The sequence below is a fragment of the Labrenzia sp. THAF82 genome (assembly GCF_009363435.1).
GTDB classification, from domain to species: domain Bacteria; phylum Pseudomonadota; class Alphaproteobacteria; order Rhizobiales; family Stappiaceae; genus Roseibium; species Roseibium porphyridii.
The window spans coordinates 4,420,208-4,477,878 of record NZ_CP045354.1 but is presented as its reverse complement, the minus strand read 5'-3'; the positions used below and the strand labels follow the sequence as shown (position 1 = coordinate 4,477,878).

The following is a 57,671-nucleotide window of genomic DNA, read 5'->3' as shown; positions in this document are numbered from 1 at the left end:
TCCAGAGTTGGAAGGACAAGTTTGAAGAGGAAATCGCAACAAGGATTGCCGCACCAATGATCATCTGGAACGCGAAGGGAGAAATGCCGAGAAGGTTCAAACCGTTTTGCGTGATTGCAACGAACATCACACCCAAAATGCAACCGACAACCGTTCCACGGCCACCGCCAAGGCGCGCGCCGCCCAGTACGACCGCTGCCAGTACGTCCAGTTCTCGGCCATAAAGCGCGTTGGGCACGACCTCCTGGGCAATATTGACCTGCATTAAGCCGCCAATACCCGCCATCATCCCGCACCAGCCGAATGCAACGATCTGCATTTGCCAGATATTGACGCCGGAGCGGCGCGCGCCTTCCGGATTGTCGCCAAAGGCGTAGAGTTGGCGACCGAGCGTTGTGAGCCGGATCAAAGCCCATGTTGCCAGAACGCAGGCGATCATGACTGCAACAGAAAGGTTCAGCTCCGACCAGCTTCCGTCCGGTGCCTGGCGTTCAAAAATGAAGATCCGGTCAGTCCACCAGTCGGGAAGATTGTAAATGTTTCGCCCCTTGGTGAAGAACATCAAGAGGCCGAAAAACGCGTTGAACGTCGCGATGGTGATGACGATGGATATCACCCGGAAACCATGGATCAGAAGCGCGTTGACCAGCCCCAGACCAATTCCCAGAGCCGCAGCGACCAAAAAGCCGATAGCCCAGCTGCCACCGCCGATCCCCATGAAAATCTGTGCTGCGACGTATTGTACGACCGAGGCAGCAACCGCGAACGAGATATCAATGCCCCCGGCAATCAGAACCACAAGAAGGCCGACGGCCCAGATCAGATTGACAGCGTTGTTGTTGAGCAGCGACGTGATATTGCCGAGTGTGAGGAAAGTGTCTGTTGCCAGCGAGAGGCCGAGGATCATCAGAAAAAGCACGACGGAAAGACGCGCCTCAACAGGGTAGGTGCGGAAGAGGTCACGCATAAATCAGCGCCTCCAATTCCTGCACGCTGGTGGCGTGAGGATCGTATTCCCCAACGATCTTGCCGTCAGCCATATGCAAAACACGGTCTGCGTTGAACATGACCTCGCTCACTTCGTCAGAGATCAATAGTATCGCAAGGCCTTCATCCGCCAGTTTTCGGACAATGCGAAAAATTCCTGCCCGTGCACCCACATCGACACCCACAGTCGGGCTGTCGAGGATTAGGAGGCGCGGTTCGGTCGCCAGCCATTTGGCGAGTACGACCCGCTGCTGGTTGCCGCCGGATAGAGTTGAGACGGCATCAGCTGGTTTTCCGATCTTGACAGCCAGTTCGTCGATCCAGTGCCGCACCAGCCTTGATTGGCGCGCTGGAGAGATCAGACCAAATGCACCGAGAATGCGGTCAAGCACCGAGATGACGGTGTTGTCGGCTATGGATTGCGGCTGGATTAGCCCCAGTGACAATCGATCTTCCGACACATAAGCCACACCGCGCGCGATTGCGTCGCGGATCGACTGGAGGCGGATCAGCGATCCTGCAAGACGGATTTCGCCCTGGTCGGGTGTATTCATGCCAATTAGGGCATGCGCAAGTTCACTTCGCCCCGCTCCGATCAGTCCTGTCAGGCCAAGCACTTCTCCCTGGCGAATGGTAAGATCTATATCCTTGAACTCGTCTCGGCGTGAAAGGGCTTTGACTTCCAATACGGGCAGAGCGGATGACCGATCTTGTGCCCGTACGACATTTTCGAGCTGCGCGCCGGTCATCAGTTCGCCAAGTCGAAACTGGGTCATGCCTTCAGTCGGATAGACGCCCACAAGCTTGCCGTCGCGCAGGACAGTTACTCTTTCAGAAATATCGATGACCTCTGCCAGCCGGTGACTGACAAAAACCACGGCGACGCCCTGCGCGGAGAGCGTTCGCACAACTTTCAAAAGCGCGTCGGTCTCGCTTTGTGTCAGGGACGCGGTTGGCTCGTCCATAAAAACAAGCCGAGCTTCACCCATTAACGCGCGGGCGATTGCAACGATCTGCCGCTGCGCAATCGGCAGGTCGCCAAGCCGAGTATCCAGATCAAGTGACACGTTCAGCCGTTCAAGTACCTTCCTGACGCGACCCTTGTAACGACCGCTGAAGGCGAGACGAGGAGCGACACCCACCATCTCGTCGAATGCGATGTTCTCAGCAACGGTCATGTGGGGAAAGAGGGCAAGATCCTGCCAGATTACAGCGATCCCGAGGGCTCTGGCCTTGGTCGGGGAGGTCGTGCCGACCCGTTCTCCAAACAGTTCGATTTCGCCGCCCGGGTCTGGGGAATAGACACCGGTCACGATCTTTATCAGTGTCGACTTTCCGCAGCCGTTTTCACCGGCGAGGCAGTGAACCTCACCCGCACGCACCTCGAAATCGACAGACTGCAGGGCTTTCACGCCGCCGAAGGTCTTCGAAACGGAACGAAGCCGCAGCGCGTGGGCTGTATCGGAAACTGTTGTCATGGTTGTTTTCAGCGCCTGACGGGGAACCCGCTTTGCGCGGGGTCCCCAGGTTCAGCGGCAAGAGGTCTTAAAGACCCTTGGCGGCCAGATCATCCACGGTGCTCTTGTTGATCTCAAGCAGGTTGTCCGTGATGATGTTGCGGGTTTCCGCGTCAGGCTCAACAACGCCGAGCCCTTCGATTTCGGTACCGCTGGCGATTTCGTCACCGTTGACCAGCATGTTGCCCATCGTGACAAACACCCGACCGGCTTCAGCCGGATTCCACATGAAACCGCCGGAAATAACGTCTTCCTTCAGGAGTTTTTGGCCCTGGCCGGGCGAGAACGGTCCCATGACGTGGACCTTGCCGCCCAGTCGACGTTCCTCGATGGCTCGGCCTGCGCCAATGGGGCCCTGGCTGCCAAAGGCAAGGAAACCGCGCAGATCCGGGTTGGCCGCGATCAGGTCAAGTGCTGTCGAACGGCTGTCATCCACACTTTCGGCCACACCATAGCGGTCACCGACCGGCTGCAGCTTGTCAGCGCAGTTCTCGGCGATCCACTTGATACCTGCATCGGCCCAAGCGTTGTGAAGGGGCACGGTGAGAGAACCCACATAAACTGCGTATGTGCCTGGCTCACTTGTTTTTTCGCACAGCAGTTTGGCGTGGGCTTCACCAAAACCATCCGCTGATGCCAGTTCGAAATTCCAGTCGACATTGTTCAGGCCGGGGCCTTCATGCGCGACAACCTTGATGCCGGCATCCATCGCCTTTTTGAGAACCGGTTCAAGTGCGGCTTCGTCGTTTGGCACCACGCCGATGACATCGACGCCCTTGGCGATCAGATCTTCAATCGCGCGGACCTGCAGGGCAGGGTCGGCCGAAGTCGGACCGATCATTTCCGCACTGACACCAAGTTCTGCTGCGCGCTCCTTGATGCCTTCTTCCATTGCGTTGAACCAGGGGATGCCACCGATCTTGACGACAATACCCATCGAAGTTTCTGCGTTGGCAGTGCTTGCGCAGGCCACCAAGGCAATCGCTGCTGTGACGTACTTTAGTTTGTTCATGTTTTCCTCCCATGCGCGGCACGCGGGTACCGCATAGTCATCCGGTCCAATCCAGTTGGCCGAAGCTCGACTGGGCAAAAAACAAGTTGCTCAATCGATGTAGCAATGTTAAGCAGAAAGAAAAGTTCAGTCAAGCTGCTCGTGACGCAATAATTGAAGGGCACTGTCGCGTGAAATCCAGACAGAAGAGCACGATCTACGACATCGCACAGAAGGCGGGCGCCTCTCCGTCGGCGGTGTCTGCGGCTCTGAACGGCAAATGGAAACAGCGACGACTGAAGAAGGAAACGGTCGACAGAATCCAGCGGATCGCGCAGGAAGAGGGCTATATGGCCAACCTTCAGGCGCGGGGTTTGCGGAAAGCGGAGTCTGGACTCGCCGGCATGGTTTTGCCGGACCATGAAAACCGGTTTTTTGCCGAGCTGAGCCAACAATTCGCCAAGGAGGCACATGCGCGCGGGCTTTGCCCGGCAATTGTGCATGCGGGACGTGATGCGGACGCTCAGCTCACGTCAGTCGAAAGCCTGATTGCCTATTCCGTTGACCTTTTGATGATTGCCGGTGCAACGGAACCTCTAAGTTTGGCCAGTGCCTGCAGCAAGGCACGCATAAGGCATGTTTTTGTCGATCATCCCTGCAGCGAGGCGCCGTCCATCGTCACCGACAACACAGGCGGTGCCGCGATGCTGACAAAGACGCTTCTGGATGAGATGGATTTGCCGTCGGAAACCGATCCGACCACATGGCTCTATTTTCTCGGTGGTGAATCGAGCCTGCCAGCTTCGGCAGACCGTATTCAGGGGTTCCGCCAGCAGGCAGAAGCAGCCAAGGTTCTGTTTGATACTGGTCAGATATTGGCCTGCGGCTATGAAAGCGAAAAGGCCGAAGAGGCACTTGCCGAGCTTTATTCGAACCTTGGGCAATTGCCTGCGGGTTTGTTTGTGAATTCAATCGGCTGTTTTGAAGGGGTTCTGCGTTTTCTCTCGCGACTGCCAGAGGGAGATATTTCACGATCAACGTTCGGCTGTTTTGACCATGACCCCTTCGCCACACTGTCGCGGTTTCCGCTGCGCATGGTCCGCCAGCGCGCAGACCTTATGGTGGAGGAAGCTTTTCGTCAGTTGGACAAAGGAACTTCCGAAGCGTGTTTGATCCGGGTCGCGCCTGATCTGGTCTGACATTTCGCGAACTCTAACCTCAAGACCGAAATGCCGTTTGCAACAAGCGGAAGAGGAGATGGGTGCACAACAGGCCTTCTGGCTTACGACAGTCTAGTCAAAAAGATCGGGTCTTGACTGCCTGAGCGGTTCGAGGCGCTCTACAAGATCGCGCAGGTGTTTCAGCATCGCGTTGCGGGCTTTTTCAGGGTCTCGTTGCTGTATCGCTTCGATGATCTGACAGTGTTCTTCGAATGCCTGGTGCGAGCGACCCGGTATCGGAAGCAGCAAGCGGCGCGCACGATTGACCTGAACCCAGCCGGAAACAGCAATAGCAGTCAGTTTCGGATAGCCGGTAAACTCAAAGATCAGGTCATGCATACGCTGATCTTCCCGATAAAATCCGGCTTCATCCCTGTCTTCCAGACATAGCGACTGAAGGCGGAGATTTCGGTTCAGTTCCGAGAGTTGTTCATCTGTGCGCCCGGTGGCGACACGCGCAACGGCGGCGAGTTCAATCGCCTCGCGCAGGAAAGCACCTTCACGAATTTCAGGCATGGAAAACCGGGTGACCCGCGAACCGGATTGGGGAACAACCTCTACCAGCCCTTCACCGGCGAGCTTGGTAATTGCTTCAGTTACAGGTGACCGGGAAACGCCAAGTTGCGCGCAGATTTCCTGTTTTTTCAAAAGCGTGCCCGGAGGAAGTTCCATGGCCAATATGGCGGCACGCAAGGTTTCATAGACGCGCTGGGCCAATGAACCCTTGAGCTTTCTGATATCTGGCAGGACGTAAGGCGATAGGTCGCGTTCGGCGTTTGGGGGCATAAGAGTTCCGTATATGAATGCTAACATGTTAGTTGACGTGAGTGCCTTGTCAAGATAACCGTCAGGGCCGAAGGTGCTCGCGCCTGGAAAGACTTTGGGGAGACAAGTGTGGCGCAAGCTCGGCCGAATACGATCCTATTGAATGCTCAAGATACTGTTGTCGTTGCCTTGCAGGACATTGCAGCCGGGGAAGTGGCAACACACATCGAAACGCCTCTGCCGGGGCAGATTCAACAAGGGCACAAGATTGCCTGTAAGGATGTAGACAAGGGTGACCATATCATCCGCTATGGCCAGATCATCGGGCAGGCAACCCGGAATATCCGGGCCGGTGAACATGTGCACACTCACAATCTTGGAATGGGTCAGCACAATCGCGACTACCAGCACGCAGAAGCTTCGCAGCCGCTCCCGGCTGCAAACAGCGAGCGGTCGTTCATGGGATACCGGCGTTCAACAGGTAAGGTCGGCACGCGCAACTATATCGGCATACTGACGTCGGTGAACTGTTCAGGTTCGGTCGCAAGGTTCATAGCCGAGGCGGCTGAAAAGTCCGGATTGCTCGATGACTACCCGAATGTCGACGGCATTGTGCCGATTGTGCACGGTACCGGTTGTGGCATGTCTTCAAGTGATGAAGGCTATGCCACCTTGTTCCGAACCCTTTCAGGATATGCGCAACATTCGAATTTTGCGGCCATTCTCCTGATCGGACTTGGCTGTGAAGTGATGCAGATCGCGGACCTTGTTGGTGACCGGAAAATGCGGACAGGCGGCGATCTGCGGTATATGACCATTCAACAGAGCGGCGGAACCCGAAAGACGATCGATGCAGGGCTTGCCGAGTTAAAGGCGCTCGCCGAACTTGCCAATGAAGCTGTACGCTCGCCTGCTCCGATTTCCGAAATCACCGTTGGTATGCAATGCGGTGGGTCCGATGGCTATTCCGGTATAACGGCCAACCCCGCGCTCGGTCTGGCCTCAGACATGCTGGTGCGCCATGGCGGGACGACGATCTTGTCGGAAACTTCAGAGATCTACGGAGCGGAACATCTGTTGACGCGCCGGGCCGTCTCCGTCGATGTCGGCGAAAAGCTGATTGAACGCGTGCGCTGGTGGGAAGACTATACAGCCAGAAACGGTGGTGAAATGGACAACAATCCGTCACCTGGCAACAAACGCGGCGGGTTGACGACCATCCTGGAAAAGTCGCTCGGTGCTGCAGCAAAAGGGGGCGCGGCACCTCTGGTCGATGTCTACAAATTCGGCGAGAGTATCGACAAGAAGGGCTTTGTCTTCATGGATAGCCCCGGTTTTGACCCCTGCTCGGTGACGGGTCAGATCGCATCAGGTGCAAACATTGTCGTCTTTACGACCGGTCGGGGCTCTGTTTCGGGCTATATGCCGACGCCCTGCATCAAACTGGCCACTAACAGTGAGATGTATCAGCGGATGTCTGAAGACATGGACATCAATTGTGGTGACATCGTTTCTGAAAATGTCAGCCTGGAGGCCAAGGGGGACGAGATCTTTGAAACGATTATCAGAATTGCCTCCGGCGAGAAGTCCAAGAGCGAAGAGCTTGGCTTTGGCGGTGTCGAATTCGTTCCCTGGCAGATCGGTGCGGTGATGTAGCCACGCCGTCAGATATTCGAGTTCGGGCCAGAGAAGTGGAAGCTCGAACGTGCAGGAGACAGAAGCTTTAGCGCGAGGGTTTCTGACTTTGCCTGCCGGAAAACCGGCTAAGCAAAACCGCAACGTTTTTGGCCTGATACTTCTTCAAGAGGCGCGCCCGAACGTCTTCAACGGTTCTGGGCGACAGGCCTAGAACCAATGCCATTTCCTTGCTGGTCTGACCTTGTGACAACAACAGCAGAACGTCCCGTTCTCGCTTCGTCAGTTGTGGACCGCTTGGTGTGTTGTCGATCAACGCGAAGCTTAGGACGATGCGGGCTAGCGGCACCTCGGGGGTCAGCGTGCGCGCACGAAACCGGCACCATATGGCAGATCCATCTGCACGACGCATCAGGCGCTCATCTGTATAGGGCTGGGACTGGCGCAAGGGTTCAAGCCCGATGTCACGGATCTGGTGAAACTCCTGATCGGTTCCGTAAAGCACGCGGAAACTTTGTCCGACCAGATCTGACTTTTGATAGCCGAACATCTGCGCAAAGGTGTTGTTGCAGCTGCGGATAATCCGGTGTTCCGTGAGGGCAAGACCCATCGGGGCACAATCGAAGGCGAGTTCATCCAGTGGGGTCATGACTACCGTGTTCCTACGGTATTGGCACCGTAGTTGGACGATAGCATAGTATTTCTTTGCTGTTCAAAAGGGTAGGCGTAGAATGCCGTTATCGGATCGACTGAACACCGAAATCGATGCCAGACGGGAAGACCTGATCGCGTTGACACAGGATCTGTTGCGTATTCCAACCCTGAACCCCCCTGGCGAAAACTATCTCGAGATATGCGAATACATCTCAAATCGGTTGCATGACGCCGGTTTTACGGTCGAGTTGATCCGTGCACATGGGACACCAGGCGATAGCGAGAAGTATCCGCGCTGGAACGTCGTTGCGCGGCGTGAAGGAAATCGTCCTGGCGAGTGCGTTCATTTCAACAGCCATATCGATGTCGTGGATGTCGGGCACGGCTGGACCAAGGACCCGTTTGGCGGCGAACTAATCGATGGGAAAATCTACGGCCGTGGAGCCTGCGACATGAAAGGAGGGCTGGCTGCAAGCATCGTCGCGGCAGAAGCATTTCTGGCGGTTTGCCCTGACTTTTCCGGCTCAATCGAAATCAGCGGAACTGCGGATGAGGAGTCCGGTGGCTACGGAGGCGTCGCCTATCTGGCGGAAAGGGGATACTTCAGCCCGGAACGCGTCCAGCATGTGATTATTCCAGAGCCGCTCAACAAGGATCGTATTTGCCTGGGACACAGAGGCGTATGGTGGGCGGAGATTGAAACGCACGGTGAGATTGCGCATGGATCGATGCCATTTCTGGGCGATTGCGCTGTCCGGCACATGGGAGCTGTTTTGGAGGAGATGGAGGAGAATCTTTTTCCCGCTCTTGCGCAGAAACGAACCGATATGCCGGTGGTTCCCGAAGGAGCGCGTCAATCGACACTCAACATAAACTCAATTCATGGCGGTCAGTCAGAGGGCGACGAAGATTTCACAGGCCTTCCCAGTCCTTGTGTGCCAGACAGCTGCCGTGTGGTGATAGATCGTCGTTTTTTACTTGAAGAAAAGATTGAAGATGTTCAGGCTGAGATTAAGGATATTCTTGAAGACGTTGAAAAGAAAAGAGAAAATTTTCGATATGACCTGAAGGAATTGCATCGCGTCCTGCCGACCATGACCGACAAGGACGCACCTGTGGTCAAAACGGTCGCAAAGGCGATCGCGCAGACGATGGGGAAGGAAGCGGAATATGTCGTAAGTCCTGGAACTTACGATCAAAAACACATCGACCGGATCGGCAAGTTGAAAAACTGCATTGCCTACGGCCCGGGGATACTGGATCTGGCGCACAAGCCGGACGAATATGTAGGCGTTGAAGATATGCTCGATTCAGCAAAGGTAATGGGCCTTTCGCTTTTGGAGCTTCTTGCAAAGCCGTAGCGTCGCGGCACCGACAAAGGGGAGAGCTATGCGTTTGACGAAGTTAGGGAGTGGACTGATCAGCGTTCTGGCATTGGCTGCGGGAATTTCCATGGCTCATGCCAAGAGCGACATTGTCGTTGCCATGCAATTGGAACCGCCGCATCTGGACCCGACCAGTGCCGCTGCCGGAGCAATCGATTCCGTTCTTTATTCCAATGTCTTCGAGGGGCTCACGCGGTTCGGACCCGACGGTTCGGTCAACCCGGGGCTGGCGGAAAGCTGGAGCATCTCCGAAGACGGAAAGACCTATACGTTCAGACTTCATGAGGGCGTGAAGTTCCATGACGGGTCCGACTTGACCGCCGAGGATGTCAAATTCAGCCTGGACCGTGCACGTGGTGAAGACAGTGCAAATGCTCAAAAAGCTCTTTTCGCCGGCATCGAAAGCGTCGAGGCCATCGACCCGACCACGGTCAAGGTCACGCTGAAGGAACCGAACGGGAGTTTGCTGTTCAATTTGGCATGGGGCGACGCAGTCATCGTTGCGCCTGAGAGCATAGCCGATATCAAGTCCACCCCGATCGGAACCGGTGCCTTCAAATTTTCCAATTGGGTCCAGGGCGATAGGATCGACTTGGAAAAAAACGCGGACTATTGGGGAACACCCGCCAAGCTGGACAACGTTACCTTCAAGTTCATTTCAGACCCGACAGCAGCTTTCGCAGCTGTCATGGCGGAAGACGTGAATGCGTTTGTGGGGTTTCCAGCGCCTGAAAATCTGCCGCAGTTCGAAGCCGATCCACGGTTTCAGGTGCTGGTGGGTTCGACTGAAGGTGAAACCATCTTGTCGACCAACAACAAGCAGCCACCGCTAGACAATCCCAAGGTTCGCAAAGCCATTGCGCATGCAATCGACCGGCAGGCGATCATTGATGGCGCGATGTTCGGTTACGGAACGCCAATCGGTACACACTTCGCGCCACATAACCCGGACTATGTCGATCTGACGGGCCTGAGTATGTACGATCCGGAGTTGTCGAAAGAGCTTCTGGCGGAAGCCGGGTTCGCCGATGGCTTCTCCACCACGCTCAAGCTGCCGCCACCTTCCTATGCCCGCCGGGGCGGCGAGATCATCGCATCTCAATTGCGCGCGGTCGGTATTGAAACCGAAATCAGCAATCTGGAATGGGCTCAGTGGCTGGAACAGGTGTTCAAGGGAAAGGATTTCGGTCTGACCATCGTCAGTCACACCGAGCCGATGGATATCGGTATCTATGCCCGCCCGGATTACTACTTCAACTACGACAGTCCTGCCTTCAAGGAACTGTTTGAGAAACTGACCGTTGAAAATGATCCGGAAAAACGCTCTGAGCTCTTGAAGGAAGCTCAGAAAATGATCTCCGAAGACTATGTCAACGGATACCTCTTCCAGCTTGCATTCCCGACAGTTGCCAATGCCAAGATCAAGGGCCTTTGGAAAAACCAACCCACGCAAGCGACTGACCTGACAGCAGTCTACTGGGAAGACTGATCTGACCTCGCATCGCGGGCGCTCGCATGATCGACGAGCGCCCGTTTCCAGATACACTTTATTGCAATCGCTCCGGCTGTATGTCGCCGGTTGGCGTGTGACAGGGTCATGCTGCGGTATTTTCTGAAAAGACTGCTGTCTCTTGCGCTCAGCCTTGTTGCGGCGTCAGTGGTCATATTCCTGGCTTTGGAAGTTGTTCCGGGAGATCCGGCTGCATACATGCTCGGATTGAACGCGCAGGAAGATACGCTGAATGCGCTTCGTGAGCAGCTCGGCCTGAACGGAACGATACTGGAACGTTATCTCTCCTGGGCAGGAGGTCTCCTGACGGGTGATTTTGGCGTTTCCTATACCTATAGAACGCCTGTTTCGGAGATGATCGGAGACCGGCTCTGGGTTTCGCTGCCGCTCGCACTTTACGCACTGACCTTGAGTACGCTGATTGCTTTCCCCGCCGGTATCTGGGCGGCATCGCACCGAGGTTCCTTTGTCGATACCGGCGTCATGGGGGCGACCCAGCTTGGCGTGGCAATACCCAATTTCTGGTTCGCAATGCTGATGGTTCTGGTTTTTGCCATCAATTTGCGCTGGTTCTCCGCCGGTGGTTTTGCCGGCTGGGATGCAGGGTTTCTTGCCGGGATGAAATCGCTGACATTGCCGGCAATTGCCCTCGCGCTTCCTCAGGCAAGCATCCTGACCCGTGTCATGCGATCCAGCTTGCTGGACACATTGAGTGAAGACTTCATCCGGACAGCTCGCGCAAAGGGGCTGACCCGTGCCCAGGCGATGTGGCGGCACGCGCTGCGCAACGCACTCATCCCAGTCCTGACCATCATGGGCCTACAGTTCTCGTTCTTGCTGGCAGGTGCGATCATTATCGAGAATGTCTTTTATCTGCCAGGCCTAGGGCGTCTCGTTTTTCAGGCGATCAGCGCGCGCGATCTGATCGTGGTCGAAAGCGTTGTAATGCTGCTCGTCTTTGCGGTGATTGTTGTGAATTTCGCCGTGGATCTTGCCTACGCGCTTGTTGATCCACGGTTGCGGAGGCGTCGCTGAATGAGCCTTCTGTTCCACAATCGTTCGTTTTTACCGGGGATCATTCTGACAACTGTCTTTGCAGCTGCAGCCCTCATCAGCTTGGCCTGGGTTCCATACGACACGACCATTCTGAATATTGCCGAGAAATTAAAGACCCCGAGCCTTGCCCATCCCCTCGGTACCGACCAGTTCGGACGCGACATCCTCAGCATGATCATGGTGGGGGCAAGAACGTCGATTGCCGTTGCATTAGTGGCTGTCGGCATCGGCATGATTGCCGGTGTTCCACTGGGCCTGGCAGCAGCTGCACGGAAGGGCGGGTTGCTGGATGAGGTCATCATGCGGATGAATGATCTCGTCTTTGCGTTTCCAAGCCTTCTGATCGCCGTGATGATTACTGCTGTATTCGGGGCATCGGCGCTGAATGCGATCATCGCAATCGGTATCTTCAATATCCCGGTTTTCGCTCGGCTGACGCGCGGCGCAGCGCTCACGCTGTGGAGCCGGGAATACATTCTGGCAGCCAGGGTTGCAGGCAAGGGACAGGCGCGCATCTCCATCGAACACATCTTGCCAAACGTGGCCAACCTGTTGATTGTTCAGGGTACCATCCAGTTTTCGCTGGGAATCCTTGCTGAAGCCGGTCTCAGCTATGTTGGCCTTGGTGCTCAACCGCCTACAGCCAGCTGGGGCCGTATGCTGGCAGACAGCCAGACAATGATTTCCTTTGCGCCGCATCTGGCTCTGTTTCCCGGACTGGCCATTCTCCTGACCGTACTTGGACTGAACCTTCTGGGTGACGGTTTGCGCGATCTTCTCGACCCCAAACTGAGGAGGGCCAGAACGTGACTCTCCTCAAGATCGATCGCCTTTCGCTGACGATCCATGACACGCCCATCCTTAAGGACGTGTCGCTTACCGTTGACCCCGGACGTATTCTGGGCGTGATCGGTGAGAGCGGATCCGGCAAGTCGATCACCGCTTTCAGTGTGTTGCAGCTCTTGCCCAACGGGACTGAGTGCACCGGAAGCATCAGGCTGAGCGGCACGGATATCCTTACCTGCAGCGAACCGGAGCTTTGCGGCATCAGAGGCCGGGACGTTGGCATGGTGTTTCAGGAACCGATGACCGCTCTCAATCCATTGCAGACCATCGGCGCACAAGTCGCTGAAACGATATTGGTGCATGAGAACGTATCGAAAGCGGAGGCGACGAAGCGCGCGGCAGAAGCTTTGCAACGAGCAGAGTTGCCGCAAGAAAAGTTTCCGCTGTCACGCTACCCGCATGAACTCTCCGGTGGTCAGCGCCAACGTGTGGTGATTGCCATGGCAATTGCTCTGAAACCAAAACTACTGATTGCCGACGAACCGACAACGGCGCTCGATGTGACGACACAGGCGCAGATCCTGGATTTGTTGAAGCGCCTGGTAGCGGAAGACAACATGGGTCTGATGCTGATCAGTCACGATCTGGCAGTCGTTGCCGACCTTGCTGATGACCTGGTGATCATGCAGCAGGGCGAGGTGGTGGAGAGCGGTCCCGCTCAAGCGCTTTTCGGTGCCATGCAGCATCCCTATTCAAGAGCGCTGCTGGAAGCTTCAAGCCACGTGCCGGATCGGGTTGGGGAGAAACACGAGACCTCGCTGCTCCAGGTTCGCAATGTCGTGCGAGACTATCAGCAACATGTTCACGGCTGGTGGGGAGCGACAACGCATTTTCGGGCCGTCAATAACGTGAGCTTCGAAATACAGCGCGGTGAAAGCCTGGGTCTTGTCGGCGAATCCGGTTGCGGAAAATCGACGCTGACCCGAGCCATTCTCGGACTGGAAGAAGTGCAGGGTGGTGAGATTCTTTTTGACGGTCAGCCGGTCTTCACCCACCACCACGCCAACGAGGATGTGCGGCGGCGCATGCAGGTGGTTTTTCAGGATCCATACGGAAGTTTCAATCCGCGTTGGCGTGTTGAGAAGCTGGTAAGCGAGCCGTTTCACCTGCTTCAGACACCTTTTCGCGGGCAGGAACGAGAAGACGCTGTCGTTGAAGCACTGGAGAGCGTTGGTCTGGGCGCAAAAGACCGGCACAAGTACATTCACGAGTTCAGTGGTGGTCAGCGCCAACGCATTGCGATCGCACGAGCCTTGATCATCAAACCAGACCTGATCATCCTGGATGAAGCGGTGTCTGCCCTGGACGTTTCGGTGCGTGCCCAGGTGCTCGACCTTCTTGCTGATCTCGGGGATCGGTTCAATCTGACTTATCTCTTCATCTCTCATGACTTGAGCGTCGTACGCTCCATTACCGATCGGGTGCTGGTGATGAAATCGGGAGAGATCGTTGAGGACGGGCCGACAGATGCGGTCTTCGATCATCCAAGTCACGACTATACGAAACAGCTTGTCGCCGCGGCGCCGGTTCTGCCGGTCGGTGCCGTGTGAGGAGGAATGATGACTGAAAACCTGAATCTCTGGTTTGACCCTGAAAAGTGCTTGATCGCCGGAAAATGGATCTCCTGTGCGAGTGGCGACAGCCTCCCGCTCATGAACCCGTCAAATGGTGAACGGATAGGGGCGATCGCTCGAGGAAGGGCTTCTGACATCGATGCAGCAGTTGCGGCAGCTCATGAAGCGCGCAAAGGCGATTGGGGAAGAACAACGGCTGCCGAACGTGGCCGGTTTCTGTTTCGCCTCGGCAAACTGGTAGAGGATCGCATCGAGGATCTGGCTCGCATCGAGGCACTGGACGTCGGCAAACCGCTCAAACAGGCGCGCAATGATGCGGTCGCTCTCGTCCGCTATCTTGAGTTTTACGGCGGCGCCGCCGACAAGCTCCACGGCGAGACCATCCCCTATCTGGATGGTTATACAGTCTACACCTTGCGTGAGCCTTTTGGGGTTACGGGCCACATCGTGCCGTGGAATTATCCCATGCAGATCATAGGACGGTCGGTTGGCGCAGCCCTGGCAGTTGGAAATGCCTGCGTCCTGAAACCGGCGGAGGATGCCTGTCTCACTGCGCTGGCTTTTGCCGATCTTGCAAGGGAAGCTGGTCTTCCGGAGGGGGCGTTGAATGTGGTGCCAGGTCTTGGGTCTGAGGCCGGAGCTGCGCTCACAGCCCACCCGAATGTTCAGCACATCAGTTTTACAGGATCCGTGGCAACGGGTGTTCAAGTCCAGATGGCTGCCGCAAGAAATGTCGTTCCCGTGACGTTGGAGCTTGGCGGCAAGTCGCCCCAGATCTTCTTCGAAGACGGGGATCTTGAGGCTGCCCTGCCATTTCTTGTGAATGCGGGGATCCAGAACGCCGGACAGACCTGTTCAGCATCGTCGCGCATCCTGGTGCAAAGATCCCGTTTGGCTGAAGTCGCTGAGCGCATGGCTGAAAAGTACCGTGCCTTGAAAGTGGGACCGGCATTGGCGGACCTTGATGTCGGTCCTCTCATTTCAGCAAAACAACAGGGCATCGTCTCAAGTTTCCTGGATCGTGGTGCCGATCTGGAGAAGGTCGCAGAGGGACGGTTTCTGGACGCACCTGGAGAGGGCAATTACGTCAAGCCGACGCTCTTTGCAGGGGTCGATCCCTCTCACGTCTTGGCACGGGACGAAATCTTTGGTCCTGTCCAGGTGATCATTCCCTTCGACACCGAAGATGAAGCGACTGCGATTGCCAACGGCACTGACTACGGCCTGGTCGCCAGTGTCTGGACACGCGACGGTGCGCGACAGATGCGCATGGCTAAGAAAATTCGGACAGGCCAGGTGTTCATCAACAACTACGGAGCGGGTGGAGGTGTTGAACTTCCGTTCGGGGGAATGGGCAAGTCCGGCCATGGCCGGGAAAAGGGATTTGAAGCCCTTTATGGCTTCACGTCGCTCAAAACCGTCGCTGCCTACCATGGCTGAGCCATGCCAGGCCAGACATCGAATTTGAAGGAAACGCGCATATGAGACTTCAGGGAAAAACGGCAATCGTAACGGGCGGTGCCTCAGGCTTTGGAGCCGGAATTGTGCGTAAATTTGCGGCCGAAGGTGCCAGTGTTCTGATTGCAGATCTGAACTTGGATCTCGCGCAGGATGTCGCAAAAGAAACCGGTGGTCAGGCAGTCAAGGTCGATGTCGCGAGCAACGAAAGCGTTCAATCGCTTGCCGAAACCGCGCTGGCCAACCTCGGGCGGGTCGATATCCTGGTCAACAATGCTGGCATTACCCATCTTCCAAAGCCAATGCAGGATGTGACGGAGGACGAGTTTGACAAGGTGTTGGCCGTCAATTGCAAGTCGGTTTATCTGACAGCCCGGCACCTGGTTCCCGTCATGACCGCAGCCGGTAAGGGCGCTATCTTGAATGTGGCTTCGACCGCGGGTTTGAGCCCGCGCCCGAAGCTCAATTGGTACAATGCCTCCAAGGGCTGGATGATTACAGCAACCAAGACAATGGCCGTGGAACTGGCTCCCGCCGGGGTGAGGGTCAACGCGATTTGTCCGGTTGCCGGGGAAACACCGCTCCTGAAAAGTTTCATGGGCGAGGACACCCCTGAAATTCGCGCCAAGTTCCTGTCGACCATTCCAATTGGCCGCTTCTCGACGCCGGAGGACATGGGCAACGCTGCGTGTTTCCTATGTTCGGATGAGGCCGGCATGGTTACGGGTGTCGCTATGGAGGTCGATGGGGGGCGCTGTATCTGATTTGACGGTCCTGTACCTGGCCTCAGGTCTTCCACCAACACTTTGATCCAATCGAGTCTGCGCATTAATGCGCTGGTGCCATTTGGTCCGGCGATGAACGATTCTGCGCAAGCTTCATTGTGTTTCATCAATACCCGACTTGTTGTTACGTCAGCCATTTTGATGGCAAAAGGCCGGTTTTCTGCCGTTCATTCGCTAGGCAAGAATTCTTTGTCCGACAAAATTTAAACTATGTCAGACAAAGAATTTGCAATGTCAGACATAGTTCGTATTATGTCTGACAAAGTTGCGTTGCTTATCAATGAACGAGAAAAGGCAGCATCGACTCATGTCGGCAGACCCAAAGAAAGTGCACGCTGATATCGACGCAGACCGCGAAGACGGTCCTCGTGACGTGCCCAGAGCTCTCATCAGATTGATCGAAGACGAAGGGCTGCGGGTTGGAGACAGGCTGCCGCCCGAGCTTGAGTTGGTTCGAAGACTTGGTTTTGGTCGCTCGACCATCCGCGAAACCTTGAAAACCTGGGAAAGCATGGGGGTCGTCAGCCGGAACAAAGGGGCCGGCACCCGCCTGATCTCCGAGATATCCAGAAACACGCTACGGGTTGCCCTGACGATCAAGCACGAAGCCGAAAGCCTCTTGCGAATGCAGCAGGTGCGTCGTCCACTCGAGATAGAGGCTGTGAGAATCGCTACCCGGCTTGCAACGCCCGAGCAGCGCCGGATCATCAGCGCGCGGGCAGCGGAGCTGATGGCAATTTACGAAGTCGGCGAAGACTGGCGGCCCGCCGACAGCCGTTTTCACAATGCGATTCACGAGGCGACTGGAAATCCGCTCTTCAAGCAGTTTATCGAGCAGATCCAGAAAGCCTTTCACGACATCTACGAAACGCCATTTGGGACGCCTCATCTGGGCCAGGAGACCATTCCACTTCACCGTCCGCTTGCCGACGCGATCATTGCCGGAGATGAGGATAGGGCGGCAGAACTGACGGCGACCATCATCGATATGGTGTGTACTGCAACTCAGAATTTTTCCGAGGAACACGATGGCTGACTCTGTGCCCGGAAATTATTCCATTCAGACGCTACTTGCTGCCGCTGCAACCGATTTTGGTGGGGCTGTAACGCCGCCAATCATGCAGACATCACTATTCACATTTGACAACTACCATGCTTTCGCGGAGCGGATGGCGGGGCGGTCCGATGATCCGCTTTACACCCGTGTCCAGAACCCCACGGTCTCTGCATTCGAAAACCTGATCGCCAAGGCAGAAGAAGGGGAGGCAGCGGTTGCCTTTGCTTCCGGTATGGCTGCGATTTCTTCTGCCGTCATCGCATTTGTGAAGCCCGGCGACCGGATCGCCTGTGTTGAGCATGTCTATCCGGATGCTTACCGGTTCTTCGAAAAGCTGCTCCGCCCGTTCGGCGTTGAGGTGACCTATCATTCTGTAGAGGCATTCGAGACGGATGAAAATCTGCTTGCAGGTGCGCGTCTTGCCTATCTGGAAAGCCCGAACACAGTTGTTTTTGAGGCAATGGATCTTCCGGCCGTCGCTGCCCATGCCAAACGTCATCAAACGCTCACGATGATCGATAATTCCTGGGCAACACCGCTTTTCCAGCAGCCGTTGACGCTCGGCATCGACATCGTATTGCACTCCGCTTCGAAATATCTTTCAGGCCACTCAGATACGGTCGCGGGTGTCGTGGTTGCAAGGCAGGACCTGATTGACCAGATCCGTGAGCTGTCGCTCGCGCTGTTGGGTGGCAAACTGGCGCCATTTGAGGCCTTCTTGCTCACGCGCGGACTAAGAACGCTGACAGCGCGGATGCATCAACACCAGGCCACCGCAAATCAATTCGTTGACAAGCTGTCTGCGCACCCGCTTGTGAAAAGAGTGCTTTCGCCCGGCCCGAATGTTGTTCCAGGACTGACCGGTCGCTCTGGCCTGATGTCGGTGGAACTCGATGGTGCCGTGGACATTCCCGCATTCGCAGACACCTTGAACCTGTTTCGTCTTGGCGTGAGCTGGGGCGGGTTTGAGAGCTTGGTCCTGCCGACAAAAATCGCCCTCGAACAGGCGGGCGAACAAAATTCAATGCAACGCTTTGGCGTCTCCGACCGGATTGTTCGTCTGAGCCTGGGGTTGGAAGACCCCGATGATCTTTGGGCTGACTTCGAAGCGGCCCTGAGCACAAGCGCCCACCGATAAGCGGCGTATCCAAAAACGAAACCCGAAACAGTGGAGTTGATCATGAGGGGATTGATAGGAGCTATTAGCGCACTTGCCATAATGGCGAGTTCAGCGGCGAGCGCGGAAAGCCTGAAACTGGTGGAAGTGATCACCAGTCCGGAGCGAACCAAGGTCCTGCAGCAACAGGTTGAGGCATTCGAAGCCGCCAATCCTGGAACTGAAGTGGAAATCGTGTCGTTGCCATGGGGGCAGGCCTTCGAAAAGTTTGCGACCATGGTTGCAGGGGGAGACATTCCTGACGTGGTCGAAATGCCGGATCGTTGGGCCGGTATCTACAAGGACAAGCTGGTTGATCTGAACAGCCGGATTGCTGACTGGGAACACGGTGAAACGCTGACCCAAAAGACAATCGACATGGGGCGGCAGACAGACGGCAAAACCGTGCGAATGATCCCCTACGGGTTCTACCTCCGCGCCTTGTTCTACAACAAAAAACTGTTGGAAGAGGCGGGTGTGGGCGAAGCGCCGAAGACCATGGCCGATTTCATGGCCGCGGCCAAGGCGGTGTCCGAGCTTGATGGCAAGTATGGTTATTGTCTTCGTGGCGGGCCGGGTGGCCTGAATGGCTGGATCATGATGGCCGCCACCATGAACGGCAATAACACCTTCTTTGACGAAAACGGCAAGAGCACGCTCAACCAGCCGGGTTCGGTGGAAGGGATCCAATTCCTGATTGATCTCTACCAGAACGGATATGCACCGAAGGATTCCGTAAGTTGGGGGTTTAATGAGATTGTGGCCGGTTTCTATTCGGGAACTTGCGCATTTCTTGATCAGGACCCTGATGCCCTGATTGCAGTGGCCGAGCGCATGGAGGCCGACGATTTTGCTGTTGTTCCCATGCCGGTCGGGCCGGCAGGTAAAGCTTTCCCGACAATCGGTTTCGCCGGTTGGGCAATGTTCGACACAACGTCTAATGAGGATCTTTCCTGGAAGTTGATTGCGCATCTGGCAAGCCCGGAGGCCAACAAGGAATGGGCAAAGCGTGTGGGCGTTATCCCGATCCATGAGGGCGCTGAGCAAGATCCATATTTCAAGACCGAACAGTTCAAGGGCTGGTTCGATACCCTGAACGGAGACCAGTATGTTCCAACGGTTATGCCGACCTACCTGGAACAGTTCGGATATTTTGCAGATTCCATCGCCTTGGAAAGCAGTCAGGAGGCTTTGTTAGGTCAAATCAGCGCTCAGGAAGTCGCTGACAAATGGGCTGAATTTCTGACCGAAGAATATGCCCGCTGGAAAGCTGCACAATGATGTCGACTGCAACACCTGCGCCCGGGAAACCCCGGGCGCGGCCTTCTTTCTATTTCCGATACCTGGTCGAACCGTATCTCTATATTGCGCCGGCATTTGTGCTAATTGCACTGGTGATGCTGGTGCCATTGGTTATCGGAGTGTCTTATGCCTTTCAATCCGTATCGCTGCTGCGCCCGTTCGAAACAGGCTGGGTCGGAACGGAAAATTTTCAGGCGCTTTGGTCGGACAGGAAATTCTGGCTGGCGCTGAAGAACACCTTCTGGTGGACCCTTGGGTCGATCTTCTTTCAGTTCTTTCTGGGTTTGGGGCTGGCACTTCTCCTAAATACCCGTTTCTACGGCAAACGCCTGGTTCAGGCGCTCGTATTTCTGCCGTGGGCAGTGCCGACTTTTCTCTCGGCCCTGACCTGGGCCTGGCTGTTCAATCCGACGATTGGCCCGTTGCCGCACTGGCTGGCCGCGCTCGGCATCTTGTCTGAGCCTTTCAACATCCTAGGTGATCCCGACCTTGCAATGTGGGGCCCGATCACTGCGAATGTCTGGTTCGGGGTTCCGTTTTTTGCCATCACGCTTTTGGCTGCGTTGCAGTCGATCCCCGGCGAACTCTATGAGGCAGCTGAAATTGACGGCGCGACAGCCTGGCAAAGTTTTACCAAGATCACCTTGCCATTCCTGGCGCCTATGATTGCCATCACCGTCATGCTGAGAACGATCTGGATCGCGAATTTCGCTGATCTCATTTTTGTCATGACCGGTGGAGGTCCTGCCAACTCCACGCAGATCCTATCGACATACATCTTCACAACGGCTTTCCGAAAGCTCGATTTCGGATACGCGTCGGCTATTGCTGTTGCTTTGCTGGCTCTTCTGTTGATCTACGCTGTCATCCTGCTTGTTCTGCGCCGCAGACTGGTCAAGATCTGAGGTTTGTTATGAGTGCGCTTCGCAAGTCCTCACCCTTGGCCGTGACCGGGAAATATCTGGCTCTGGCCTTTTATCTGACCTTTGCCCTTTTCCCGCTTTACTGGCTGGCAAAAATCGCGGTGACACCGGACAAACTGATCTTCTCGGAGGGAACTGCGATGGTTCCCAGCAGTTTCACGTTCGAGAATTTCAGAACTGTCCTGATCGCCACCGACTTCTTGTCCTATTTCAAGAACAGCCTGATCGTGTCCCTGGGTACAGCGGCCATAACCACATGTGTGGCAGCCGCGGCAGGCTATGCCTTTTCTCGCTTTGACTTCCGTGGCAAGCGCCTGGTCATTGCGCTTATGCTGATCACCCAGATGTTTCCGCTTCTGATGATCATTGCCCCAATCTACAAGATCGTGGCTGCAGTCGGATTGCTGAACTCACTGACAAGCCTGATCATCGTCTATACCGCCTTCAATGTGCCCTTCGCCACATTCCTGATGCAGTCCTTCTTCGACGGCATTCCGAAGGACTTGGAGGAGGCCGGAATGATCGACGGCTGCACGAGGTTTGAAGCGCTGCGCAAGATCATTCTGCCTCTGACGCTGCCGGGATTGGGAGCAACACTTGGCTTCATCTTCACTGCGGCATGGAGCGAATTGCTCTTTGCGCTGATGTTGATCAATTCCAACGATACGATGACATTCCCTGTCGGGCTTTTGACGTTCGTCTCAAAGTTCTCGGTCGACTGGGGGCAGATGATGGCCGCCGGTGTCTTGGCGCTTGTGCCATCCTGCCTCTTCTTCATCTTCATTCAGCGCTATCTGGTCCAGGGGCTCACCTCTGGTGCCGTAAAAGGATAGGAGCCCAAAATGGCCCGCATTGAACTGCAAAACATCGCCAAATCCTACGGATCTGTTGAAGTCCTGCGCGACATTAACCTGACGATTGAAGACGGCGAGTTTATTGTGCTGGTCGGCCCGTCCGGCTGTGGCAAGTCCACTTTGCTGCGGATGATCGCCGGCCTGGAACCGATCACGGGTGGCGAATTCACCATCGATGGCAGGCGCATGAACGAGGTTCCACCCCGCGACCGCGACATGGCCATGGTGTTCCAATCTTATGCGCTCTATCCACATATGGACGTTTCACGAAACATGGGCTTTTCCCTTGAAATCCGGAAAGCCGCCGCGGAAGAGCGTCGGTCCAAGGTTCAGGGCGCGGCGAAGACACTGGGTCTCACTGGCCTGAAGGAACGCTTGCCAAAACAGCTTTCGGGCGGCCAGCGTCAGCGCGTAGCAATGGGCCGCGCAATCGTTCGAGACCCAAGCGCCTTTCTCTTCGATGAACCCTTGTCAAATCTGGATGCGGCCTTGCGTGTCGAGATGCGTCTTGAAATTGCACGCCTTCACCAACGCCTTGAAGCCACGATGATCTATGTAACGCACGACCAGGTAGAGGCACTGACACTTGCGGACAGGATTGTTGTTCTGAATGCGGGCGACATCCAGCAAGTCGGAACACCACTCGACCTTTATGAGAGACCTGCCAACAAGTTTGTTGCACAATTCATCGGGTCACCGACCATGAATGTGCATCGGGCCGAAGCCAAGGGCGACAGCATTGCACTTTCCAGCGGCACCAGAATCCAGGTTGAAGGGGAGGTGCCTTCTTCTGGCGTGAGTGAACTTGGAATACGCCCGGAGCACATTCACGTGGCAGGATCGGAAGCCGCTCAATTCAGCGGAAAAGCCGAACTGGTTGAGCATCTCGGCTCAGACACGAATATCCATGTCCAGGTCGACGGGATCGGAGCGTTTCTTGTGCGCGAACATGGACATGTGCCTGTCAATACCGGCGACCCGATAGGCCTTTTCATCGATCCGCAGAAAGTTCACCTATTCGCGGAAGACGGGCGGTCTTTGCGTTAATCCAGTTGCGGAAAGACGGCGGTTTTTTTCACCGTTCCATAGACGAAACTTGTGTCGATCGAGGCAATGCCTCCGATTGGGTGGATGCGTGTTCGAATGAAGGTTTCATAGGCCTCCAGGTCGGAGACCACCACACGCAACTGATAATCCATAGCTCCGGTCAGGACATGGCACTCCAGAATCTCATGGATTGTTTGAACGTGCCGCTCGAAACGCTGAACGTCTTCTTCGTTGTGACGCTCCAGCCGTATGCGGACAAAGACGGTAATCGGCAATCCGTATGCAGATGCATCCACGTCGGCCATGAAACCGCGGATCGCGCCTGAGTTTTCCAAATTGCGAAGGCGGCGCAGGCAAGGGGACGGCGAAAGATTGACGGTGTCCGCGAGGTCCTGGTTGGTCATGCGCCCGTCACCTTGCAGCGCTCGAATAATTTGACGGTCTTTTGCGTCCATGGGCATCGTCTCTGGCAGATTATGCTAATATGACGTTCAAAGTTAGCATATTTTGAAATCAAATGCCCGCCCATCTTTCCTAAGCTGCTGAAAAGCAACTCGGGAGAATGATATGAGCATGTATAAGGGTTTTGCCAGCAGAGCGATCCACCACGCTTACCGGCCTTCGGACAACGAAGGATCGCTCACGCCACCGCTTCACTTGAGCTCCACATTTGTCTTTGAGACCGCAGAAGCTGGCGGCGAAATGTTTGCAGGCGAGCGGCCCGGTCATATCTATAGCCGTATCTCAAATCCAACCCTTGATCTTCTTGAGCGTCGGATTGCCGATCTTGAGGGTGCGGAAGCCGGTTTGGCACTGTCTTCCGGCATGGGGGCGATCACAGCAACCCTTTGGACACTTGTTTCGCCTGGCGATGAAATCATCGTGGATGAGACGCTTTACGGCTGCACATTTGCATTCATGCGCCACGGTTTGACCCGGTTCGGCATCAAGATCTCGCACGTCGACATGACCGATCCGGAGAAACTGCGAGCTGCGATCTCGAACAAGACGCGGATCGTCTATTTTGAAACACCGGCAAACCCAAATATGCGTCTCGTCGACATCGAGAAGATTTCCGATATTGCCCATGAGGCAAGCGCGACCGTGATTGTCGACAACACCTACGCAACCCCTTACCTGACGCGGCCCATTGAACTGGGCGCCGACATTGTTCTGCACTCGGCCACCAAGTACCTGGGAGGTCATGGAGACGTTGTTGCCGGTCTCGTGGTCGGCTCGCAGGAGCAAATCCAGGAGATCCGTCTTGTCGGTATGAAAGATATGACGGGTGCTGTCATGGCACCATTCAGCGCTCTGCTTGTCTTGCGAGGCCTGAAGACGCTTGCATTGCGCATGGACCGGCACTCCTCATCGGCGATGAAAGTGGCCCGTTGGCTGGAGGCGCAGGCCGCAGTGTCCAAGGTTTTTTACCCGGGGCTTGAGAGTTTTGAGCAGCATGATCTTGCACAGACCCAGATGCGGCAGCCCGGTGGCATGATCGCTTTCGAACTGACCGGAGGATTGAATGCCGGTACCAACATGATGAATGCTCTGAAGATGATCCAGCGGGCGGTGTCGCTCGGGGATGCAGAAACACTGATCCAGCATCCGGCGTCCATGACCCACTCGACTTACACACCTGAAGAACGCGCTGCGCATGGCATCAGCGATGGACTGGTTCGTCTTTCGGTTGGATTGGAAGAGGTTGACGACATTCTGGAAGACTTACGGCAGGCGCTGCCGAGCGAAACCGTGGCTGAAGCAGCCTGAGGGTCAAGGTGTGCGGGCAACAGCGGACTTCACCCGGCGAAGCGGGATGGAGCTTTCAATGTTCGCCACGCCTGGCACACGGGTGAGTTTGCCTGTCAGGAAGGTCTCGAAACTGGCCAGACCGGTGGTCGCGACGCGCAGAAGGTAGTCGCGATTGCCAGTCATCAGCCAGCAATCAACTACTTCGGGAAAACCCTGGATCGCAGTCTCGAAACGCTCAAGGCTGACATCGACCTGTTTGTCCAGCTGGACTGAAACGAACACCGATACTTCGTAGCCCAATTTCATTTCGTCGATCAGGGCGCAATATCCGGTGACAACACCGTTTTCTTCCAGATGCCGCAGCCTGCGCGCGACCGGTGTTGGGCTAAGACCGATTTTCTCTGACAGATCTTGTATGGAAATACGCCCATTCGCGCGTAATTCGCGCAGGATCTGGATATCAAACTGATCAAGGTTGACGGAAGTCACTATAGTTTCCAATTTTTCTAGCGAAAGTGTCTATTTTCTAACCTCTGTGACTACGAAAAAGCAAGAAACCAGCTCGAACCGACCGTTAGGTTGGTCGTCAAACGAGAAATGGACGGAACCGGCATGAAAACGAAGACGGAACATCTCAAGACGATCGAGCAGCGGCTACTGTGGCTGTCGCACTGGATGATCCACAACGCCAATCATGTTCGACCAAAGGCTGACGGGATCAAGGTTGGCGGGCATCAGGCAAGTTCGGCGTCGATGGTATCGATCATGACGGCGCTATACTTTTCAGCACTACGTCCTGAAGATCGGATTGCTGTCAAACCGCATGCTTCACCGGTTTTTCATGCGATCCAGTATCTCATGGGCAATCAAGATCTGGAAAAAATGAAGAATTTCCGGGGGTTCCATGGTGTCCAGTCCTATCCGTCCCGCACGAAGGACATCGATGATGTCGACTTCTCAACCGGTTCCGTCGGTTTGGGCGTCGCGATCACGTCGTTTGCCTCCCTTGTTCAAGATTTTGTAGATGCGAAGGGTTGGTCAAAGGATCGGACCTTGGGGCGCATGGTGGCATTGGTCGGCGATGCCGAGCTGGACGAAGGCAATGTCTACGAGGCACTTCAGGAAGGCTGGAAAAACGATCTCAGAAATTGCTGGTGGATCATTGACTACAATCGGCAGTCGTTGGACGGAATCGTCCGGGAGGGATTGTTTGACAGGGTCGAGAAGATCTTCGACGCCTTTGGCTGGGATGTCGTCCGCGTCAAATACGGAGCTCTGCAGCAGGCAGCATTCAGTGAGCCGGGCGGTGCCAAGCTGAAGCAATGGATAGATGCCTGTTCCAACCAGGACTATGCGGCGTTGACTTTCATGGGGGGCGCTGTCTGGCGCAAGCGGCTCATGGATGACCTTGGCGACCAGGGCGATGTGAGCGCTCTCATCGACAGACGTTCCGATGACGGGCTTGCCGCTTTGATGGAAAATCTCGGTGGCAACTGCACCGAGACAATGGCGGCCGCTTTTGATGCAATCGATCACGACCGTCCGACATGTTTTCTCGCCTATACGATCAAAGGCTGGGGCACACCGATTGCGGGCCACAAGGACAACCATGGCGGCTTGATGAACAAGACCCAAATGTCTGCATGGCAGGATCATATGGGTGTCAGTGAAGGAGAAGAATGGGAGCGCTTTGCTGGGGTTGAAGATGTCGCTGCACTCCAGGCGTTTTTGAAACAGGTCCCGTTCTTTGCCAAAGGGTCTAGGCGTTTCACCGCTGACAGGGTCGATGTGCCGTCAATTGAACTCAATTCAGACCGGGAAATCTCGTCCCAGATGGCTTTTGGCAAAGTGCTCGATGATCTGTCGAAAGGTGACAGCGAACTGGCACGGCGGATTGTAACCACGTCTCCGGACGTGACGGGCACCACCAATCTCGGGCCTTGGGTAAACCGTCGCAAACTCTTTGCTCGCACCGCCATGGCCGACGCCTTTATCGAGAACCGGATTCCATCGACTGCCAAATGGGAGTTTACGCCGGAAGGTCAGCATATCGAACTTGGCATTGCCGAGATGAACCTGTTCTTGCTGCTTGGCGCAGCTGGTTTGTCGCATTCGCTCTTTGGCGAGCGATTGATCCCGATTGGGACTGTCTATGATCCATTTGTTTGCAGAGGACTCGATGCGCTCAACTACGCCTGCTACCAGGATGCCCGCTTCATGATTGTCGGCACGCCGTCCGGGGTTACGCTGGCTCCGGAAGGGGGCGCACATCAATCAATCGGAACACCGCTGATCGGTATGAGCCAGGATGGAATAGCAGCTTTCGAGCCGGCCTTTGCTGACGAACTGGCCGTTATCATGGAATGGTCTTTCGACTACATGCAGCGGGATGGGGAAGGGGATCCGGACGAGCGCACTTGGCTTCGCGACGAAACCGGTGGCTCGGTCTATCTGAGGCTCTCTACCAATCCGATTGAGCAACCGGTCAACCGGGCAGATGACGAATTCAGGCAAGGTGCGATCGATGGCGCATACTGGTTGCGCAAGCCAGGGCCGAACTGCGAAGTGGTGATCGCCTACCAGGGCGTTGTTGCCCCCGAGGCCATCAAGGCAGCTGGGCTGCTTGCTGGAAACCGGCGCGATGTCGGTGTTTTGAGTGTTACGTCCGCGGATCGTTTGAATGCGGGATGGACTGCTGCGCAGCGAGCTCGGTCTCGCGGCAATTCCGGTGCAAGATCGCATATTGAAAAGCTCATGGGCGAATTGCCGTCCCATTGTCGGCTGATCACTGTTATCGACGGACATCCGGCGACGCTTGCCTGGCTTGGTGGCGTAATCGGGCATCAGACGATCCCGCTCGGAGTGGAGCATTTCGGTCAAACCGGAACGATCTCGGATCTCTATCGTCACTTTGGCATCGACGCCGTCTCGATTGTCGAGAAGGTAAGCGGCCTGACACCCGGCCCGGCAATCTGACCCGGTCGTCTTAAGACAGACTGCAGCGCGTCAAGCGTTGGCATACCCGCAATCGCTCTGAAGCGGAGCGCTGGGCAGACGTTGCTTTTTTACGGCTCCAGATAGAGGCCGCGAAACTCTTTCACCGTGCTGAGACTGAGCAGTGTCTTCATTTGCGACACTGACGGGATTTGCGAGAGCCTGTTTCGGTAGAGCTTCTCGTAAGCGGCCGTGTTTTTCGCAACAAGTCGAATGAGATAGTCGAACTCACCCGATATCAGGTGACATTCCAGTATTTCAGGCATTTTCGCGATCGCGCTTTCGAAGGCGGTAATGTCGTCGGTGCGCGCGCTGGTCAGTTTGACTTCAATGAAGACCTGGATCTCCAGATCCAGGGCACTTCGCTCCAGCCGCACCGTATAGCCAGAAATCACGCCATTTGCTTCCAGCAGTTTGACCCGTCGGTGACAGGCCGAAAGGGACAGCCCAACCTGTTCAGAAAGCTTGGCCATGGAGATGCGGCTGTCAATTTGCAAGGCTGTAAGAATTTTCTGATCAATCGCATCCATGAGAAAAATTCCGAAAACTCCGGCTAATTTCGATAATTATTCATAAAATATCCTAATTTCGCCGAAATTCGAGAACTTTTATGATTGCGTGCTGGCTAAATTTAACTACGGCAAAACGCCGCACGACAGGGGAAAATAATCATGTCTAAGAGGATCGTCGTCGGATATGACGGCAGCGAAAACGCCATGAACGCAGTGGAGTTCGCGGTTGGTTTGGCAAAGGCGGGGGGGGCGGGGCTCGTGGTTGCCCATGTGCTCGAGTGGTCGCCTTATACTTTCCTGACACCTACGGAAATTGAAGAACGGCACGCGAGGCGGACCGAGGAACTGGAGCGAGCGCAAACGGCCGTTCTGGAACCCGTTCTGACCAAGCTGGCTGGTACCGGGCTCGAGGTTGTCTCTGAGCTGCGCTACGGCCACATCGCAGAAACGCTCATCAAGATTGCGGAAGAAGATGGAGTGGATCACCTCGTGATCGGCCGTACTGGCCACTCCAAATTATCGTCCCGCATCTTCGGGTCCGTTGCCGGAAGTCTGGCACAGGCAGCGCCTGTCCCGGTCACCATCGTTCCGTAAATCTTGGAAGGCGAAACACATATGAAAAACATCAGCGCTGCGGTTCTGGCCGCATTCGCCTCGCTCTGCGTATCCGCACCGGCGATGGCTCAATCGATTGACGAACAGATCAATTCAATTTTTGCAAGTTCCACCGGCTGGTTCGTCAGCTTCATCTTCAGCCCCTTTCCGGGAACGTCCTTTCCCTGGATCGTCGCCTGGCTGGTGATTGCCGCGACCATCTTTACAATCTATTTCGGCTTCATTCAGTTCCGGGCTTTCCCGCATTCAATAGCTTTGGTCAAAGGCGATTACTCCGACCCGAATGATGCGGGTGAGGTAAGTCACTTTCAGGCGCTTGCAACAGCGCTTTCCGGCACGGTTGGGCTAGGAAACATCGCTGGCGTTGCTGTTGCCGTTGGCATCGGTGGACCTGGGGCGACTTTCTGGATGATCCTTGCAGGCCTTATGGGAATGGCCTCCAAATTCACCGAGTGTACGCTCGGCGTCAAATACCGGAATGAGTATTCCGACGGCACCGTTTCCGGTGGCCCGATGTACTACATGACCAAGGGTTTTGAGGAACGTGGCCTGCCTGCAGGCAAAATTCTGGCTATCCTGTTCGCGATATTCTGCATTCTCGGTTCGCTGGGCGGCGGAAATATGTTCCAGGCCAACCAGGCTCATGCCCAGATCGCAAATGTCGTTGGCGACTATCCGGGCTGGATCACTGGTCTGGTGTTTGCAGCGATCGTCTTTGCGGTCATCGTTGGCGGTCTGAAATCCATTGCCTCGGTAACGGAAAAAGTCGTGCCGTTCATGGGCGTTCTTTATGTCATCACCGCATTGGTTATCATTCTGATGAATGCCGATAAGATCGGTTGGGCATTTGGGCAGATCTTTGAAGGGGCGTTCACAGGTCTTGGTGTTGCCGGCGGCTTTGTCGGAGCGCTTATTCAGGGCTTCAAACGGGCGGCATTCTCCAACGAAGCCGGTGTCGGCTCCGCGGCGATTGCACACTCGGCCGTGAGAACAAAGGAACCTATCACCGAAGGTTTCGTATCGCTTCTGGAGCCTTTCATCGATACCGTCGTGATTTGTACGATGACAGCCCTCGTGATCATCATCACCGGTCAGCTGGTTTCCGATCCGCAAACGGGTCTCTACCTCCTCAATGAAGGCGGAACCGCTATTCAGACTGTTGATGGCAACTCAGGTGTTGCTCTGACATCGGCGGCCTTCTCATCTTCATTCGGCTGGTTCCAGTACATCCTCGCAATTGCAGTTGTCCTGTTTGCCTTCTCGACGATGATCAGCTGGTCCTACTACGGCCTGAAGGCTTGGACCTTCCTGTTCGGTGAAGGCAAGACCAAGGAGCTTGTGTTCAAGGTTATCTTCTGCATCTTCGTTGTTATCGGAGCGGCAGCGAGCCTTGGTCCGGTGATCGACTTCTCAGACGCGGCGATCTTCGCAATGGCTGTTGTCAACATCATCGCACTTTATGCGCTGATGCCGATCGTCAAGCGGGAGGTCAACAGCTACCTGAGCCGTCTGAAATCCGGTGAAATCAAGAAATACGGCTAACTGCGCAGCAGACCCGTCCAAAAAAGAAGCCGCCCCTCGTGGGCGGCTTCCTGCTGTCTGGAAATCGGATCGGCATCACCGCTCACCACTGCTGAACACATTGGGGGATTTACCTCATGGGGGCTTGGGGGAACGGATCTTACCTCTTTTTCATGGCGCTCACCGCGCTTCGAGCTGAAGCAGGCTCGTGTATTGCTGAAAAGAGAGAGATTGAGAAGATGCCAAACCTTTATTTGAAAATCCTTTGTGAAAGAACGTCCCTGGTTGCAGGACGCAGACAAATGCTCAGCGCCGCGTTGGCCGCACTATGCCTTCTTGGAGTTGTCGTTGGACTGCCGGCGATTGCGACGGCGGCCCCTGCTCAGTTCTGCGCGGCCCATGGCAGCCAGATGATTTGCACAGGGCACACGGGTCCAAGAGGGGACTTGATGTTTGCCCAATATGCTCCTGCCTTGCAGAGCGGGCTATATTTCGGCGTGTGGAAAGACGGACGTCCGATGATCGAACGCGTCAACGCTTCTGCAAATGAGATCGTGATCACGCGGATGGCTGGTGGTGATGTGGAAGGCAAGACCTCCCGCTATATCCGCAGTGGTGCCAGTCAGTACAACTCTGCTTCCGGACACAGGATCTTCGTGACCGGCCCGAATTCCTTCACGTGGACCAATAGCAGTGGTCAGAACGGAGTGTCGTACACCCGGCAATAGAACGCCTGGCTACAGCTCACTTTCGTAGCCTTGAAACGATCAACCCCGGCCCGCGGCCGGGGTTGTCTGTCTTGATGATCTTAACCGATCTGCGTCAGCAGCTTGTCGAGGCTGGCCTTCGCATCGCCGTAATACATCCGCGTATTGTCTTTGAAGAAAAGCGGGTTTTCGATGCCGGAATATCCGGTGCCCTGGCCGCGTTTGGAAACGAAGACCTGTTTGGCTTTCCAGACTTCCAGCACCGGCATGCCTGCGATTGGTGAGTTCGGATCGTCCTGTGCCGCCGGATTGACGATATCGTTGGACCCGATAACGATGACCACGTCCGTCGATGGGAAGTCTTCGTTTATTTCGTCCATTTCCAGCACAATGTCATAAGGTACCTTGGCTTCTGCCAGGAGTACGTTCATGTGGCCGGGAAGGCGGCCGGCAACCGGGTGGATTGCAAATCGAACGTCTTTGCCTTTGCCACGCAGCCGTTTGGTCAACTCGCTGACCGACTGCTGTGCCTGGGCAACCGCCATGCCGTAGCCCGGGACGATGATGACGCTGTCGGCATCGTCGAGCGCTGCAACAACACCGTCGGAATCGATGGCGATCTGCTCGCCTTCGACTTCCATGGCAGGACCGGTCGTGTTGCCGAAGCCGCCAAGGATCACGGAGATGAAAGAGCGGTTCATTGCCTTGCACATGATGTAGGAAAGGATCGCGCCGGAGGAGCCCACAAGAGCGCCAACGACGATCAGCAGATCGTTGCCGAGTGAGAAGCCGATGGCGGCAGCTGCCCAGCCTGAATAGGAGTTCAGCATCGACACCACCACCGGCATATCGGCACCGCCGATGCCCATGATGAGGTGATATCCGATGAAGAATGCAAGCAAAGTCATCAGGATTAGCGTCCAGATGCCGGCACCGTTCAGGAACAGGATGAGCAGAATGAAGCTGAGAGCAGCCGCGCTCGCATTCAGCATATGGCCGCCGGGAAGTTTTTCAGCTTTCGATGTGACTTTTCCTGCCAGCTTACCGAAGGCAATGACTGAACCTGTGAAGGTCACCGCACCGATGAAGACACCCAGGAAAACCTCAACGCGCAGGATTGACTGTTCAATCGGCGTTTTGTGCGCGAGGATCGCGGCAAAGCCTTCCAGCGCATGGCGTTCTTCTTCGCTCATGCCGTTGACGCGCACGAGTTCGATATAGGCGTTGAAGCCGACAAAGACGGCTGCAAGACCCACCAGCGAGTGCATTGCTGCAACAAGCTGAGGCATCTCAGTCATCTGGACGCGCTGAGCGACGTAGTAGCCGATGATGCCGCCTGCGGCGATCAGAGCAACAGACAGAAGCCAAAGGCCGGAGCCTGGGCCAATCAGTGTCGCCACCACGGCCAGTGCCATACCGGCAATGCCATACCAAACCGCACGCTTTGCGCTTTCTTCACCCGAAAGACCGCCAAGAGACAGAATGAAAAGAACAGCCGCAACAACATAGACGGCAGTCGTAAAACCGAATTCCATCGTTCGGCCTCCTTAAGATTTCTGGAACATGGCGAGCATGCGCCGGGTGACTAGGAAACCGCCGAAAATGTTGATCCCCGCCATGAAGATGGAGACGCCGGCAAGCAGGATAACCAGGAAGGATCCGGACCCGATTTGCATCAGGGCTCCGAGAATGATGATCGAGGAAATCGCGTTCGTCACCGCCATGAGCGGTGTGTGCAACGAATGGCTGACATTCCAGATGACCTGGAACCCGACAAAGACCGAAAGCACGAAGACGATGAAGTGCTGCATGAAACTTGCCGGTGCCACGAGACCGACCAAAAGCAGTGCCAGACCGCCAACTGCGAGCAACGTGACCTGCTGCTTCGTCTGCGCCTTGAATGCTGCAGCTTCCTGCTGGCGTTTTTCTTCCGGTGTCAGTTCCTTCGGCTTTTCCTTCGATTTCGCCGCAATTGCCTGAACCTTGGGCGGCGGCGGCGGGAAGGTAATTTCACCTTCATAGGTAACTGTGGCGCCGCGGATGACGTCATCTTCCATATTATGGGCAATCTGACCGTCTTTTTCCGGTGTCAGATCGGTCATCATATGACGAATGTTGGTGGCATATAGCGTCGACGATTGGGAGGCCATCCGTGACGGGAAGTCCGTGTAACCGACAATGGTAACACCGTTGTCTGTAACGACTTTTTCGTCCTTGACGGTGCCTTCGACATTGCCGCCGCGTTCTGCGGCAAGGTCGATAATCACCGAGCCCGGTTTCATGGCCTTGACCATGTCTTCTAGCCAGAGTTTCGGCGCATCCCGGTTCGGAATCAGCGCTGTGGTGATGACGATGTCCATATCGGGAGCAAGTTCGCGGAACTTGGCAAGCTGTGCTTCCCGAAACTCCGGTGACGAGACACTGGCATAGCCTCCGGTCGCAGCACCATCCTGCTGTTCTTCCTCAAAATCCAGGTAGACGAACTCAGCACCCATGGATTCAACTTGCTCGGCGACTTCCGGGCGAACGTCAAAGGCATAAGTTACCGCGCCAAGAGAGGTCGAGGTGCCGATCGCAGCAAGACCAGCCACACCGGCGCCGACAACAAGAACCTTTGCGGGAGGAACTTTACCTGCCGCTGTGATCTGCCCGGTGAAGAAGCGGCCGAAATTGTTGCCGGCTTCAATAACGGCTCTGTATCCGGCGATATTCGCCATGGAGCTGAGTGCGTCCATTTTCTGGGCACGGGAAATGCGGGGCACCATTTCCATGGCAATAACATTGGCACCCTTGTCCTTGGCGGCTTCCATCCCGGCTTCGTTGCCGCCGGGATTGAAAAAGGAAATCAGGGTTTTACCTTTGGTGAGGTAGCCGAGCTCCTTGTCATCCGGCTGGCGGACTTTGGAGACGATATCGGATCGTTTCCAGAGGCTTGGTGCGGTTTTGATAACCTCGACACCGGCGTCCTTGTAAGCTTCGTCCGAAAACCCTGCCGCTTTGCCTGCGCCACTCTGGATCACGCAAGAATAGCCGAGTTTCTGGAGTTGCTTTGCCGATTCCGGGGTCATGGCCACACGGGCCTCCCCGGGGAAGGTTTCCTTCGGTGTGCCGATTATCAGCGCTTCTGACATATGTCGCTCCAAGATGGTGACCGGGAGAGGCCAATCGTAAGGTTGCCCACGCGATCAGACATTGTGGATGTCGATGCACCGCAGGCATGCATGTGTGCAGCGCATATAGAAACAAAAAAACTACTTATGACAAGGTGCGATTGCCTTAGAATTGGGCGGTAAATCCGCGCAGCTTTATGAAAGGTGCTAAACTTTATCGAGCGGCGCAGGCGGGGAATTGAGAAATCGTCGTTGCCGACAACGCAATTCCTTTGCCGAATTACTAAGAATTTCGAGTTGATTAGTATTTTTTTGCGCTGCGCAATCTATGTGCCGTCGGGCTCATTACAGGGCAATGAGTATGACATTTTTCACCGCGACCCCATTTTCAGGGGACGCGGTGAACTCAGATGCTTACTCCGCTGCCGCTTCGGCAGCCGGTTTGAGGTCAAGATCGGATGCATCATGGCGTTCCGGGACCTGTTCCGTTTCCTCGCCCCAAACACGATTGATCCGGCGTCCGCGCGCGACGGCAGGACGCGCATCGATCTTCTCTGCCCAGGCTTTCACATGTTTGTATTCGTCGACCGCAAGGAACTCCGCAGCATCATAGAGCCGTCCAAGTACCAGGCCGCCATACCAGGGGAAAATGGCTATATCGGCGATTGAATAGTCATCGCCTGCAATATACGGCCTTTCAGCGAGAGCCTTGTCGAGTACATCGAGCTGCCGCTTGGTTTCCATGGTAAAGCGGTCGATCGGGTACTGGAACTTTTCCGGAGCGTAGGCATAAAAGTGACCAAAGCCACCGCCGACATAGGGAGCTGATCCCATCTGCCAGAAGAGCCAGTTCATGGTCTCCGTGCGCGCGGCAGGATCTTTTGGCAGGAACGCATCAAACTTTTCAGCGAGATAGACCAATATCGAACCCGATTCAAAAACGCGGGTCGGCGTCTGCGTGCTGTGATCCATGAGGGCGGGTATTTTGGAATTCGGGTTGGCGCCGACAAATCCGCTGGTGAACTGGTCACCTTCATTGATGCGAACGAGCCAGGCGTCGTACTCCGCACCCTTGTGTCCGAGTTCAAGCAACTCCTCCAGCATGACTGTCACTTTCACACCGTTCGGAGTGGCAAGCGAATACAGTTGCAAGGGATGTTTGCCGACGGGAAGGTCTTTTTCCTGTGTGGCGCCCGAAATCGGTCGATTGATGTTGGCGAATTGGCCGCCACTGGGTTGCTCCCAGGTCCAGACTTTTGGCGGCGTGTATTCGGAAGAGTCGCTCATGTGAAAATGGCCTCCGGAACGGAATTGACTGTTGTGTGCTCAGATCTTCGGGGTTCCGACTGAAAACGGAAACCATCGCAATCTTACGATCAAATAGGGTGTCTTGTCGGAATTGCCTAGAGGGCAACAGGAAATCATTCTGCAAAGAAGTGTGAGAGACGGAGCTTGGAAGGGCCGGCTCAGGTCAATGCAGCGCCGGCCTGGCAGTCTCCAAGAAGGCTGGATTCGAACGGAAACAGCGAAAGTGTCTCAGTTCCGGTCTCTGTTATCAGGACCTGTTGTTCCAGCTTCACACCTTCAGCGCCGCCATCTTCGCCAATGAAGCTTTCAACACAAAGCGTCATGCCTGGTTCGACGAGGCCATCATATCCGGCATCTGGAAAGTCACCGTGATGATAGAGATAAGGGTATTCACCGGTCATGCCGCACCCATGTGCAGACAGGTAGTAACGGTTGGCATAGTATTTCGCGGGGATGTTCCAGGCTCTATCCGCGTAGTCGCGAAACGTCATTCCGGGCCTCAAGATGCTCATGTTGTAATGCACCTGCTCATAGGCGACCTTGTAAAGATCTTGCTGTTGGCGGGACGGACGGTCTGGGCCGGAGTGAAACGTGCGCGAAAAATCCGAATAGTATCCGTGACAACCGACAACGTCGGTATCCAAAGCGATCAGCTCGTTTTCGCCGATCACATTTGTGGAAGTTTCCTGGAACCATGGATTGGTGCGTGAACCGGCGTTGAGCAGCCGCGTTTCGATATAGTCACCATTTTGTTCGATGATGGATTTGTGGAGCACCGACCACAGCTCTGCCTCGGTCAGGCCTGGACGAATGGCTTCGCGCAGCTTTCCGACACCAGCTTCCGTCGCGCGCAGAGAAGCTATGACGCATTTCATCTCTTCGGGCGACTTGATTGCTCGGGCCATCTCGACAGGTTGCTGTGCATCAACCACCGTCAGCCCAGCCTCTCGAAGTGCGATTGCAGTGCCTGCGTTCAGCCGTTCCAAACCGACAGTCGCGTTTCTGATGCCTGCCAGTTCTCGAATGATGTCAGCCATCTCCGATGCCCAGGACTTTTCCCGCTCGGCAATCTGAGGACCGGCCGCGACAAAACTGGCTGTTTTTGCCGGGCGAACCTCATCGACGGTCTCATAGCCTTCACCGAGATGCAGGCAACCCGTGAATTCAAACAGAATCGAGCGATTTTGGGTCAGCAACAGGTAGCGTGACGCTGCATTGCGCATCGAAAACACTTGCATATTCCGTGTACCGCTTGCGTAATGGATGTTCACCGGGTCAGACAAGATAACGGCGTCGATATCATATTCGGCCATTTTCTGCCGCACCCGCTGCTGACGATAGGTACGAACGGCAACCAGATCGATCTCACTACTGAGCGACGTTCGATCGAGCTGTGCGAGACCTTGTAAATCGCTGCGCTCTGCGTGCCAATCCAACTCTGCCAAAGTGAAAGTCCCCTAATATCCATTAGGTAATATCACCTGAAGAAATTTTGTTGAAAATGCTGGAAAAACTCAGGCTAGTTGATAACTTTTAGGAATGCAAAGCTATCGAAAATCATTGCCGCCACTGGACACGTTGGTGTTTTTTGAAGCAGCAATGCGCCATCGCAATTTCACTGAAGCTGCGGAGGAGCTTTTCGTCACGCAGGCTGCAGTAAGCAAACGCGTCCGTCAGCTTGAAGACTGGTTGGGTGCAAGACTGTTTGAAAGGGAAGGCCGGAAGTTGTGGCCGACCGATGCAGGGCTTTATCTTGCGGAGAAAACAGGCGCCACGCTGGATTTTCTGGATCAGGCCCTGAGGGCAATCAAGGCAGAGCAGCGCTCGCTGGTGCGCATCGCCTCTGTAACGACGCTTGCGGCCTTCTGGCTTCAGCCGAAATTAAGAGATTTTGCGCTTTCCGACGAAGCGTGCCTCTTCAACCTGATCACGGCGGACGAGATAGGCGATCTCTTGAGACCCGAACACGATCTAGTCGTTCTCCATGGCGATGGCAGGTTTCCAGGTTGGAGGTGCGAATTGCTCTTTCAGGAGGTGGTGGTTCCCGTCGGTACTCCGCAAGTTATTGAGGCCTTGGACGATGCAAAAAGCCTCAATCGACCTCCGTTGCTCAGTTATCCAAGACTGGCTCCCAACTGGATCGATTGGCAAGGTTGGATGCAGGGAACCGGCAGTCAAACACTCAGGGACTGGCCGTCCCGTCATTGCGCCAGCTACAACCAGAGCATCGGAAGGGCCTTGAAGGGGCAGGGGGTAGCACTCGGAACCGTTCCTCTTCTGCAGGAGGAAATGAGTTCCGGCCAACTTGTGCCACTGGATGGCGGCACGTTATCGACCGGCAGAGGCTATTATCTGGCCTGGCCAGAAACACGATCGCTCAGCCTCGAGGCTGAGCGATTGAAGTCGGTATTGCTTGGGTCAAATTGATGATGCTGCCCGCACTAGCCACGCACGACATAAACTGAGCAGTTGGAGTGCCGGACAACGCGAGCTGCGTTCGGGCCAAGCAGGAACTCTTTTAAGTCCGGTTTGTGAGCTCCAATCACAATAAGGTCCGAACCAGCCTGCCTCGCAGCTTCCAGGATTTCTTCGTAGATGGACCCGGCCGCAACCAGATGCCTGACATCCTTGTTGCGCTCCGGTCCGAGTACCCTTCCAACCGTGTCAGTCAATGCCTGACGCGTTTTGGAGACCATCTCTCCTTGAAAATTCTCGTCGAAATAGGAGCTGACGAGGGTGACACCGAAGTTCGGCACAACGGTGATCACATCAAGCTGTGCTTCGTCGAGGCGCGCGAGTTTGTCTGCGGTTTCCAGAACCTGCATGTCGTCCTGGTGGGAGACATCGATTGCGCACAAAATGGATTTGACGGTCATGCCGGTGCTCCTTCCAGGCGGCCAGCACGAGCGCGCTGAACCAGATAAATCAGTATCAGAAGTGCAAAGCCGGGAATGAAGATCAGTTCCTTGGGCAATTGGGCGACCTCGATCTGGGCTGTATCGATGATAACCGGTTCATCGGCATAGAAGTCAAAGTTGCTCATGGCCTCGAAGAATGGTGTGCCCGGGAAAGGCTCTTCCAGCTTGAGAATGCCGTCTTCTTCAAGAACGGTCAGGCCAAGCGCACTCAGACGCGCATCGCCGCCATCCTCGCTTCCTGGTGACAACACAAGAGTCGTTGCCGTCGTCAGGCCAGTATCGAAATCGGGACCGCTGACCTCTACACGGATTTCCTCGCCTGCAGGCGCATTTCCGACAGCCTGAACAAATTCGGTTGGCGGAACTTGCTCAAACGGAGGCTGGATCCTGTTCATGAAGAAGTCCGGACGGAACAGAACGAACGCGACCAGAACCAGAGCAATGCTCTCGTAGATTTTGTTGCGCGTAATGAAGTGTCCCATGGTCCCGGCTGTGAACACCAGGATCGCGACGGTGGCGACAATGAAGACGATTATGCCCTGTATCCAGCCAACATCGATCAACAAAAGATCGGTGTTGAAGATGAACACGAATGGCAATGCGACTGTACGCAGCGAATAGAAGAAGGCGGTGAAGCCCGTCTTTATCGCGTCGCCTCCCGACACCGCGGCCGCAGCGAAGGAGGCAAGCCCCACGGGTGGCGTCACGTCCGCCATGATTCCGAAATAGAACACGAACAGGTGCACGGCAATCAACGGCACAATCAGGCCGGATTGAGCCCCAAGCTCGACCACGACACCAGCCATCAACGAAGACACGACAATGTAGTTTGCTGTTGTTGGAAGGCCCATGCCGAGCACCAGCGAGAGTACGCCGACAAACACCAGCATCAGGACCAGATTGCCGCCGGAAACGAACTCGACGAGATCAGCCATGACCTGCCCGATGCCGGTCAATGTCACAGTGCCGACGATCACACCAGCGGTCGCCGTGGCAAGGCCGATGCCGATCATGTTACGGGCACCGTCAATCATGCCGTGGACAAGGTCGCTGACCCCTTCCTTGAACGCTTCGACCATTTCATTTTCGCCGCGGAAAATTGCCTTGATCGGACGTTGCGTGAGCAGGATCACGAAGAGCAGCGCTGTGGCCCAGAAGGCAGAGAGCCCCGGCGACTTCTGCTCGATCATCAGGAAGTAGACCAGCACAATGATCGGCAGCAGATAGTAGAGGCCGGCTTTGTAGATCTCGGAGATCTCCGGAAGCGTGATTTCCTTTGCATTCGGATCGTCCGGATGAAGGTCGTCAACGCTGGCTGCCAGCTTGAGAAGTGCCAGATAGGCAACGAAAACCAGAGCTGCAAGTATCCAGCTGGCACCGGCAGGCACGAGTGCGACGATCCAGCCGATCGGGAACTGGATGACGTAACAAAGTACGGCAAATCCGGCGAAGAAAAAGAACATGCCAAGTACAGTGCGCAGCGTCGAAACGGCCTTGTGACCGATTGTCGGCATGTTTCGCTTCACGGCTTCCAAATGCACGATATAGACCAGCGCGATATAGGAAATCAGAGCTGGTAGGAACGCGTGGGTGATCACTTCAACATAGGAAATGCCGACATATTCAACCATCAGGAAGGCCGCAGCGCCCATAACCGGTGGCATGATCTGACCGTTGACCGAAGAGGCGACTTCGACAGAACCGGCCTGTTCGGAGGTAAAGCCGACCCGCTTCATCAAAGGAATGGTGAATGTGCCTGTAGTGACAACGTTGGCGATGGACGAACCTGAAATCAGGCCAGTCGCCGCTGAGCCCACGACAGCAGCCTTTGCCGGGCCGCCTTTAAGGTGACCAAGCGCACCGAACGCCATCTTGATGAAGTAGTTGCCTGCGCCCGCCTTATCCAGCAGCGCACCAAACAGAACGAACAAGAATACAAATTTTGTGGAAACGCCGAGCGCAATTCCGAATACGCCTTCGGATGTGATCCACATGTGGCTCATCGCCTTTTGAAGGGATGCCCCCTTCCAGCGGATGACTTCCGGCACCCAGGGTGAAGAACCGAAGAAGACGTAGAGCAGGAAGATCGTTGCCACGATCGCCATTGCCGGGCCGAGCGCGCGCCTGGCGGCTTCGAACAGGACAATGATTCCGGCCAGCGCAAACCACTTGTCGGTATGATCAGCCAGGCCACCGTTGTTGACGATCTTCTCATAGAAGAAGAAGCCGTAGAGCGCGATGAAGGCCCCAAACAGGGCAAGGATCCAGTCCTGAATAGGTACATGATGGCGTGGGCTCGATTTCAGAGCCGGGTAGGCCATGAATGCCAGAAACATTGAGAACGCCAAGTGAAACTGACGGCTGTTGTTGATCAAGTCCGAAGGCAAAACATTGTAGACGATCGGAGAGGCCAGCAGGACCTGAAAGCACGACCATGTCAGGGCAATGCCGGCTATAAGCAGACCGACCGCACCGGCAGGGTTTCTCGATCCGGAATCAGAGGCGGCAACAAGTTCTTGAAGTTCTTCTTCAGAAAGGCCTTGCCCCTTTGCCTGCCCGTTCTGTTGGTTCTGCTCTGACATTAAAATTCCCCCGGTCATCCGGCTGATCAACAGCGCCGGCACTGTTCAAATTCAACGATTGGGCAGGAGGCAGTCCTGCACCTAGATCAGACTTTATAATTCTTGAAAGCGCAATCGGTCATGAAGAATGGAAATAGGACCGGCGCTATAGAACGGGCCCGGAAATTCCGGACCCGTATTTTTGAAAGACAGGAACTTAGTTGATCCAGCCCTGCTCTTTGTAATATTTCGCAGCGCCCGGATGAAGCGGTGCGGACAGGCCGTCCTGAGCCATTTCTTCAGGCTTCAGGTTGGCGAATGCCGGATGCAGCTTCTTGAACGCATCGAAGTTTTCAAAGACGGACTTCACCAGCGTGTAGACTGTGTCTTCGGAAACGTCTGCGGAGGTTACGAAGGTTGCGCCAACACCGAATGTGCCGGTGTCTGCATCGTTGCCGCGATACATGCCGCCTGGAATGGTGGCTGTACGGTAGTAGCTGTTGTCTGCGACCAGTTTGTCGACAGTTTCACCACCCACATTCACCAGAACGGAGTCACATGCAGTCGTGGCTTCCTGAATAGAACCGGACGGGTGACCCACAGTGTAGATCATCGCGTCGATCTGATTGTCGCAAAGCGCAGCGGACTGCTCAGCAGCCTTCAGCTCGGTGGCCTGCGTGAAATCGTCCGTGGTCCAGCCCATTGCTTCCATCAGAACTTCCATGGTGCCGCGCTGACCGGAACCCGGGTTGCCGATGTTGACGCGCTTGCCTTTCAGGTCTTCGAAGTTCTTGATGCCTGAATCCGCACGCGCGACAACCGTGAACGGCTCCGGATGCACGGAGAACACAGCACGAAGGCCTTCAAACGGACCTTTTTCTTCAAACTTGGAAGTGCCGTTGTAAGCGTGATACTGCCAATCGGACTGTGCCACACCAAATTCCAGCTCGCCTTCACGAACAGTGTTGATGTTGTAAACAGAACCACCAGTCGATTCGACCGAACAACGGATCCCATGATCCTTTCGGCCCTTGTTGACCAATCGGCAGATTGCGCCGCCGGTCGGGTAATAAACGCCAGTCACACCACCAGTGCCGATGGTGATGAATTCCTCCGCGGAGGCGGCGCCCGTGAATGCAATGCTGGTCGCCATTACAGCGCCTGCAAGGTTCATTTTCATCATCATTTGACTAGGCTTCCCTCTTATTCAAGTTTTCTAAGCCTAAAATGGTCGTTGCCACCTTAGACGTTTTCAAATTCGTCGAGCAAGCGGTTGTGCTTCTCGACGTCTTGGATCCGGGCTTCTGCATCGGATCCGGCTCGCGCGACCAACATGCCTGTTATCGTTTCTATCAGCACGAGAGTGGCCGCGTAAGATGAGAAAAAGTGAGGACTTTCAGTGCGTTGTACGAAGTGAAAGTCGGCGAATTGTAATCCTGGAAACGCGTGGCTGTCAGTCAGGACCACCACTTTGGCACCGCTCGCCGCTGCGACCTCTGCCGCGCGAACAGAACGATGTGCGTAGGGATGTTTCGAGATGACAATCACAGTATCTTTGGAAGATACTCCAGCAAGCGTACTTCCAAGCGTTGCGCCGTTGCGACCGGCGACGATCCACCTGTCATCAAACCATTTGGCGAGATAGGCGAAGTAATCGGTGAAACCCGCCGAGGCAAGCGCGCCGATCAGGATGATCCTGCGTGACCGTTCAAGCTGTTTAACCGTTGCGTCCAGTGTGGACGGATCAATGTCGTCCACGAGCGCCTTGATATTGTCGATGCAGGCAGAAACCTGACGCGGCAGCAACGGCTGGTCCGCGTAGGATTGCAGTTTCCGGGCCTTGTCCTGAAAGGACCCGCTGCCACGTCGGCTGATTTCCGAGCGGGCCTGTTCCCTAAGAGCCTCGTAGTCTGAAAAACCCAATGCCCGCGCGAGACGAGTGTAACTCGCTGGAGACACGCCGCTGGCAGACGCAACCGACCGCAGGCTGCGGGTTGCAATTTCAACCTGGTTTTCGGCAATATAATCCGCCGCGACACGAAGTGTGTCACTCAGCTCGGCGTAGTTCGCCGAGATCGCTGTCCTTATCTGGGGCGGCGAAATAGTTTCCATTCGGTTACTGTTTCATTTGTTTTTTTGAAAGTCAAACCATGAAACAAATGTTTCGTTGCGGAAGCTTTTGTTTCTTTTGCGATTGTCAGATTTGAGGAATGCCGGGGCGTACTCGTTCGTTATATTGGGCGCACTGAACGAGTGCCAATTCGTTGGTTGCCACTTGTCGGTCCGTGGTAATAAGGCTCGAAGCACACAGCTCTTGACGCCAGTCTCAATCACCGACGAAGCTTGGGGCTACCAGAGGAAGCCGGTTGTGATTCCATTCGATGTTCTGACAGTCTTTTTTGCCGCTGCGATCGCGCTTGGTTTAGTGCCCGGGCCAGACAACATTTTTGTTCTTACCCAGTCCGCACTTTATGGCAGGCTTGCCGGCTTGGTCGTCACCCTTGGTCTATGCATGGGCTTGATCGTTCACAGTGTTGCAGTTGCGCTGGGTGTCGCCGCGATCTTCGAAACGTCAGTGTTGGCTTTCACATTGCTGAAATTCGTCGGTGCAGCCTATCTGATCTATCTGGCGTTCCAGGCTTTTCGGGCAGGTGGGACGGATCTGAATATGCAGGGCACGCCATCCTTGCCGTTGCCTGCACTTTTTCGCCGCGGCATCATTATGAACGTCACCAATCCAAAAGTTGCCATCTTCTTTTTGGCATTCCTGCCGCAGTTTGCCGATCCGGCAAGAGGGTCGGTGCCGATTCAGATCATGCTGTTCGGGGGGCTGTTCATCGTTGCGACGATCCTGGTTTTCGGGGCAGTGGCCTTGGGCGGCGGCTTGATCGGCACCTACTTGAGGCAGTCTCCAAGCGCTCAGATCTGGCTCAATCGCCTTGCAGGCGTCGTCTTTGTCGGACTTGCCGTCAGGCTGGCAATCACCGAGCGCTGACGGCAATATCCTTAAAAACACTTCGCGTTACAAAGCCTGCATTGTGTAGACCGCGAAATAGCCGTCGTGGTCGGTATCGGCACTCAGAATCCGCCAATCGGCCTCATCAGCAATTTCGGCAAACGCGTCTTCACCGTATTTGTGCGAGTTTTCAGTGTGGATTGTCTCGCCTTCCTGGAAAGTGAAGGTCACCCCTCCAACGTCGACCGATTGTGCGCATTTGCTGACAAGATGCATTTCGATCCGGCTGTCTTCAGCGTTCCAGACCGCTTTGTGTTCGAAAGCCGAAAGGTCAAACCGACCGTTCAGATCGCGATTGATGCGCTGCAGAATGTTCTGATTGAAAGCAGCTGTAACCCCGGCAGGGTCATCATAGGCCTCAATCAGGACCTCCTGTGCCTTTGGGCGGTCTACACCGACAATCATAGTCGCGTTCGGCATTACCGTCCGAATGTTCTTCAAAAGGCTGGCAGCATCATCCCTTTCGAAGTTGCCGATGGTTGAACCGGGGAAGAACACCAGAACCGGTAATTCCGGCAATAGCGGCAGCTGACCCAGAGGTTCGGTGAAATCCGCCGCAACAGGAATAACGGCGAGGGAGGGAAATGCCCTTCGAACACGTTCCGCGGCCTCTTTCAGGTGATTGGCCGAAATGTCGATTGGCATATAGACCGACAGATCAGGAAAGGCACCTAGCAGCAAATTGGTCTTTCGGCTTGAGCCGCTACCCAGTTCAACCATGGCACCACGTGCGCCGGGCAACTTCCGGTACTTGTCGACTTTCTCTTCCAGAATGGTCAATTCCGTGCGTGTTGGATAGTAGGCATCCAACTCGGTTATGGCTTCGAAGAGGTGTGAGCCGACATCATCGTAAAGCCACTTGCTGGAAAGCCGCTTTTGATCTGCTCCCAGGCCCGACAACACATCGGATCGGAACGCATCATTGTGAGAGACAGGGGGAACGTGTTTGCTCATTGGTTAGCCGCCAGTCTGAGGCCCAGCATTTGCCAACGCTGGTGTGGATAGAAAAAGGTGCGATAAGAGGCGCGCATTTGCAGCTTGGGTGTTGCGCAGGATCCGCCTCGAAGAACCATCTGGTTCACCATGAACTTGCCGTTGTATTCGCCGATTGCACCTTCCGGCGGCTTGAAGCCGGGGTAGGGCGAAAAAGCGCTTGATGTCCATTGCCAGACATCCCCCCAAAGACCGTCCTTTTGTCCGGTCGGCAAAAGCACCCCGGTGTCCAGGAAGTTTCCATCAATTGCAGTTGGCTCGGCGGCAGCTTCCCATTCTGCCTCGCTTGGAAGGCGATGACCTGCCCAACGGGCAAACGCATCGGCTTCATAGTAGCTGACATGGACAACGGGCGCAGACGGATCGACAGGGCGTGGACCCTGCAAGGTGTATGTCCACCATTCGCCATCCTGCTTCCACCAGTATAGCGGCGTGTCCCAGGCGTTCTGTTCCTTGACCGCCCAGCCTTCCATCAGCCAGAGCGTTTGTGTTTCGTAGCCACCGTCCTCCATGAAGGCGATCCACTCGCCATTGGACACGGGTCGATTGGCCAGCCTGTATGGATTGAGCCAGACTTTGTGGCGAGGCCCTTCGCAGTCATAGGCAAATCCGTCTCCGGCATGCCCGATTTGCAGAAGTCCACCGTCAAAGCTGGTCCAGCTCAGGTCACGTGCCGGTGTCACCGGGAGCGGCTTCGGTTCGCTATAGGCCGGAAGCAGCGGATTGTAGGAAAAGGCGTGCAAAAGATCGGTTACCAGAAGTTCCTGATGCTGCATTTCATGGTGGCAACCAAGCGTGATCAGTTCTTCAAGTTTTGGTTCGTCTAGGTTGAATGCATCTGTCATCAGTCCGTGACGAACGGCATCTTCGACGTGATTGCGGTAATTCATCACGTCTTCTGCCGAAGGACGGGACAAAAGTCCGCGCTTGGACCGCGTGTGCCTAGGGCCGGCCTGCACATAGTAGGAATTGAAGAGCTGGGCGAAACGATCATCAATCGGTTGATAGCCGGGGAGCGATGGCTTCAGGATAAACTCTTCGAAAAACCAGGTCGTATGAGCCAGATGCCACTTGGGAGGACTAGCGTCCTCCATCGATTGAAGGCCCATGTCTTCAGCACTCAATGGGGCGCTCAATTTCAGAGTTTGAGATCTGGTTCGATTGAAGAGATGCAGAATGTCGTCAACCGGCGACGGTTGTGTCTGCCCGTCCAAGTTTGTCATATCAATTCCTCCACGCGGATCCCGGTCGACTTGCCCCCGACCGAGCCTGTGAATGCCACCAAGCGGTTTGAACGTAAGCGGGCTTTCCGGTTTTCCAATGTCGGGAATTGCACCGCACCGGTGCAAAAATGCGCCGACAATCGGGCCGGGTTCTCATTGTTTATGAAAATCAACACTGTTGAAGTTCGCTTCCTTTATCGTGAAATGGTGATGAAAAATCCTCATCACATTGTTTTTTCAAAAACAATTGGTGCGACAGTGTCAAAAGGCTGACGCCCTTGATCTGGGAGAGAATAGGGAGAGCATCCTGACAACCTGCTGTCAGGATTGCCGGTGGTATCTCTTCACATTGACGTGAGCGTTCGATCCCCTGACTTCCAAGCAGCCTTGAAAGCAGGTTGCTCGCGAACCTTCATCGACAACGATTGGCATAAACTGGGATTGCAACACTACACGATCAATCTCGAGGGAGTTGATTTAATAGGACGATTGTCCTAAATTCTAGGTCAATTGTCCTAATGACGTAAAAAGCCAGGCAAGTCAAAGAGTGGGAAGGTGCAGCAATGGCAGCAATCGAAACCCGGAGACAGATCATCGAGGCAGCTGATGACCTGTTCTACAGCGCCGGATTTGGGCAGACATCGTTTGCCGACATCGCCAAGGCTGTGAACATCTCGCGGGGAAACTTCTACTATCACTTCAAGACAAAAGACGAGATCCTCGATGCTGTGATCGACAAGCGCTTGGCTGACCGTGAGACACTGTTGGCCAAGTGGGATGAAACGGCTGACGATCCGGTCCAGCGCATCATTTGCTTTATACGCATCGTCATCGTGAACCAGTCAAAGATAATGGCTTACGGCTGCCCGGTCGGCACGATGACAGCCGAACTTGCGAAGCTGGATCATCCCTCATCGGGCAGGGCCAACAAAATCATGGCTCTCTTTCGCAATTGGCTCCAGCGTCAATTCGATGTGCTTGGCTGTGGCGAGGAAGCCGAGGCGCATGCACTTCACGTTTTAGGTTGGAGCCAGGGTGTGGCGAGCCTTGCGCAGGCGTTCGGTGACGATGCGTATGTGCGCCGTGAGGTCGAGCAAATCACTCACTGGCTAAAGGGCGTCGCTGCCGCCACTAGCCGAATTTCCACTACCAATTGAACGTCACAATCAAAGTTGCGAGGTGAGCGAAGGATGTTTGTTGTCACACTGAAATTTTCGAAGAACAGAAATAGGGCAGGTGAGCTTATGGCCGAGCACAAAGCCTGGATACAGCGCGGATTTGATCAAGGTTTTTTTCTGATGGTGGGCAGCCTGCAGCCCAGTCAGGGAGGTGGTATCCTCGCGCACCAGGTTTCACGCGACGACCTGGAGAGGTTTGTATCAACAGACCCGTTTGTTGCGGAAGAGGTGGTCAGCGCAGACATCCTTGAAATCACTCCTGCAAGACTGGATGAGCGGTTGAACTTTCTGGCCGCATAGACCCGTGAAGGCCTCCTTCCGGAGCAAGCAGACGCGAGACTTGCGGGCTCGGACAAACGTGTCCTGTCTATTGCACCGGTTGCAATTGCGAGCCGTTTAGTGTCACAGCTTCGTTCTTGAACATGACCAGATACGGAGCGGCGCGTTGAAATGTGCCGCAGGCGGGAGACCACAATGCCGGACTTTAAAGGATCCATTCCTGCTCTTGTGACCCCTTTCAAGAACGGCAAGGTGGACTACGAAGCGTTGGAACGCCTTATCGAGTGGCATGTCGATGAAGGCAGTCACGGAATCGTTGCAGTGGGCACGACCGGCGAAAGTCCGACAGTTTCGAAGTTGGAACATAAAGACATCTTGAAACGTGTCGTAGAATTCACGGCTGGCAGGCTCCCGGTGATCGCCGGAACTGGCTCGAACGCAACCGCTCAATCTCTGGACATGCTGCAACACGCCGAGAGTGTTGGCGCTGATGCAGCGCTTATCGTCACTCCCTACTACAACAAACCGAACCAGGCAGGCCTTTTGAGCCACTACCAGGTGCTGCATGACAACAGCAATCTGCCGATCATTATCTACAATATTCCCGGACGGTGCGTGATTGATATCTTGCCCGACACCATGGCTCAGATGGCCCGCTGGCCGCGAATAATCGGCGTCAAGGATGCAACCGGCAGCATGGAGCGGGTCAGTCAGCAACGCGCCAAGTGCGGGAAAGACTTCCTCCAGCTCAGCGCAGAAGATGCAGCTGTCCTCGGCTTCAATGCACACGGTGGGAGCGGGTGCATTTCAGTCACCGCCAATGTCGCTCCGCGCCTGTGCGCCGAATTTCAGGAAGCCTCACTTGCGGAAGACCTAAGCCGTGCACGAGCGCTTCAGGATCGACTATTGCCTCTGCATAGCGCCGTGTTTCTGGAACCGCCGGCAGCATGTGTCAAATATGCCTTGTCCAGGCTCGGCCATTGTACCGATGAGGTTCGCTTGCCGCTGACCCCGATTGCCGACGAGACGAAGAAGGCACTCGATCAGGCAATGGAGTCAGCCGGGCTGATCTAGTCGATAGAAAAAACGCCCCGGCTGGGGCGTTTTTGATATTTGCATTAGCGCTGTTATTGTACGCGTGGGAACAGGGTCTCAATCTCGCCAAGGTCACCACCGCCGAGAAGCTTGTCCAGTTCCGGCTTCCAGGGCTGAGCGGCGTCAGGTGCGTTGAGCATGTTCAGCGCGCGACTGGCGGATTCTGGAATGACCTGTTGCAGGGCTTCCATCACGACCCGCAGGCTGTCGAGCGTCACATAAATCACCGTTTGGCAACGTTCTCTGGTGTCATCATTCTTGATGAGTTCCCAGGGAGCCTGCTCGGCGAAATAGTTGTTCATTTCATCCGCGACAGTGATGATCGACTGCATTCTCGCCGGTATGTCCGCGAGATCGATCCATTCACCCAATCCCGCTGTTGCATCCACGACCGCTTTGCGAATGGCTTCGTCCTGAGCCGACAGCGGCCCCGGAACAGGCAAAGTGCCATCGAACCGCGCCTTGGAGAACTTTGCAGCGCGCGACAGAAGGTTGCCGATCTTGTTGCCCAGTTCACTGTTATAGCTTTGCGTGATCAGTTCGACCGAAATCTGGCTGTCGCTGTCTGCGCGCATATGGCGCGCAAGATACCAGCGCAGGGCATCAACGCCGAGTTTCTCGATCACTTCGATCGGATCAACGACATTGCCGATGGACTTTGACATTTTCACGCCGCCAGCACCCACCCAGTGGCTGTGCACCGAGAGTTTCTTTGGCAGCGGAAGACCTGCGGCCATCAGCATGATCGGCCAGTAAACCCCGTGAGGTTTCAAAATGTCCTTGCCGATCAGATGTTCGCATTCTGCCCACCAGGTTGCATACTTGGCGTCTGGCCAGTCAATGTTGGTCAGATAGTTGGCAAGCGCGTCGAACCAGACATAGGTGACGAACTCGGTATCGAACGGCAGGTCGACACCAAGGGTTACGCGGGATTTTGGGCGCGAGATGCAAAGATCCTCAAGGGGATCTGACAGCATCTGTTTCAATTCGTTTCGGAACGCTTCAGGCTGTACGAAGTCCGGGTTGTCGGCAATATGCTTCAGCAGTTGCTCGCGAAACGGCTCCATTTTCAAGAAGTAGTTGGTCTCTTCCGTATGCTCCACCTTCATGGTCGGATGCAGTGGGCACTGACCGTCTTCAGTGAGATCGGATTCCTTTTTGAACTCTTCGCAGCCCTTGCAGTAGGTTCCGGTGTAATTCTTCTTGACGATCAGCCCCTTGTCGAAGATCGACTGCTCCATGCCGCCAACGGCTGCCTTGTGCCCATCACGACTTGTCCGGACAAAATAGTCGTACCGCACGTCCAGTTTGTCGAAAACGTCGCGGAATTCCTTGCAGCGCATGTCGAGAAACGCCTCGACAGGCATTCCGAGGTCGCCAGCAGCTTCCTGGTTTTTTTGGCCATGCTCGTCAACGCCGGTGGACAGCATCAGCTCATACCCCAGCGCCTCACGGTTCCGCTTCAAGATGTCAGCCATCACGGACGTGAAGGCGTGACCGATATGCGGGGATCCATTGACGTAGTAGATCGGAGTGGTGATGTAGCTTTTCATCCAAACGCTTTCGAAATTTTGGCCTTTAAGGGCAGTCCGTCGACAGTTTTATCGGGCGCGTGAGCCCGTCTGTGCCGAATATATGAAGTCGAAGCTATATTTCACACTCATGTGCCCATTGAAAGCCCTGGGCCGGTGAAAAGCACAGCGCCCACGATGACCGGTCAGCTGCGGCAAGGGACAATGCCGGAACACCTATCTGTCTATCGGCAAGCCACTGGGAACACTTTTGGGAATGCCGAAGGGAGGATTGGAAACCGAGGCTGTTCCTGTCAGAGCTTTCAGGAAGCCAACCAGATCGGAAATCTCATCGTCGCTCAAAGCAATGGGGGCGATGTCGCGAAACCTGGCATGCCGCGCCATTTCCCGTTTGTCGTTCCAGACGACAAAATCAATTGCCTCCAGCCAGGGAACATTGGGAAGTGAGGCAGTTTCTGGACGCCATGAAGCCAGGCTACCATCGGGATCGAGGTGATGACGAACAATGCCTTCCAGCGTTGGATAAGCGCCATTGTGGCCATAAGGACCGGTCAGCTCCACATTGCGCAGCATCGGGGTGCGGAAGCTGTAGGCATCTTCCAGCCTGTCGCTTTCTCCCATACGTCCAACATCGCGTACCATGGGATCGAAGCGGCGGGTTCTGCCTGGACCGAATGGCGGCAGGCCAATGGCATGGAATTCTTGATCGCTGAGCAGACTTCCAGAGTGACAGCGGGAGCACTGCGCCTTCCCATAGAAAAGCTCAAGGCCACGTTTCTGAGCGGGAGAGAGGGCCGTCTTGTCACCTGCCAGGTATTTGTCAAAAGGGCTGTCGTAGCTTTCCCACTCAATGGCCTGGAAAGCAGCAAGCGCATTGGCAACTTCGGCAATTGTCACTTCATCCGGTGTGTCTATGTGGTCAAACGCTTCGACAAACAGGCGTCCATACTCGGGTATGACGCGCACGCGTTTGGCAAGGATCGGCCAGGACGCGTCGATGCGATCATGCACTGCTCCGGCAACTTCGTTTTCTCTCGGATTGCCTGCCATCTCGAACTGGGCGACAAGCGGAAAGATCGCCTGTGCAGCAAGCAGGGATTCAAGGCCTTCTGGCAGCCACTCTTCCGCTGGAGAATTGAAACCGTTTTCGTAGGTGTCGGCGATCGACAAACGCCCATCGTGAAAGAGCGTGTGAAGGTCTTTTGCACCGAGATTCCAAAGGCCTGGCGCGTTTCGCGGAATCCGTTTCTTAATTCGGTTGCCGCCTTCACCGGCCGTACGTTCCTTGCCAAGCCCGGCACCGCCTTCGCCGATGCCAAGTGACAACCGGTCGCCTGTTCCAAGCGTTGGATGATGGCACGTGGCGCAGGCAATATTCCTGTTACCCGACAGGATCTTGTCGTAAAACAGAAGTTGACCGAGCGCTGCCTGCTGTTGATCGAAGGCGATGAAGTTGTCTTCAGTAAGCGGTGGCGGTAGTTCCGCAGCATATGCCGGGGCTGACAAGAGAAGAACAACGGGGAACGACAAGAACTGATGACGAAAACCCTGAAAGCCGCCTTGTTGGCGCTTGTTGTGATGAACGCGCCTGTCCACGCGGAAATCGAGGAGGCGCGCGACCTGATGGAGGCCGATCGCTATGAAGAGGCGATGAAGGAACTCTGGCCGGCTGCGCGGTCCGGCAACGCGGATGCCGAAGAGCTTATCGGCATCATGTACGCGATGGGACTTGGCGTCGAACGGGACGATCAGAGGGCGTTCGAATGGTATCTCCGAAGCGCAATGAAGGGGCATCCCGGAGCTCAGTCCGGCGTTGGATGGTACTATGAAATCGGTCGTGGAATGCCGGCACCCGATCTTGTGCGCGCTTATATGTGGTACACCCTTTCCGCGATCGGCGGCGATCCTGACGCTGCGATCTCGCTTGAGGAAGTGGTCAAGAAAATGACGAAGGATGAGATTGAGAAAGCGCATATCCTGGTCGATGACTACAAGGTTTGGATGTATCCGTTCCGCTGATTTGAAAGCGGTCAAACGCCTTGGCCGGCTTCATGTTCCCAGGCATTGCCTGAAACAGTCAATTCAAACGTCCTGAGAAGCTTTGCAAAAATGCAGGAGCCCGGCAAATCACCGGGCTCCTTTTTTGATCCGAAGGATCAGTTCAGGTCAGCGTCGCGTGCACCGTTGATGTCGGTTTCAGCTGCAGCAACAGCTTCTTCCAATGCACCGAAGATCTCGCCGCCACGGTTCACGTTGTCCTTGAACCAGTCATAAACGGGAGCAGCAGCTTCTTTGAAGGCTGCTTTCTCTTCCGGGGTCGGGACGTAAAGATCACCACCACCGGCAACGAAGTCTTCATAAGCCTGAATGGACTTGCGCTTCGGAGACGCGAAAGTCGCCTGCTGCAGGGCATAGAAGCCGTCGACGACGACGCGGCGCATGTCTTCAGGCATGGAGAGGAACTTCTCGTTGCTCATCCACCAAAGTGCGCCCATGTAGGCATGGCCGTCCAAAGTGACATACTGCAGGCCGGCATCCGGGAACTTCATGCCCATGATGTCAGTGATGCCATTCTTGGAGCCTTCAACAACACCGGTCTGGAAGGAGGTGAACAGCTCCGGCCACGGAATCGGGGTTGGCGAAGCACCAAGTGCCTTGACCAGTTCCTGCGGAAGGTCGGCGACCACGGTCCGGATTTTCAGGCCTTCCATATCGGCCGGATTTGCAACACGACGCTTGGTGTTGGCAAAGTTACGCCAGCCGCCGGTGTTGCCGACAGTCATGAGGCGAATGGCGTTCTGGCTGTCTTCCAGTGCCATGGCGCGCATCGTGCGGACAAAGTCGCCGGACAGGACATGCTCGGCAATCCGGTCGTCAGCCATCATGTAAGGCAGGTCGAGAACCTGCACATACGGGAAGATGCCCGATGCACCGCCGGAGGTCGAAATGTAGATGTCGATCGCGCCGCCAGCAACACCCTGAAGACACTCGGCACCGTTTGAGCACAACTGCGTGCCGATGAAGAGTTCCACCTCAATGGCGCCGTTCGAGGCGGATTCCACGAAGTTCTTGAACACGACCAGACCGTCATAGTCTTCGTCGTTTTCGTTGGAGTTTGCGGTTGCGCGCAACGTGTAATCCGCGGCAACGGCACTCAAGGCCGATCCGGCGAGCATCGCCGCAACGGTGAGCGTTTTCAGTGCAGATTTGAGCATTAGGTACCTCCCTTTAATAGCTCATAATCAGTTGGCAAATCCGGTCAGACGCGGAATCGTCATGGAAAGTGCCGGGATATAAGTGATCAAGAAGATCACCGCGATCTCTACCGCCAGGAACGGCAGAATTGCTTTGGCGATGGTCTCAACCCGTTCTCGTGAGACCGATGCCGCGACAAACAGAACAAGCCCCATCGGCGGCGTGGCCAGACCGATGGTCAGGTTGACGCTCATGATGATGGCGAAATGGATCGGGTCGACACCCATGGATGTAAAGATGGGGCCGAGGATCGGGCCGAGAATGATGATGGCTGGACCTGCATCCAGAAACATGCCTACGACGAAAAGCAGAAGGTTGATCAGGAAAAGCAGGATCAGCGGGTTCTCGGTGAGGCTGAGAACGAAAGCAGCCATTGTTTCCGGAGCATGGCTCAGACTAACGACCGTCTTGAAGGCCATTGCAGCGCCAACCAGCAAAAGCACGACGGCAGACGTAATTCCGGCCCTGTTCAAAACGCCCGGGATCTCTTTCATCTTCAAGGAATGAAGAACGAAAAAGCCGATCAGAAGCGCATAGGCGACGGCGACCGCGGCTGCTTCGGTCGGCGTGAAAACGCCCAGCAAAATACCGCCCAAGATGATGATCGGTGTTTGCAAAGGAGCGACCGCTTTCTTGCAGACCACCCGGAAATCACTTGAAACCGCACCGCGCAGGCTGACAAGCAGGAAATGCGACAGCACCATCATCACGACAAAGAGAAGGAGTGTGACGGTGTAGGAGAAGGCTTCAAATCCGAGCGCGGAAGCTGTGCCTGTCGCTGCGACGGTTGCAAGACCGGCAACGTTGATGCGCAGAACGACAAACGAGAACCATTTTTCAACCGGTGCCATGGACTGGCCTGGATTGACGATCCGTTGCGCTTTCGGAAGATCGTATTTGTCCGCCATGAAACGCACCATCAGCATCAGGCCGATGCCGACCATGACACCGGGCACAATCCCGGCCAGAAACAGCGCGGCGACGCTTTCACCCATGACATAGGCATAAATGATCATGATGCCGGATGGCGGAATGATCGGACCGATGACGGACGAGGCAGCTGTAACGGCAGCGGCAAATTTTCGGGTGTAGCCCTGTTTCTCCATCGCGGGGATCAGCATTGACCCGAGAGCTGACGTATCAGCGACTGCAGAGCCGGAAAGCCCTGCGAACAGCATCGAAGACAGAATGTTCACATGAGCAAGGCCGCCCCTCAGGTGGCCCATCAGCGCCTGTGAAAATTCCACGAGGCGCATGGTGATGCCGCCCTTGTTCATCAGCTCGCCCGCGAGCATGAAGAACGGAATCGCCATCAGAGGAAAACTGTCCATACCGTTGTAAACGTTACGGTAGAGAAGGGTGATATCCCGTTCTTGGCCATTCAGCCAAAGCAGGATACCCGGCGCTGCCAGGAGGCCGAAGAAAACCGGCAGACCGATCATCAGGAAGACAAGAAAGACGGGCAGGAACCAGATAAGCATCAGTCAGCCCCCGCCATGTCTGCATCGGGCATGACCGGCATCCGGTCATCGCCGCCAAAAAGAGAGATAAGGTTTCTCAGGATCAGTTCGATATTGACAAGCGTTAGCAGGATCACGCCCACGAACATCGACAGCATCATCCAGCTGCGAGGAACCCTGATCCATTCTGTCAGTGTGAAGTTGCCCGGCACGTAAAGAGAAGCGGTCGCGAATTTTCCGCCAAATCCGGTTACTTCGAAATATCCGATTTGTACGGAAACGACCAGAACGGCCAACGAGATGAGCAGCAGGATCAGCGTCAGCACCTTTCCCGCCATCGCGGGCAAGGCCTGGCCCAGCATGTCAATGGCGACAAAGCCACCGCGACGAAAGGCCGTCGGTGCCATGAGCCCCGCCATCCAGAGCATGCAGAAACGAGCGGCTTCATCGGGCCATGGAAGAGCGTTGTTGAAAACATAGCGGAATACGACCTGGATCAGGATCGCAACAACCATCAGGGCGACAGCGACGACGCCTATAGCTCGGCCAATGCGCAACAAATGCGTATTGACGAAAGCGAACGGTGCTAACACCGCCAGCAAAATGCCCATGAGGGCCCTCCCAAGTTTTTCCTCCTGGCGGGGCTCAGTATCGCCCCGCAGTCCGCCCTTACCGTGGAGCGATTTGCCCGAGCTTGCCCGAGAAAAATGTCAAGGCGTCACCGGTGCGCATTTCCGCCTGCAATACCTGACCCAGAACAATCAGGTGATCGCCTCCCTCATAGGCAGCAAAACGCTTGCACTCGAAACGCGCAAGGCAATTCTCGATCAGCGGTATGCCTTTTTCATCTATTCTGTGTGGCAGCTGATCGAAAGCGTGCGCATTGCGCACGAAACCATTGCAGACCTCCGCCTGATGATGGCTGAGGACATGAATGGCGTAGTGTTCGGCCTCTTCGAAATACTGAAAACGCCGCGATCCCTTGTCCGGCATCCAGAGCACAAGCGGCGGTTCCAGAGACACGGAAGAAAAGCTGTTGGCGGTAATGCCGACAGGACCATCAGTCGAATGCGTGGTCACGACGGTAACCCCGGTGGCAAATCGCCCGAAAGCGTCGCGCAACAGCCGTGTGTTGTCTGAGTCCGGCTCGAAGGTTACGGGATGATTGGCATTTTGCATGGTCATCAAGGCACCTCGTTGCCAAGGGCGGCTTCATAGAGCCGATACCAGGTTTCACGATCTATCGAGACTTTCAGGGCATCGGAAATCTTTGCGATCCGATCGGTATTGTTCGTGCCCATAACCGGCAGCAACCCTGCGGGATGGGCCAAGAGAAATGCGACTGCCACCGCAGAGCGGTCAACGCCATGGGCCCCTGCAATTTCATCCAACACTGCACCAAGCTGGCCACCTTCGAAAATCAGGGCGCCTCCGCCGAGGGGAGACCAGGCCATGAGCTTCGTGCCGAGCCGCTGATGGAAGGCCAGGTCACCGTTGGTGAAAGGCGAAATTTCTTTCAGACTGATCTCGATCTGATTGGTCACCAGCTTGTTTGACATAGCCGATTGCAGCAGCTCCCAATCCCAGGGACGGAAGTTGGAAACACCCGCATTCTTCACTTTGCCGCTTTTGATCAGATCGTCGAGCGTTGCGCCGGTCTCATGGTGATCCATGAGCGGGTCGGGGCGGTGGATCAAAAGTAGATCTATCGTCTCGATGCCCATTTCGGCGAGCGAAATGTCGACGGATTTTTCGATGTGGGAACGGCTGGTGTCGTAGTATTTCACTTTGGCATCGACATATCGTCCTGCGGGTGCGACGATGTCACATTTGGTGACGATTTCCATTCGCTGACGCAGCGACGGGTTTGCTTTCAATGCACCGCCGAGCACCGCTTCGGCAGCGTAGCCGCCGTAAATGTCTGCCTGATCGAACGTCGTGATGCCTTGATCAAGGCAAATCTGGATCTTCCGCTCAACATGAGCAGGAGACGTATCTGTGTCGTCACCCAGCCGCCACATGCCGTAGATCAGTTGGGAAAATTCCAGGGTATCTGTAAGTTTGACGCGGTTCATCAGCGGCGGACTCCGTTGCCGAGTGGTGTTGCCGGTGTTTCAGCAGGTACGCGGCCATAGGCATGGGGCAGCGAGCATGTTTTCAAATTCGGCAATACGCGGGCGCCGAAGTGTTTTGCTTCTTCAAGGTGCGGGTAGCCTGAGAAGATGAAGGCCCGAATGCCCATCTTCTGGTAACCCTCGATTTTCGTCATGACCTGATCTGTGGAACCAACAAGCGCAGCGCCGCAGCCCGAGCGGGCACGTCCAACCCCGGTCCAAAGGTTTGGTTCGATGTATCCGGACTCGTCAGCGACTTCACGGTTCTTTGCCTGGTGGCTGACACCCAGTGACTTTGCGTCGAGCGCGCGTTCGCGGATTGCTGTGCCTTGTGCATCGTCGAGTTTCGAGACGATGTAGTCGGCATATTCCTGTGCTTCTTTTTCCGTATCCCGCACGATCATATGTACCCGCAGGCCGTAATCGAGAGTGCGGTTGTACTTCTCCGCAACAGAATTGACCGCTTTCATGCGGCCTTCCAGCTCACCCATAGTTTCAGGCCACATCAGATAGACGTCGCAATGTTGTCCGCAAAGCTCGAGTGCTGCTGGCGAGTAGCCACCGAAATAGAGCAGGGGGCCGCCGGTCTGGTAAGGCCGAACCGGGTCCGTTGTCAGGTTCTTGAAGTTGTAGATCTCGCCTTCGTAGTTGATTTCGTCCTGTGTCCAGGCCTGTTTCAGGATTTCAACCACTTCTCGTGAGCGCTGATACCGGTAGCCGCTGTCTGCCTGTTCGCCCGGAAAGTCGGACGAAATGATATTCACTGTCAGACGGCCTTCGAGCATGTGATCGAGCGTCGCGATTGT

General features: G+C 55.3%; 52 protein-coding genes (2 of these 52 running past the window's edge). 26 read left to right on the top strand and 26 right to left on the bottom strand.

Annotated elements, in window-relative coordinates:
• The 3 genes from FIV00_RS20580 to FIV00_RS20570 form a co-directional block, all read right to left on the bottom strand.
• A protein-coding gene (locus FIV00_RS20580; protein ID WP_152502512.1) for an ABC transporter permease crosses the window boundary here: on the bottom strand, positions 1 to 967 show its 5' portion. It extends 47 nt beyond the left edge of the window; 967 of the gene's 1,014 nt are visible here — the first part of the coding sequence; the start codon lies at positions 965 to 967; its stop codon lies beyond the left edge, outside the window.
• A complete protein-coding gene (locus FIV00_RS20575; RefSeq protein WP_152502511.1) occupies positions 960 to 2,465 on the bottom strand; it encodes a sugar ABC transporter ATP-binding protein in 1,506 nt (501 codons plus the stop codon). The genes FIV00_RS20580 and FIV00_RS20575 overlap by 8 nt, the downstream gene beginning before the upstream one ends.
• Positions 2,466 to 2,532: 67 nt before the next feature.
• The gene (locus tag FIV00_RS20570; protein WP_152502510.1) at positions 2,533 to 3,516 is read right to left on the bottom strand and encodes a substrate-binding domain-containing protein; all 984 of its coding nucleotides are present in this window, start codon (positions 3,514 to 3,516) and stop codon (positions 2,533 to 2,535) included.
• Positions 3,517 to 3,686: 170 nt separating this feature from the next.
• Here FIV00_RS20570 and FIV00_RS20565 point away from each other — a divergent pair, with 170 nt between their 5' ends.
• Entirely contained in the window at positions 3,687 to 4,694 is a 1,008-nt protein-coding gene (locus FIV00_RS20565; protein WP_173006081.1) for a substrate-binding domain-containing protein, read from the top strand.
• A gap of 93 nt (positions 4,695 to 4,787) precedes the next feature.
• On the opposite strand, the gene FIV00_RS20560 is transcribed toward FIV00_RS20565, so the two are convergent.
• Positions 4,788 to 5,501 carry a GntR family transcriptional regulator gene (locus FIV00_RS20560; RefSeq protein WP_152502508.1) on the bottom strand — a complete coding sequence of 238 codons (714 nt, stop codon included), beginning with the start codon at positions 5,499 to 5,501 and terminating at the stop codon, positions 4,788 to 4,790.
• A 108-nt stretch (positions 5,502 to 5,609) separates the two neighbouring features.
• Between FIV00_RS20560 and FIV00_RS20555 the strand changes: the two genes are divergently transcribed.
• Entirely contained in the window at positions 5,610 to 7,136 is a 1,527-nt protein-coding gene (locus FIV00_RS20555) for a UxaA family hydrolase (RefSeq protein WP_152502507.1), read from the top strand.
• Between the two features lie 67 nt (positions 7,137 to 7,203).
• Here FIV00_RS20555 and FIV00_RS20550 read toward each other — a convergent pair whose 3' ends face one another.
• Positions 7,204 to 7,764 carry a PAS and helix-turn-helix domain-containing protein gene (locus tag FIV00_RS20550; protein WP_152502506.1) on the bottom strand — a complete coding sequence of 187 codons (561 nt, stop codon included), beginning with the start codon at positions 7,762 to 7,764 and terminating at the stop codon, positions 7,204 to 7,206.
• An 82-nt stretch (positions 7,765 to 7,846) separates the two neighbouring features.
• On the opposite strand from FIV00_RS20550, the gene FIV00_RS20545 reads away from it, so the two are divergent.
• The 13 genes from FIV00_RS20545 to FIV00_RS20485 all read left to right on the top strand — a co-directional run bounded on the left by FIV00_RS20545 (position 7,847) and on the right by FIV00_RS20485 (position 22,722).
• Positions 7,847 to 9,130, top strand: a complete 1,284-nt coding sequence (locus FIV00_RS20545) for an acetylornithine deacetylase/succinyl-diaminopimelate desuccinylase family protein (protein WP_152502505.1) — start codon at positions 7,847 to 7,849, stop codon at positions 9,128 to 9,130.
• 28 nt (positions 9,131 to 9,158) lie between these two features.
• Positions 9,159 to 10,643 carry an ABC transporter substrate-binding protein gene (locus FIV00_RS20540; RefSeq protein ID WP_152502504.1) on the top strand — a complete coding sequence of 495 codons (1,485 nt, stop codon included), beginning with the start codon at positions 9,159 to 9,161 and terminating at the stop codon, positions 10,641 to 10,643.
• 108 nt (positions 10,644 to 10,751) lie between these two features.
• Complete coding sequence (locus FIV00_RS20535) at positions 10,752 to 11,699, top strand: ABC transporter permease (protein WP_152502503.1); 948 nt, start codon at positions 10,752 to 10,754, stop codon at positions 11,697 to 11,699.
• Entirely contained in the window at positions 11,700 to 12,530 is an 831-nt protein-coding gene (locus tag FIV00_RS20530; RefSeq protein WP_152502502.1) for an ABC transporter permease, read from the top strand.
• Positions 12,527 to 14,116, top strand: a complete 1,590-nt coding sequence (locus FIV00_RS20525) for an ABC transporter ATP-binding protein (protein WP_152502501.1) — start codon at positions 12,527 to 12,529, stop codon at positions 14,114 to 14,116. The genes FIV00_RS20530 and FIV00_RS20525 overlap by 4 nt, the downstream gene beginning before the upstream one ends.
• A 9-nt stretch (positions 14,117 to 14,125) precedes the next feature.
• Positions 14,126 to 15,580 carry an aldehyde dehydrogenase family protein gene (locus FIV00_RS20520; RefSeq protein WP_152502500.1) on the top strand — a complete coding sequence of 485 codons (1,455 nt, stop codon included), beginning with the start codon at positions 14,126 to 14,128 and terminating at the stop codon, positions 15,578 to 15,580.
• 41 nt (positions 15,581 to 15,621) lie between these two features.
• A complete protein-coding gene (locus FIV00_RS20515; RefSeq protein WP_152502499.1) occupies positions 15,622 to 16,362 on the top strand; it encodes an SDR family oxidoreductase in 741 nt (246 codons plus the stop codon).
• A 328-nt stretch (positions 16,363 to 16,690) separates the two neighbouring features.
• On the top strand, positions 16,691 to 17,419 hold the full coding sequence (locus FIV00_RS20510; protein ID WP_152502498.1) for a FadR/GntR family transcriptional regulator: 729 nt from the start codon (positions 16,691 to 16,693) through the stop codon (positions 17,417 to 17,419).
• Positions 17,412 to 18,578 (top strand): aminotransferase class I/II-fold pyridoxal phosphate-dependent enzyme, encoded by a 1,167-nt coding sequence (locus FIV00_RS20505; protein WP_152502497.1) that lies wholly within the window; start codon positions 17,412 to 17,414, stop codon positions 18,576 to 18,578. Before FIV00_RS20510 ends, FIV00_RS20505 begins: the two co-directional genes overlap by 8 nt.
• Positions 18,579 to 18,620: 42 nt before the next feature.
• Positions 18,621 to 19,877: a sugar ABC transporter substrate-binding protein gene (locus tag FIV00_RS20500; protein ID WP_152502496.1), complete on the top strand. Its 1,257-nt coding sequence runs from the start codon at positions 18,621 to 18,623 to the stop codon at positions 19,875 to 19,877.
• Complete coding sequence (locus FIV00_RS20495; RefSeq protein WP_209007057.1) at positions 19,877 to 20,803, top strand: carbohydrate ABC transporter permease; 927 nt, start codon at positions 19,877 to 19,879, stop codon at positions 20,801 to 20,803. Before FIV00_RS20500 ends, FIV00_RS20495 begins: the two co-directional genes overlap by 1 nt.
• 8 nt (positions 20,804 to 20,811) lie before the next feature.
• A complete protein-coding gene (locus FIV00_RS20490) occupies positions 20,812 to 21,654 on the top strand; it encodes a carbohydrate ABC transporter permease (protein WP_152502494.1) in 843 nt (280 codons plus the stop codon).
• A 9-nt stretch (positions 21,655 to 21,663) separates the two neighbouring features.
• A complete protein-coding gene (locus tag FIV00_RS20485; protein ID WP_152502493.1) occupies positions 21,664 to 22,722 on the top strand; it encodes an ABC transporter ATP-binding protein in 1,059 nt (352 codons plus the stop codon).
• On the opposite strand, the gene FIV00_RS20480 is transcribed toward FIV00_RS20485, so the two are convergent.
• Positions 22,719 to 23,177 carry an Lrp/AsnC family transcriptional regulator gene (locus FIV00_RS20480; protein WP_152502492.1) on the bottom strand — a complete coding sequence of 153 codons (459 nt, stop codon included), beginning with the start codon at positions 23,175 to 23,177 and terminating at the stop codon, positions 22,719 to 22,721. The two genes, FIV00_RS20485 and FIV00_RS20480, sit on opposite strands and share 4 nt — an antisense overlap.
• A 112-nt stretch (positions 23,178 to 23,289) precedes the next feature.
• On the opposite strand from FIV00_RS20480, the gene FIV00_RS20475 reads away from it, so the two are divergent.
• Positions 23,290 to 24,492 carry a methionine gamma-lyase gene (locus FIV00_RS20475; RefSeq protein WP_152502491.1) on the top strand — a complete coding sequence of 401 codons (1,203 nt, stop codon included), beginning with the start codon at positions 23,290 to 23,292 and terminating at the stop codon, positions 24,490 to 24,492.
• A gap of 3 nt (positions 24,493 to 24,495) precedes the next feature.
• Here FIV00_RS20475 and FIV00_RS20470 read toward each other — a convergent pair whose 3' ends face one another.
• Positions 24,496 to 24,963, bottom strand: a complete 468-nt coding sequence (locus FIV00_RS20470; protein WP_152502490.1) for an Lrp/AsnC family transcriptional regulator — start codon at positions 24,961 to 24,963, stop codon at positions 24,496 to 24,498.
• Positions 24,964 to 25,086: 123 nt separating this feature from the next.
• Between FIV00_RS20470 and FIV00_RS20465 the strand changes: the two genes are divergently transcribed.
• Positions 25,087 to 27,450: a 1-deoxy-D-xylulose-5-phosphate synthase N-terminal domain-containing protein gene (locus tag FIV00_RS20465; protein WP_152502489.1), complete on the top strand. Its 2,364-nt coding sequence runs from the start codon at positions 25,087 to 25,089 to the stop codon at positions 27,448 to 27,450.
• A gap of 89 nt (positions 27,451 to 27,539) precedes the next feature.
• Here FIV00_RS20465 and FIV00_RS20460 read toward each other — a convergent pair whose 3' ends face one another.
• On the bottom strand, positions 27,540 to 27,998 hold the full coding sequence (locus tag FIV00_RS20460) for an Lrp/AsnC family transcriptional regulator (RefSeq protein ID WP_152502488.1): 459 nt from the start codon (positions 27,996 to 27,998) through the stop codon (positions 27,540 to 27,542).
• A gap of 141 nt (positions 27,999 to 28,139) precedes the next feature.
• Between FIV00_RS20460 and FIV00_RS20455 the strand changes: the two genes are divergently transcribed.
• From FIV00_RS20455 to FIV00_RS20445, 3 genes are all read left to right on the top strand, one after another.
• Positions 28,140 to 28,574: a universal stress protein gene (locus FIV00_RS20455; RefSeq protein ID WP_152502487.1), complete on the top strand. Its 435-nt coding sequence runs from the start codon at positions 28,140 to 28,142 to the stop codon at positions 28,572 to 28,574.
• A 21-nt stretch (positions 28,575 to 28,595) separates the two neighbouring features.
• The gene (locus FIV00_RS20450; RefSeq protein ID WP_152502486.1) at positions 28,596 to 30,137 is read left to right on the top strand and encodes a sodium:alanine symporter family protein; all 1,542 of its coding nucleotides are present in this window, start codon (positions 28,596 to 28,598) and stop codon (positions 30,135 to 30,137) included.
• 281 nt (positions 30,138 to 30,418) lie between these two features.
• Positions 30,419 to 30,844 carry a hypothetical protein gene (locus FIV00_RS20445; RefSeq protein ID WP_152502485.1) on the top strand — a complete coding sequence of 142 codons (426 nt, stop codon included), beginning with the start codon at positions 30,419 to 30,421 and terminating at the stop codon, positions 30,842 to 30,844.
• A gap of 80 nt (positions 30,845 to 30,924) precedes the next feature.
• On the opposite strand, the gene FIV00_RS20440 is transcribed toward FIV00_RS20445, so the two are convergent.
• The 4 genes from FIV00_RS20440 to FIV00_RS20425 form a co-directional block, all read right to left on the bottom strand.
• The gene (locus tag FIV00_RS20440; protein ID WP_152502484.1) at positions 30,925 to 32,358 is read right to left on the bottom strand and encodes an NAD(P)(+) transhydrogenase (Re/Si-specific) subunit beta; all 1,434 of its coding nucleotides are present in this window, start codon (positions 32,356 to 32,358) and stop codon (positions 30,925 to 30,927) included.
• A 12-nt stretch (positions 32,359 to 32,370) separates the two neighbouring features.
• Positions 32,371 to 33,942 (bottom strand): Re/Si-specific NAD(P)(+) transhydrogenase subunit alpha, encoded by a 1,572-nt coding sequence (locus FIV00_RS20435; RefSeq protein WP_152504357.1) that lies wholly within the window; start codon positions 33,940 to 33,942, stop codon positions 32,371 to 32,373.
• A gap of 405 nt (positions 33,943 to 34,347) precedes the next feature.
• The gene (gene yghU / locus FIV00_RS20430) at positions 34,348 to 35,220 is read right to left on the bottom strand and encodes a glutathione-dependent disulfide-bond oxidoreductase (protein ID WP_152502483.1); all 873 of its coding nucleotides are present in this window, start codon (positions 35,218 to 35,220) and stop codon (positions 34,348 to 34,350) included.
• A 179-nt stretch (positions 35,221 to 35,399) separates the two neighbouring features.
• Positions 35,400 to 36,686, bottom strand: coding sequence for a Xaa-Pro peptidase family protein (locus FIV00_RS20425; protein WP_152502482.1), 1,287 nt, complete (start codon positions 36,684 to 36,686; stop codon positions 35,400 to 35,402).
• Positions 36,687 to 36,822: 136 nt separating this feature from the next.
• Here FIV00_RS20425 and FIV00_RS20420 point away from each other — a divergent pair, with 136 nt between their 5' ends.
• The gene (locus FIV00_RS20420) at positions 36,823 to 37,668 is read left to right on the top strand and encodes a LysR family transcriptional regulator (RefSeq protein ID WP_209006637.1); all 846 of its coding nucleotides are present in this window, start codon (positions 36,823 to 36,825) and stop codon (positions 37,666 to 37,668) included.
• A 14-nt stretch (positions 37,669 to 37,682) separates the two neighbouring features.
• Here the strand turns inward: FIV00_RS20420 and FIV00_RS20415 are convergent, their stop codons facing one another.
• The 4 genes from FIV00_RS20415 to FIV00_RS20400 all read right to left on the bottom strand — a co-directional run bounded on the left by FIV00_RS20415 (position 37,683) and on the right by FIV00_RS20400 (position 42,832).
• Positions 37,683 to 38,117 (bottom strand): universal stress protein, encoded by a 435-nt coding sequence (locus FIV00_RS20415; protein WP_152502480.1) that lies wholly within the window; start codon positions 38,115 to 38,117, stop codon positions 37,683 to 37,685.
• Positions 38,114 to 40,741: a TRAP transporter permease gene (locus tag FIV00_RS20410; RefSeq protein WP_152502479.1), complete on the bottom strand. Its 2,628-nt coding sequence runs from the start codon at positions 40,739 to 40,741 to the stop codon at positions 38,114 to 38,116. The genes FIV00_RS20415 and FIV00_RS20410 overlap by 4 nt, the downstream gene beginning before the upstream one ends.
• Before the next feature lie 196 nt (positions 40,742 to 40,937).
• Entirely contained in the window at positions 40,938 to 41,906 is a 969-nt protein-coding gene (locus tag FIV00_RS20405) for a TAXI family TRAP transporter solute-binding subunit (protein WP_173006080.1), read from the bottom strand.
• A 56-nt stretch (positions 41,907 to 41,962) separates the two neighbouring features.
• Positions 41,963 to 42,832, bottom strand: a complete 870-nt coding sequence (locus FIV00_RS20400) for a MurR/RpiR family transcriptional regulator (protein ID WP_152502478.1) — start codon at positions 42,830 to 42,832, stop codon at positions 41,963 to 41,965.
• A 202-nt stretch (positions 42,833 to 43,034) separates the two neighbouring features.
• Here FIV00_RS20400 and FIV00_RS20395 point away from each other — a divergent pair, with 202 nt between their 5' ends.
• Positions 43,035 to 43,715 (top strand): LysE family translocator, encoded by a 681-nt coding sequence (locus FIV00_RS20395; RefSeq protein WP_371419541.1) that lies wholly within the window; start codon positions 43,035 to 43,037, stop codon positions 43,713 to 43,715.
• 27 nt (positions 43,716 to 43,742) lie between these two features.
• On the opposite strand, the gene egtD is transcribed toward FIV00_RS20395, so the two are convergent.
• Both egtD and egtB read right to left on the bottom strand, forming a co-directional pair.
• On the bottom strand, positions 43,743 to 44,690 hold the full coding sequence (gene egtD / locus FIV00_RS20390) for an L-histidine N(alpha)-methyltransferase (RefSeq protein ID WP_152502477.1): 948 nt from the start codon (positions 44,688 to 44,690) through the stop codon (positions 43,743 to 43,745).
• A complete protein-coding gene (gene egtB, locus FIV00_RS20385) occupies positions 44,687 to 45,952 on the bottom strand; it encodes an ergothioneine biosynthesis protein EgtB (protein WP_152502476.1) in 1,266 nt (421 codons plus the stop codon). The genes egtD and egtB overlap by 4 nt, the downstream gene beginning before the upstream one ends.
• A 563-nt stretch (positions 45,953 to 46,515) precedes the next feature.
• On the opposite strand from egtB, the gene FIV00_RS20380 reads away from it, so the two are divergent.
• The 3 genes from FIV00_RS20380 (at position 46,516) to dapA (ending at position 48,483) form a co-directional block, all read left to right on the top strand.
• Complete coding sequence (locus FIV00_RS20380) at positions 46,516 to 47,109, top strand: TetR/AcrR family transcriptional regulator (RefSeq protein WP_152502475.1); 594 nt, start codon at positions 46,516 to 46,518, stop codon at positions 47,107 to 47,109.
• An 87-nt stretch (positions 47,110 to 47,196) separates the two neighbouring features.
• Positions 47,197 to 47,430, top strand: coding sequence for a YciI family protein (locus tag FIV00_RS20375; protein WP_371419540.1), 234 nt, complete (start codon positions 47,197 to 47,199; stop codon positions 47,428 to 47,430).
• Positions 47,431 to 47,604: 174 nt separating this feature from the next.
• Positions 47,605 to 48,483 (top strand): 4-hydroxy-tetrahydrodipicolinate synthase, encoded by an 879-nt coding sequence (gene dapA / locus FIV00_RS20370; RefSeq protein ID WP_152502473.1) that lies wholly within the window; start codon positions 47,605 to 47,607, stop codon positions 48,481 to 48,483.
• A gap of 53 nt (positions 48,484 to 48,536) precedes the next feature.
• Here dapA and FIV00_RS20365 read toward each other — a convergent pair whose 3' ends face one another.
• Together FIV00_RS20365 and FIV00_RS20360 are read right to left on the bottom strand one after the other, a co-directional pair.
• Positions 48,537 to 50,057, bottom strand: coding sequence for a class I tRNA ligase family protein (locus FIV00_RS20365; protein ID WP_152502472.1), 1,521 nt, complete (start codon positions 50,055 to 50,057; stop codon positions 48,537 to 48,539).
• Positions 50,058 to 50,252: 195 nt separating this feature from the next.
• Positions 50,253 to 51,566: a cytochrome-c peroxidase gene (locus tag FIV00_RS20360; protein ID WP_209006636.1), complete on the bottom strand. Its 1,314-nt coding sequence runs from the start codon at positions 51,564 to 51,566 to the stop codon at positions 50,253 to 50,255.
• 6 nt (positions 51,567 to 51,572) lie between these two features.
• On the opposite strand from FIV00_RS20360, the gene FIV00_RS20355 reads away from it, so the two are divergent.
• Positions 51,573 to 52,055, top strand: a complete 483-nt coding sequence (locus FIV00_RS20355) for a tetratricopeptide repeat protein (protein WP_173006079.1) — start codon at positions 51,573 to 51,575, stop codon at positions 52,053 to 52,055.
• Between the two features lie 137 nt (positions 52,056 to 52,192).
• Here the strand turns inward: FIV00_RS20355 and dctP are convergent, their stop codons facing one another.
• The 6 genes in view from dctP to FIV00_RS20325 are tightly spaced (at most 58 nt apart) and all read right to left on the bottom strand, a layout consistent with a single transcriptional unit that may run on beyond the window.
• Complete coding sequence (gene dctP / locus FIV00_RS20350) at positions 52,193 to 53,251, bottom strand: TRAP transporter substrate-binding protein DctP (RefSeq protein ID WP_152502471.1); 1,059 nt, start codon at positions 53,249 to 53,251, stop codon at positions 52,193 to 52,195.
• Between the two features lie 27 nt (positions 53,252 to 53,278).
• Positions 53,279 to 54,772 (bottom strand): TRAP transporter large permease, encoded by a 1,494-nt coding sequence (locus tag FIV00_RS20345; RefSeq protein WP_152502470.1) that lies wholly within the window; start codon positions 54,770 to 54,772, stop codon positions 53,279 to 53,281.
• On the bottom strand, positions 54,772 to 55,362 hold the full coding sequence (locus FIV00_RS20340) for a TRAP transporter small permease (RefSeq protein WP_152502469.1): 591 nt from the start codon (positions 55,360 to 55,362) through the stop codon (positions 54,772 to 54,774). Before FIV00_RS20340 ends, FIV00_RS20345 begins: the two co-directional genes overlap by 1 nt.
• Before the next feature lie 58 nt (positions 55,363 to 55,420).
• Complete coding sequence (locus FIV00_RS20335) at positions 55,421 to 55,936, bottom strand: flavin reductase family protein (RefSeq protein WP_152502468.1); 516 nt, start codon at positions 55,934 to 55,936, stop codon at positions 55,421 to 55,423.
• Positions 55,936 to 56,826, bottom strand: a complete 891-nt coding sequence (locus FIV00_RS20330; protein ID WP_152502467.1) for an aldo/keto reductase family oxidoreductase — start codon at positions 56,824 to 56,826, stop codon at positions 55,936 to 55,938. Before FIV00_RS20330 ends, FIV00_RS20335 begins: the two co-directional genes overlap by 1 nt.
• Positions 56,826 to 57,671 carry the 3' portion of an LLM class flavin-dependent oxidoreductase gene (locus FIV00_RS20325; protein WP_152502466.1) on the bottom strand. It continues 309 nt past the right edge of the window, so 846 of the gene's 1,155 nt are visible here — the last part of the coding sequence; its start codon lies off the right edge, out of view; the stop codon is at positions 56,826 to 56,828. The genes FIV00_RS20330 and FIV00_RS20325 overlap by 1 nt, the downstream gene beginning before the upstream one ends.

Coding starts and splice junctions, on each gene's coding strand:
- FIV00_RS20445 (WP_152502485.1), top strand. CDS start 30,419: ATGCTCAGCGCCGCGTTGGCCGCACTATGCCTTCTTGGAGTTGTCGTT.
- FIV00_RS20410 (WP_152502479.1), bottom strand. CDS start 40,741: ATGTCAGAGCAGAACCAACAGAACGGGCAGGCAAAGGGGCAAGGCCTT.
- FIV00_RS20335 (WP_152502468.1), bottom strand. CDS start 55,936: ATGACCATGCAAAATGCCAATCATCCCGTAACCTTCGAGCCGGACTCA.
- FIV00_RS20400 (WP_152502478.1), bottom strand. CDS start 42,832: ATGGAAACTATTTCGCCGCCCCAGATAAGGACAGCGATCTCGGCGAAC.
- FIV00_RS20550 (WP_152502506.1), bottom strand. CDS start 7,764: ATGACCCCACTGGATGAACTCGCCTTCGATTGTGCCCCGATGGGTCTT.
- FIV00_RS20475 (WP_152502491.1), top strand. CDS start 23,290: ATGAGCATGTATAAGGGTTTTGCCAGCAGAGCGATCCACCACGCTTAC.
- FIV00_RS20340 (WP_152502469.1), bottom strand. CDS start 55,362: ATGGGCATTTTGCTGGCGGTGTTAGCACCGTTCGCTTTCGTCAATACG.
- FIV00_RS20405 (WP_173006080.1), bottom strand. CDS start 41,906: ATGATGATGAAAATGAACCTTGCAGGCGCTGTAATGGCGACCAGCATT.
- yghU (WP_152502483.1), bottom strand. CDS start 35,220: ATGAGCGACTCTTCCGAATACACGCCGCCAAAAGTCTGGACCTGGGAG.
- FIV00_RS20465 (WP_152502489.1), top strand. CDS start 25,087: ATGAAAACGAAGACGGAACATCTCAAGACGATCGAGCAGCGGCTACTG.
- egtD (WP_152502477.1), bottom strand. CDS start 44,690: ATGAGCAAACACGTTCCCCCTGTCTCTCACAATGATGCGTTCCGATCC.
- FIV00_RS20505 (WP_152502497.1), top strand. CDS start 17,412: ATGGCTGACTCTGTGCCCGGAAATTATTCCATTCAGACGCTACTTGCT.
- FIV00_RS20330 (WP_152502467.1), bottom strand. CDS start 56,826: ATGAACCGCGTCAAACTTACAGATACCCTGGAATTTTCCCAACTGATC.
- FIV00_RS20380 (WP_152502475.1), top strand. CDS start 46,516: ATGGCAGCAATCGAAACCCGGAGACAGATCATCGAGGCAGCTGATGAC.
- FIV00_RS20450 (WP_152502486.1), top strand. CDS start 28,596: ATGAAAAACATCAGCGCTGCGGTTCTGGCCGCATTCGCCTCGCTCTGC.
- FIV00_RS20560 (WP_152502508.1), bottom strand. CDS start 5,501: ATGCCCCCAAACGCCGAACGCGACCTATCGCCTTACGTCCTGCCAGAT.
- FIV00_RS20510 (WP_152502498.1), top strand. CDS start 16,691: ATGTCGGCAGACCCAAAGAAAGTGCACGCTGATATCGACGCAGACCGC.
- FIV00_RS20480 (WP_152502492.1), bottom strand. CDS start 23,177: ATGGACGCAAAAGACCGTCAAATTATTCGAGCGCTGCAAGGTGACGGG.
- FIV00_RS20570 (WP_152502510.1), bottom strand. CDS start 3,516: ATGAACAAACTAAAGTACGTCACAGCAGCGATTGCCTTGGTGGCCTGC.
- FIV00_RS20355 (WP_173006079.1), top strand. CDS start 51,573: ATGACGAAAACCCTGAAAGCCGCCTTGTTGGCGCTTGTTGTGATGAAC.
- FIV00_RS20540 (WP_152502504.1), top strand. CDS start 9,159: ATGCGTTTGACGAAGTTAGGGAGTGGACTGATCAGCGTTCTGGCATTG.
- FIV00_RS20440 (WP_152502484.1), bottom strand. CDS start 32,358: ATGGAATTCGGTTTTACGACTGCCGTCTATGTTGTTGCGGCTGTTCTT.
- FIV00_RS20495 (WP_209007057.1), top strand. CDS start 19,877: ATGTCGACTGCAACACCTGCGCCCGGGAAACCCCGGGCGCGGCCTTCT.
- FIV00_RS20545 (WP_152502505.1), top strand. CDS start 7,847: ATGCCGTTATCGGATCGACTGAACACCGAAATCGATGCCAGACGGGAA.
- dapA (WP_152502473.1), top strand. CDS start 47,605: ATGCCGGACTTTAAAGGATCCATTCCTGCTCTTGTGACCCCTTTCAAG.
- FIV00_RS20365 (WP_152502472.1), bottom strand. CDS start 50,057: ATGAAAAGCTACATCACCACTCCGATCTACTACGTCAATGGATCCCCG.
- egtB (WP_152502476.1), bottom strand. CDS start 45,952: ATGACAAACTTGGACGGGCAGACACAACCGTCGCCGGTTGACGACATT.
- dctP (WP_152502471.1), bottom strand. CDS start 53,251: ATGCTCAAATCTGCACTGAAAACGCTCACCGTTGCGGCGATGCTCGCC.
- FIV00_RS20530 (WP_152502502.1), top strand. CDS start 11,700: ATGAGCCTTCTGTTCCACAATCGTTCGTTTTTACCGGGGATCATTCTG.
- FIV00_RS20485 (WP_152502493.1), top strand. CDS start 21,664: ATGGCCCGCATTGAACTGCAAAACATCGCCAAATCCTACGGATCTGTT.
- FIV00_RS20375 (WP_371419540.1), top strand. CDS start 47,197: ATGGCCGAGCACAAAGCCTGGATACAGCGCGGATTTGATCAAGGTTTT.
- FIV00_RS20575 (WP_152502511.1), bottom strand. CDS start 2,465: ATGACAACAGTTTCCGATACAGCCCACGCGCTGCGGCTTCGTTCCGTT.
- FIV00_RS20460 (WP_152502488.1), bottom strand. CDS start 27,998: ATGGATGCGATTGATCAGAAAATTCTTACAGCCTTGCAAATTGACAGC.
- FIV00_RS20520 (WP_152502500.1), top strand. CDS start 14,126: ATGACTGAAAACCTGAATCTCTGGTTTGACCCTGAAAAGTGCTTGATC.
- FIV00_RS20345 (WP_152502470.1), bottom strand. CDS start 54,772: ATGCTTATCTGGTTCCTGCCCGTCTTTCTTGTCTTCCTGATGATCGGT.
- FIV00_RS20515 (WP_152502499.1), top strand. CDS start 15,622: ATGAGACTTCAGGGAAAAACGGCAATCGTAACGGGCGGTGCCTCAGGC.
- FIV00_RS20455 (WP_152502487.1), top strand. CDS start 28,140: ATGTCTAAGAGGATCGTCGTCGGATATGACGGCAGCGAAAACGCCATG.
- FIV00_RS20490 (WP_152502494.1), top strand. CDS start 20,812: ATGAGTGCGCTTCGCAAGTCCTCACCCTTGGCCGTGACCGGGAAATAT.
- FIV00_RS20500 (WP_152502496.1), top strand. CDS start 18,621: ATGAGGGGATTGATAGGAGCTATTAGCGCACTTGCCATAATGGCGAGT.
- FIV00_RS20415 (WP_152502480.1), bottom strand. CDS start 38,117: ATGACCGTCAAATCCATTTTGTGCGCAATCGATGTCTCCCACCAGGAC.
- FIV00_RS20535 (WP_152502503.1), top strand. CDS start 10,752: ATGCTGCGGTATTTTCTGAAAAGACTGCTGTCTCTTGCGCTCAGCCTT.